This is a genomic window from Planococcus maritimus (assembly GCF_001592825.1).
Taxonomy (GTDB): Bacteria; Bacillota; Bacilli; order Bacillales_A; family Planococcaceae; genus Planococcus; species Planococcus maritimus_C.
In genome coordinates, this window is sequence record NZ_LTZG01000041.1 from 1 (window position 1) to 56780 (window position 56780).

55 protein-coding genes, 18 tRNA genes and 1 rRNA gene (1 of these 74 running past the window's edge) are annotated in these 56780 nt (G+C 48.3%); 49 read left to right on the forward strand and 25 right to left on the reverse strand.

The genetic code is table 11. The features are described 5' to 3' along the window. The first annotated feature begins 198 nt into the window (after positions 1-198). The 20 genes from rrf to AY633_RS13830 all read left to right on the forward strand — a co-directional run bounded on the left by rrf (position 199) and on the right by AY633_RS13830 (position 4157). Positions 199-314, forward strand: a 5S ribosomal RNA gene (gene rrf / locus AY633_RS13735). Positions 315-324: 10 nt separating this feature from the next. Further along, a tRNA-Asn gene (locus tag AY633_RS13740) sits at positions 325-399 on the forward strand. A gap of 5 nt (positions 400-404) precedes the next feature. Next, positions 405-494 (forward strand) — tRNA-Ser (locus AY633_RS13745). A 22-nt stretch (positions 495-516) separates the two neighbouring features. After that, a tRNA-Glu gene (locus tag AY633_RS13750) sits at positions 517-591 on the forward strand. A 12-nt stretch (positions 592-603) separates the two neighbouring features. Next, positions 604-679: transfer RNA gene (locus AY633_RS13755), tRNA-Val, on the forward strand. Between the two features lie 40 nt (positions 680-719). Further along, positions 720-796, forward strand: a tRNA-Met gene (locus tag AY633_RS13760). Positions 797-799: 3 nt separating this feature from the next. Then, positions 800-875, forward strand: a tRNA-Asp gene (locus AY633_RS13765). 16 nt (positions 876-891) lie between these two features. After that, positions 892-967: transfer RNA gene (locus tag AY633_RS13770), tRNA-Phe, on the forward strand. A gap of 14 nt (positions 968-981) precedes the next feature. After that, a tRNA-Thr gene (locus AY633_RS13775) sits at positions 982-1057 on the forward strand. 3 nt (positions 1058-1060) lie between these two features. Further along, positions 1061-1144, forward strand: a tRNA-Tyr gene (locus tag AY633_RS13780). Positions 1145-1150: 6 nt separating this feature from the next. Beyond that, positions 1151-1224, forward strand: a tRNA-Trp gene (locus tag AY633_RS13785). A gap of 19 nt (positions 1225-1243) precedes the next feature. Continuing rightward, positions 1244-1319, forward strand: a tRNA-His gene (locus tag AY633_RS13790). A 42-nt stretch (positions 1320-1361) separates the two neighbouring features. Next, positions 1362-1437 (forward strand) — tRNA-His (locus AY633_RS13795). A gap of 42 nt (positions 1438-1479) precedes the next feature. After that, a tRNA-His gene (locus AY633_RS13800) sits at positions 1480-1555 on the forward strand. Positions 1556-1562: 7 nt separating this feature from the next. Next, a tRNA-Gln gene (locus AY633_RS13805) sits at positions 1563-1634 on the forward strand. A 4-nt stretch (positions 1635-1638) separates the two neighbouring features. Then, positions 1639-1713: transfer RNA gene (locus tag AY633_RS13810), tRNA-Gly, on the forward strand. A gap of 7 nt (positions 1714-1720) precedes the next feature. Then, positions 1721-1794 (forward strand) — tRNA-Cys (locus AY633_RS13815). 9 nt (positions 1795-1803) lie between these two features. Next, positions 1804-1887: transfer RNA gene (locus AY633_RS13820), tRNA-Leu, on the forward strand. A gap of 217 nt (positions 1888-2104) precedes the next feature. Beyond that, positions 2105-2188: transfer RNA gene (locus AY633_RS13825), tRNA-Leu, on the forward strand. Positions 2189-3107: 919 nt separating this feature from the next. Continuing rightward, positions 3108-4157, forward strand: coding sequence for a C45 family autoproteolytic acyltransferase/hydolase (locus AY633_RS13830; RefSeq protein ID WP_068488855.1), 1050 nt, complete (start codon positions 3108-3110; stop codon positions 4155-4157). Between the two features lie 25 nt (positions 4158-4182). Here the strand turns inward: AY633_RS13830 and AY633_RS13835 are convergent, their stop codons facing one another. Both AY633_RS13835 and AY633_RS13840 read right to left on the reverse strand, forming a co-directional pair. After that, a complete protein-coding gene (locus tag AY633_RS13835; RefSeq protein WP_068488856.1) occupies positions 4183-5253 on the reverse strand; it encodes a C45 family autoproteolytic acyltransferase/hydolase in 1071 nt (356 codons plus the stop codon). A 92-nt stretch (positions 5254-5345) separates the two neighbouring features. After that, entirely contained in the window at positions 5346-6017 is a 672-nt protein-coding gene (locus AY633_RS13840; protein WP_068488857.1) for a B3/B4 domain-containing protein, read from the reverse strand. A 56-nt stretch (positions 6018-6073) separates the two neighbouring features. Between AY633_RS13840 and queG the strand changes: the two genes are divergently transcribed. The 3 genes from queG to AY633_RS13855 all read left to right on the forward strand — a co-directional run bounded on the left by queG (position 6074) and on the right by AY633_RS13855 (position 8333). Further along, positions 6074-7219, forward strand: a complete 1146-nt coding sequence (queG, locus tag AY633_RS13845; protein ID WP_068488858.1) for a tRNA epoxyqueuosine(34) reductase QueG — start codon at positions 6074-6076, stop codon at positions 7217-7219. A 10-nt stretch (positions 7220-7229) separates the two neighbouring features. Next, the gene (gene trmL / locus AY633_RS13850; protein ID WP_068461200.1) at positions 7230-7703 is read left to right on the forward strand and encodes a tRNA (uridine(34)/cytosine(34)/5-carboxymethylaminomethyluridine(34)-2'-O)-methyltransferase TrmL; all 474 of its coding nucleotides are present in this window, start codon (positions 7230-7232) and stop codon (positions 7701-7703) included. A gap of 321 nt (positions 7704-8024) precedes the next feature. Next, complete coding sequence (locus tag AY633_RS13855) at positions 8025-8333, forward strand: hypothetical protein (RefSeq protein WP_082799252.1); 309 nt, start codon at positions 8025-8027, stop codon at positions 8331-8333. A gap of 92 nt (positions 8334-8425) precedes the next feature. On the opposite strand, the gene AY633_RS13860 is transcribed toward AY633_RS13855, so the two are convergent. Further along, positions 8426-9727 carry an NCS2 family permease gene (locus AY633_RS13860; protein WP_068488859.1) on the reverse strand — a complete coding sequence of 434 codons (1302 nt, stop codon included), beginning with the start codon at positions 9725-9727 and terminating at the stop codon, positions 8426-8428. A 156-nt stretch (positions 9728-9883) separates the two neighbouring features. On the opposite strand from AY633_RS13860, the gene AY633_RS13865 reads away from it, so the two are divergent. After that, entirely contained in the window at positions 9884-10714 is an 831-nt protein-coding gene (locus AY633_RS13865; RefSeq protein WP_068488860.1) for an aldo/keto reductase, read from the forward strand. A gap of 41 nt (positions 10715-10755) precedes the next feature. On the opposite strand, the gene AY633_RS13870 is transcribed toward AY633_RS13865, so the two are convergent. The 3 genes from AY633_RS13870 to AY633_RS13880 are packed head-to-tail and all read right to left on the reverse strand — an operon-like array spanning position 10756 to position 12549. Next, positions 10756-11595 carry an RluA family pseudouridine synthase gene (locus tag AY633_RS13870; RefSeq protein ID WP_068488861.1) on the reverse strand — a complete coding sequence of 280 codons (840 nt, stop codon included), beginning with the start codon at positions 11593-11595 and terminating at the stop codon, positions 10756-10758. 56 nt (positions 11596-11651) lie between these two features. Next, positions 11652-12122: a thioredoxin family protein gene (locus AY633_RS13875; RefSeq protein WP_068488862.1), complete on the reverse strand. Its 471-nt coding sequence runs from the start codon at positions 12120-12122 to the stop codon at positions 11652-11654. A 1-nt stretch (position 12123) separates the two neighbouring features. Continuing rightward, complete coding sequence (locus tag AY633_RS13880; protein ID WP_068461211.1) at positions 12124-12549, reverse strand: disulfide oxidoreductase; 426 nt, start codon at positions 12547-12549, stop codon at positions 12124-12126. A 132-nt stretch (positions 12550-12681) separates the two neighbouring features. On the opposite strand from AY633_RS13880, the gene AY633_RS13885 reads away from it, so the two are divergent. From AY633_RS13885 to AY633_RS13900, 4 genes are all read left to right on the forward strand, one after another. Then, positions 12682-14226: a carbon-nitrogen hydrolase family protein gene (locus AY633_RS13885; RefSeq protein WP_068488863.1), complete on the forward strand. Its 1545-nt coding sequence runs from the start codon at positions 12682-12684 to the stop codon at positions 14224-14226. Between the two features lie 75 nt (positions 14227-14301). Continuing rightward, complete coding sequence (locus tag AY633_RS13890; protein WP_068488864.1) at positions 14302-16002, forward strand: phospho-sugar mutase; 1701 nt, start codon at positions 14302-14304, stop codon at positions 16000-16002. 94 nt (positions 16003-16096) lie between these two features. Beyond that, positions 16097-17206 (forward strand): GAF domain-containing sensor histidine kinase, encoded by a 1110-nt coding sequence (locus tag AY633_RS13895; RefSeq protein ID WP_068488865.1) that lies wholly within the window; start codon positions 16097-16099, stop codon positions 17204-17206. Between the two features lie 12 nt (positions 17207-17218). Further along, complete coding sequence (locus AY633_RS13900) at positions 17219-17854, forward strand: response regulator transcription factor (protein WP_068488866.1); 636 nt, start codon at positions 17219-17221, stop codon at positions 17852-17854. Positions 17855-17896: 42 nt separating this feature from the next. On the opposite strand, the gene rsgA is transcribed toward AY633_RS13900, so the two are convergent. Next, positions 17897-18952 carry a ribosome small subunit-dependent GTPase A gene (gene rsgA / locus AY633_RS13905; protein ID WP_068488867.1) on the reverse strand — a complete coding sequence of 352 codons (1056 nt, stop codon included), beginning with the start codon at positions 18950-18952 and terminating at the stop codon, positions 17897-17899. A 394-nt stretch (positions 18953-19346) separates the two neighbouring features. On the opposite strand from rsgA, the gene AY633_RS13910 reads away from it, so the two are divergent. Both AY633_RS13910 and AY633_RS13915 read left to right on the forward strand, forming a co-directional pair. Further along, on the forward strand, positions 19347-20657 hold the full coding sequence (locus AY633_RS13910; RefSeq protein WP_068488868.1) for a DUF2254 domain-containing protein: 1311 nt from the start codon (positions 19347-19349) through the stop codon (positions 20655-20657). Between the two features lie 44 nt (positions 20658-20701). Next, on the forward strand, positions 20702-21760 hold the full coding sequence (locus AY633_RS13915; protein WP_068488869.1) for a mechanosensitive ion channel family protein: 1059 nt from the start codon (positions 20702-20704) through the stop codon (positions 21758-21760). A 50-nt stretch (positions 21761-21810) separates the two neighbouring features. Here AY633_RS13915 and AY633_RS13920 read toward each other — a convergent pair whose 3' ends face one another. The 3 genes from AY633_RS13920 to AY633_RS13930 all read right to left on the reverse strand — a co-directional run bounded on the left by AY633_RS13920 (position 21811) and on the right by AY633_RS13930 (position 24651). After that, entirely contained in the window at positions 21811-22374 is a 564-nt protein-coding gene (locus tag AY633_RS13920) for a hypothetical protein (protein ID WP_068488870.1), read from the reverse strand. Beyond that, entirely contained in the window at positions 22367-23260 is an 894-nt protein-coding gene (locus tag AY633_RS13925; RefSeq protein ID WP_068488871.1) for a cation diffusion facilitator family transporter, read from the reverse strand. The genes AY633_RS13920 and AY633_RS13925 overlap by 8 nt, the downstream gene beginning before the upstream one ends. A 74-nt stretch (positions 23261-23334) precedes the next feature. After that, positions 23335-24651, reverse strand: a complete 1317-nt coding sequence (locus AY633_RS13930) for a hemolysin family protein (protein WP_237150321.1) — start codon at positions 24649-24651, stop codon at positions 23335-23337. A 455-nt stretch (positions 24652-25106) separates the two neighbouring features. Here AY633_RS13930 and kynU point away from each other — a divergent pair, with 455 nt between their 5' ends. Then, positions 25107-26375 carry a kynureninase gene (gene kynU / locus AY633_RS13935; protein WP_068488872.1) on the forward strand — a complete coding sequence of 423 codons (1269 nt, stop codon included), beginning with the start codon at positions 25107-25109 and terminating at the stop codon, positions 26373-26375. Beyond that, positions 26376-26996, forward strand: coding sequence for a cyclase family protein (locus AY633_RS13940; RefSeq protein WP_068488873.1), 621 nt, complete (start codon positions 26376-26378; stop codon positions 26994-26996). A 47-nt stretch (positions 26997-27043) separates the two neighbouring features. On the opposite strand, the gene AY633_RS13945 is transcribed toward AY633_RS13940, so the two are convergent. Continuing rightward, positions 27044-27430, reverse strand: a complete 387-nt coding sequence (locus tag AY633_RS13945) for a phosphatase (RefSeq protein WP_260804583.1) — start codon at positions 27428-27430, stop codon at positions 27044-27046. Positions 27431-27652: 222 nt separating this feature from the next. Then, positions 27653-28174: a universal stress protein gene (locus AY633_RS13950; protein ID WP_068461235.1), complete on the reverse strand. Its 522-nt coding sequence runs from the start codon at positions 28172-28174 to the stop codon at positions 27653-27655. 515 nt (positions 28175-28689) lie between these two features. On the opposite strand from AY633_RS13950, the gene AY633_RS13955 reads away from it, so the two are divergent. Further along, positions 28690-30429, forward strand: coding sequence for an ABC transporter ATP-binding protein (locus tag AY633_RS13955; RefSeq protein WP_068488875.1), 1740 nt, complete (start codon positions 28690-28692; stop codon positions 30427-30429). Continuing rightward, a complete protein-coding gene (locus tag AY633_RS13960; protein ID WP_068488876.1) occupies positions 30429-32180 on the forward strand; it encodes an ABC transporter ATP-binding protein in 1752 nt (583 codons plus the stop codon). Before AY633_RS13955 ends, AY633_RS13960 begins: the two co-directional genes overlap by 1 nt. 125 nt (positions 32181-32305) lie before the next feature. Here the strand turns inward: AY633_RS13960 and AY633_RS13965 are convergent, their stop codons facing one another. Continuing rightward, positions 32306-32509: a YheE family protein gene (locus AY633_RS13965; protein ID WP_058381306.1), complete on the reverse strand. Its 204-nt coding sequence runs from the start codon at positions 32507-32509 to the stop codon at positions 32306-32308. A 77-nt stretch (positions 32510-32586) separates the two neighbouring features. On the opposite strand from AY633_RS13965, the gene AY633_RS13970 reads away from it, so the two are divergent. The 3 genes from AY633_RS13970 to AY633_RS13980 all read left to right on the forward strand — a co-directional run bounded on the left by AY633_RS13970 (position 32587) and on the right by AY633_RS13980 (position 34963). After that, positions 32587-33735: a DUF445 domain-containing protein gene (locus AY633_RS13970; protein ID WP_253183199.1), complete on the forward strand. Its 1149-nt coding sequence runs from the start codon at positions 32587-32589 to the stop codon at positions 33733-33735. Between the two features lie 13 nt (positions 33736-33748). Next, positions 33749-34096, forward strand: a complete 348-nt coding sequence (locus AY633_RS13975) for a YlbF family regulator (protein ID WP_068461241.1) — start codon at positions 33749-33751, stop codon at positions 34094-34096. A gap of 87 nt (positions 34097-34183) precedes the next feature. Further along, positions 34184-34963 (forward strand): enoyl-CoA hydratase, encoded by a 780-nt coding sequence (locus tag AY633_RS13980; protein ID WP_068488877.1) that lies wholly within the window; start codon positions 34184-34186, stop codon positions 34961-34963. Between the two features lie 347 nt (positions 34964-35310). Here the strand turns inward: AY633_RS13980 and AY633_RS13985 are convergent, their stop codons facing one another. Beyond that, entirely contained in the window at positions 35311-35496 is a 186-nt protein-coding gene (locus tag AY633_RS13985) for a YhzD family protein (RefSeq protein WP_068488878.1), read from the reverse strand. A gap of 124 nt (positions 35497-35620) precedes the next feature. Between AY633_RS13985 and AY633_RS13990 the strand changes: the two genes are divergently transcribed. From AY633_RS13990 to yhaM, 5 genes are all read left to right on the forward strand, one after another. Continuing rightward, complete coding sequence (locus AY633_RS13990) at positions 35621-36520, forward strand: ABC transporter ATP-binding protein (RefSeq protein ID WP_068488879.1); 900 nt, start codon at positions 35621-35623, stop codon at positions 36518-36520. Continuing rightward, entirely contained in the window at positions 36513-37763 is a 1251-nt protein-coding gene (locus AY633_RS13995; RefSeq protein ID WP_068488880.1) for an ABC transporter permease, read from the forward strand. The genes AY633_RS13990 and AY633_RS13995 overlap by 8 nt, the downstream gene beginning before the upstream one ends. Positions 37764-37861: 98 nt before the next feature. Further along, positions 37862-39076, forward strand: coding sequence for a metallophosphoesterase family protein (locus AY633_RS14000; protein WP_068488881.1), 1215 nt, complete (start codon positions 37862-37864; stop codon positions 39074-39076). Next, positions 39073-41901 (forward strand): ATP-binding protein, encoded by a 2829-nt coding sequence (locus tag AY633_RS14005; RefSeq protein WP_068488882.1) that lies wholly within the window; start codon positions 39073-39075, stop codon positions 41899-41901. The genes AY633_RS14000 and AY633_RS14005 overlap by 4 nt, the downstream gene beginning before the upstream one ends. Further along, positions 41898-42836, forward strand: coding sequence for a 3'-5' exoribonuclease YhaM (yhaM, locus tag AY633_RS14010; RefSeq protein WP_068488883.1), 939 nt, complete (start codon positions 41898-41900; stop codon positions 42834-42836). Before AY633_RS14005 ends, yhaM begins: the two co-directional genes overlap by 4 nt. 38 nt (positions 42837-42874) lie before the next feature. Here yhaM and AY633_RS14015 read toward each other — a convergent pair whose 3' ends face one another. The 7 genes from AY633_RS14015 to AY633_RS14045 form a co-directional block, all read right to left on the reverse strand. Next, positions 42875-43801, reverse strand: a complete 927-nt coding sequence (locus AY633_RS14015; RefSeq protein ID WP_068488884.1) for a peptidylprolyl isomerase — start codon at positions 43799-43801, stop codon at positions 42875-42877. A gap of 250 nt (positions 43802-44051) precedes the next feature. Then, positions 44052-44237 (reverse strand): hypothetical protein, encoded by a 186-nt coding sequence (locus AY633_RS16835; protein WP_068461259.1) that lies wholly within the window; start codon positions 44235-44237, stop codon positions 44052-44054. Between the two features lie 59 nt (positions 44238-44296). Continuing rightward, on the reverse strand, positions 44297-44842 hold the full coding sequence (locus AY633_RS14025) for a DUF3267 domain-containing protein (RefSeq protein WP_068461261.1): 546 nt from the start codon (positions 44840-44842) through the stop codon (positions 44297-44299). 104 nt (positions 44843-44946) lie between these two features. Next, positions 44947-45507 carry an HTH-type transcriptional regulator Hpr gene (locus AY633_RS14030; RefSeq protein WP_068465618.1) on the reverse strand — a complete coding sequence of 187 codons (561 nt, stop codon included), beginning with the start codon at positions 45505-45507 and terminating at the stop codon, positions 44947-44949. A gap of 115 nt (positions 45508-45622) precedes the next feature. Next, positions 45623-46063, reverse strand: coding sequence for a YtxH domain-containing protein (locus AY633_RS14035; protein ID WP_068488885.1), 441 nt, complete (start codon positions 46061-46063; stop codon positions 45623-45625). A 123-nt stretch (positions 46064-46186) separates the two neighbouring features. Then, positions 46187-46720, reverse strand: coding sequence for a tryptophan transporter (locus tag AY633_RS14040; RefSeq protein WP_068488886.1), 534 nt, complete (start codon positions 46718-46720; stop codon positions 46187-46189). Between the two features lie 103 nt (positions 46721-46823). Next, positions 46824-47255, reverse strand: a complete 432-nt coding sequence (locus AY633_RS14045; RefSeq protein WP_068488887.1) for an HIT family protein — start codon at positions 47253-47255, stop codon at positions 46824-46826. Positions 47256-47402: 147 nt separating this feature from the next. On the opposite strand from AY633_RS14045, the gene AY633_RS14050 reads away from it, so the two are divergent. Both AY633_RS14050 and AY633_RS14055 read left to right on the forward strand, forming a co-directional pair. Then, positions 47403-48152, forward strand: a complete 750-nt coding sequence (locus AY633_RS14050; protein ID WP_068461270.1) for an ABC transporter ATP-binding protein — start codon at positions 47403-47405, stop codon at positions 48150-48152. After that, on the forward strand, positions 48136-49353 hold the full coding sequence (locus tag AY633_RS14055) for an ABC transporter permease (RefSeq protein ID WP_068488888.1): 1218 nt from the start codon (positions 48136-48138) through the stop codon (positions 49351-49353). The genes AY633_RS14050 and AY633_RS14055 overlap by 17 nt, the downstream gene beginning before the upstream one ends. A gap of 51 nt (positions 49354-49404) precedes the next feature. Here AY633_RS14055 and AY633_RS14060 read toward each other — a convergent pair whose 3' ends face one another. From AY633_RS14060 to AY633_RS14070, 3 genes are all read right to left on the reverse strand, one after another. After that, positions 49405-50571 (reverse strand): M20 metallopeptidase family protein, encoded by a 1167-nt coding sequence (locus tag AY633_RS14060; RefSeq protein ID WP_068488889.1) that lies wholly within the window; start codon positions 50569-50571, stop codon positions 49405-49407. Between the two features lie 79 nt (positions 50572-50650). Next, on the reverse strand, positions 50651-51649 hold the full coding sequence (locus tag AY633_RS14065) for a sodium:calcium antiporter (protein ID WP_068488890.1): 999 nt from the start codon (positions 51647-51649) through the stop codon (positions 50651-50653). A 67-nt stretch (positions 51650-51716) separates the two neighbouring features. Then, on the reverse strand, positions 51717-52229 hold the full coding sequence (locus tag AY633_RS14070; RefSeq protein WP_068488891.1) for an antibiotic biosynthesis monooxygenase family protein: 513 nt from the start codon (positions 52227-52229) through the stop codon (positions 51717-51719). A gap of 220 nt (positions 52230-52449) precedes the next feature. On the opposite strand from AY633_RS14070, the gene hemE reads away from it, so the two are divergent. From hemE to AY633_RS14085, 3 genes are all read left to right on the forward strand, one after another. Continuing rightward, on the forward strand, positions 52450-53493 hold the full coding sequence (gene hemE / locus AY633_RS14075) for a uroporphyrinogen decarboxylase (protein WP_068461280.1): 1044 nt from the start codon (positions 52450-52452) through the stop codon (positions 53491-53493). Between the two features lie 21 nt (positions 53494-53514). After that, the gene (hemH, locus tag AY633_RS14080) at positions 53515-54447 is read left to right on the forward strand and encodes a ferrochelatase (protein WP_068461282.1); all 933 of its coding nucleotides are present in this window, start codon (positions 53515-53517) and stop codon (positions 54445-54447) included. 123 nt (positions 54448-54570) lie between these two features. Continuing rightward, complete coding sequence (locus tag AY633_RS14085; protein ID WP_068488892.1) at positions 54571-55023, forward strand: FixH family protein; 453 nt, start codon at positions 54571-54573, stop codon at positions 55021-55023. Between the two features lie 95 nt (positions 55024-55118). Here the strand turns inward: AY633_RS14085 and yhfH are convergent, their stop codons facing one another. Further along, on the reverse strand, positions 55119-55244 hold the full coding sequence (gene yhfH / locus AY633_RS16405) for a protein YhfH (protein WP_069577479.1): 126 nt from the start codon (positions 55242-55244) through the stop codon (positions 55119-55121). Between the two features lie 141 nt (positions 55245-55385). On the opposite strand from yhfH, the gene AY633_RS14090 reads away from it, so the two are divergent. Together AY633_RS14090 and AY633_RS14095 are read left to right on the forward strand one after the other, a co-directional pair. Beyond that, entirely contained in the window at positions 55386-56378 is a 993-nt protein-coding gene (locus tag AY633_RS14090) for a lipoate--protein ligase (protein WP_068461288.1), read from the forward strand. 71 nt (positions 56379-56449) lie between these two features. Further along, positions 56450-56780, forward strand: partial view of a response regulator transcription factor gene (locus AY633_RS14095; RefSeq protein WP_068488893.1) — the 5' portion only. Its footprint extends 374 nt past the window's final position; 331 of the gene's 705 nt are visible here — the first part of the coding sequence; it begins with the start codon at positions 56450-56452; its stop codon lies off the right edge, out of view.

The following is a 56780-nucleotide window of genomic DNA, read 5'->3' on the forward strand; positions in this document are numbered from 1 at the left end:
GGTGGAAGCGTGGCGACACGTGCAGCTGACGAATACTAATCGATCGAGGACTTAACCAATAACTGAAATGCGTTTCCATAATCCAATGTCGATTTATCTAGTTTTGAAAGAATAAGAATTTTTGCCTAAAGGCAAAAAAATGCTTGAAATAATCGGTATTATTGATATAATAAATCTTGTCTTTCAAAAACTTTACAGTCTAGTGATGATGGCAAAGAGGCCACACCCGTTCCCATCCCGAACACGGAAGTTAAGCTCTTTTGCGCCGATGGTAGTTGGGGGGTTCCCCCTGTGAGAGTAGGACGTCGCTAGGCTGGATATTATTCCGAAGTAGCTCAGTGGTAGAGCACCGCACTGTTAATGCGATGGTCGTAGGTTCGAGTCCTACCTTCGGAGCCAATTTTGGAGAGCTGTCCGAGTGGCCGAAGGAGCATGATTGGAAATCATGTAGGCGGGCAACCGTCTCAAGGGTTCGAATCCCTTGCTCTCCGCCAGTATCTTAAGCTCAAAATTAAAGGCCCCTTGGTCAAGCGGTTAAGACACCGCCCTTTCACGGCGGTAACACGGGTTCGAATCCCGTAGGGGTCACCATTTAATTTCCATGGAGGATTAGCTCAGCTGGGAGAGCATCTGCCTTACAAGCAGAGGGTCGGCGGTTCGATCCCGTCATCCTCCACCATTTCTTTCAAGTTTATAAAAAGAGAGTGAAATATTATTGTCGCGGGGTGGAGCAGTTCGGTAGCTCGTTGGGCTCATAACCCAAAGGTCGCAGGTTCAAATCCTGCCCCCGCAACCAAATGGTCCCGTGGTGTAGCGGTTAACATGCCTGCCTGTCACGCAGGAGATCGCCGGTTCGATCCCGGTCGGGACCGCCATTTTTATTACTAATATGGGTCAGTAGCTCAGTCGGTAGAGCATTAGATTGAAGCTCTAAGTGTCGGCGGTTCGATTCCGTCCTGACCCACCATATTTTTTCTCCATGCCGGAGTAGCTCAACTGGTAGAGCAACTGACTTGTAATCAGTAGGTTGAGGGTTCAAGTCCTTTCTCCGGCACCATTAGGTGGGGTAGCGAAGTGGCTAAACGCGGCGGACTGTAAATCCGCTCCTTCGGGTTCGGCAGTTCGAATCTGCCCCCCACCACCAGTTTTTAGGGGCATAGTTTAACGGTAGAACAGAGGTCTCCAAAACCTCCGATGTGGGTTCGATTCCTACTGCCCCTGCCATTTTTAAAATTATATTTTGGCGGTCGTGGCGAAGTGGTTAACGCACCGGATTGTGATTCCGGCACTCGGGGGTTCAATTCCCCTCGTCCGCCCCATGATTTTCTTGAAAATTTCATACCATACATAATAATAACGTGGCGGTCGTGGCGAAGTGGTTAACGCACCGGATTGTGATTCCGGCACTCGGGGGTTCAATTCCCCTCGTCCGCCCCATGATTTTCTTGAAAATTTCATACCATACATAATAATAACGTGGCGGTCGTGGCGAAGTGGTTAACGCACCGGATTGTGATTCCGGCACTCGGGGGTTCAATTCCCCTCGTCCGCCCCAGTATTATTGGGGTATAGCCAAGCGGTAAGGCAACGGGTTTTGATCCCGTCATGCCCTGGTTCGAATCCAGGTACCCCAGCTTTGCGGAAGTAGTTCAGTGGTAGAACGCCACCTTGCCAAGGTGGAGGTCGCGGGTTCGACCCCCGTCTTCCGCTCCATTATTTAGGCGGCATAGCCAAGCGGTAAGGCATGGGTCTGCAACACCCTTACCACCGGTTCGAGTCCGGTTGCCGCCTCCAAACTATTTTGCCGGCGTGGCGGAATTGGCAGACGCGCGGGACTCAAAATCCCGTTCCTTCACGGGAGTGTCGGTTCGACCCCGACCGCCGGTATCATGATCATCACTCTGCCAAGTGATGAAAGTTAAAACCTTCGACTTCAATAGTCGAGGGTTTTTCTTTTGGGTAATTAATGAAGAAAGCGGCCAGTGTATTAAAGAAAAGAAGTTTTTTAAAAAAATAACGTATACCCCTTGCAAAACAAACGATTTACTAATATAATAATAAATGTTCCTGAAAGCCATATACAATTGCTTCTGGAGTTAATTTTGCCGGCGTGGCGGAATTGGCAGACGCGCGGGACTCAAAATCCCGTTCCTTCACGGGAGTGTCGGTTCGACCCCGACCGCCGGTATCATAATCATTGCTCTGCCAAGCAATGAAAATAAAAAGCCCTGACATTTGTCGGGGCTTTTTGTTTTGTATTATTGCTTATTTTATCTAATGCAGCTTATTGAAAATAGAAAGATTCTGCTTCTTAAGGGCAGGGGGAATCTGTGAGGAATTGACAGACGTGCTAAATCCAGAGACTTGTGATGAAAACACTGTGCTGGGCGAGTCCGCTCATATGCATTCTAAAAATCTAGCAAAGGGCAGCTTCTATTGGGAGGTGCCTTTTTTGTGTATATTGAAATACTTAAGGGATCATATGGGATGAAGTTTTAAAGTAACTCAAGCCCAAAATTTTTGAAAATGGTGGCTGGACTGAGGGAAGAGGCAGCTTTTTTTGAAGTAGAATGGAAAGAGGCTGAAGCGTCATAAAGCCCGAGAACATTTGGGCTTAAGAGGTTGCCCTAACGAAAGAAATTGTAAAATTTTTAAAGTATTTTCATGATGTGTTAATATACGTGTTATTAATAGTTGGCATCATAGAGTCAGGTGGAGGTTGGTTATTTACGAGAAGGAATGTAAACGTTGCTTCGATGGGGAATTAGAGGAGTAAATGGACATGCGTAAGGGAGACCTGCGGAAAAGCTATTGTAGCTAATTTCAAGCGAAGGAAACTAAATCATGACTAAAGAGGGCCGCCTAAGCAGTTACAAGGCCTGGAATGCCTTCTAGTGCCTGCTATTAAGCATACGGATTACAATGATAGAGTTCCCTCGCGAAAAAGCTTGTGAGTGCTGGGCATCAGGATGTATTTGACTGAAGTGTGAATTCTTCCTCTGGGACGGGGGCTTATATCGTACTGAAATTATTAAGGCAGCGAGTAGATCTGGAAAAATACAATGATTTTTAATAGGAAGACTTGTGTTGATAATGGAGGAGGAATTATGAGACAGATACATAGTGAAGTCGTCGAATTTAGAGGGAGCCATTATGATTATGGAGTGATGCAGGGCAGTGCGCTCAAAGAGTCAATTACGCTGCAGAACCGCAGGGGTCAATGGAAGAGCAAAAGGCCGCGTTTTGTCATCGACCCGGCTGAAGCGCAAGCTGCATTTAACGAATATGCCCCGAAATTGTGGGAGGAGCTGAAAGGCCTTGAAGATAGCCTCAAGCTTCCGATTGATGAAGTGCTTCGTGATTTTGGTGGTTACCGGATTGATGCACCACCATCGGGCTGCTCGATTGTCAGCGGTGAAGATTTTCTTGTGCGCAATTATGACTTTCATCCGCAGACGTATGAAGGCAGGTTCTGCTTATTTCAGCCTGATAAGGGAAATGCTATCATCGGGCCGAGTCAGCGCATACTGGGCCGCATGGATGGCATGAATGAGCAAGGTCTCGCGATGGGCTATAACTTTATGCACCGAAAAAATCCGGGGGATGGCTTTGTCTGTTATATGATCGGGCGTATTATTCTAGAGAGCTGCTCGACTGTCAATGAAGCTGTCGCTTTAGTGAAAGATATCCCGCATCGTGGGTCGTTCAGCTATGTCGTGACAGATAAGAGCGGCGCGACAAAAGTTATTGAGGCGACACCGCGCAAAGTTGTGGTGCGCGATGCAACGGCCTGCACGAATCATTTTGAAATTCAGAAACAAGAAAACCGTAATTATTTGAAAGACTCCTATGAACGATTGTCGGTCATTGAGCGAAATGCGGGAGAAGTGGCGGAAGCCTATCGTGCCTACCGGCTATTTAATGACACTGGTCGCGGATTGTTTTCGGATCTCTACAAGAGTTGGGCTGGAACCATCCATACATCTGTCTATTTACCAAAAGAAGGGGAAGTGTGGTTCGCCTTGGGTGGTGACCAGGAGCCTGAAGTGTTCAATTTTCAGAAATGGCTTGCCGGAAATCCTGTCGGTACTGAATCCATTCATGGACAAATCGATACCGGCATCGGGTTTGCCCATACCGATGCTTTGTTCAAATGAAAAACGGCTAGAGCACTCGCACGCTCTAGCCGTTTTTTTGCTGTAATGAAGACAGGTCGTCAAGATATGGAAACGGAAAATGGGTATCGATTTTCCCGTTAATGCGTTTTGCTAGCAAGCGTTCGCCATGAAGCCATTTTTGAAAATCGAACATGAGCGGCAAACGATCAGGACCGATGGCAAAGCCGACTTCTAGGCTGTTTGGGAAATAGGAAGCAGTATGCAAGGTGCCGGATGCGGTGCTGTATTTGGTAGAAAATACGCCTTGGTCCGAGTCGTTCAATAACCGGAATGCCGAATACGCATCGTTTGAAGTAGTAGTGTGAGAAAGCAGCGCGTCTTCACGGCGTTTGGAGTCGTCGATCTGGTAGCGGTTTTCTTCTGATAATACTTCAAAATGGTTTGTCGATACGGCTGCTTCCCGAACGATTACATTTCGCGGAGAAGTTTCAGCTACGATCGAACGCCCGCTTTTATCCAGCAATACATAGCTAAACGAGCGGCGGTGGGGCAGCTCTTTCAATAAATCAACGGCTTCCTCGATAGTTGCGCAGTGCTCGAGAATCAAGCGGCCGATCATATTGCAGATAAACCCATCCGCTGAATTGCGGCGGTTGATGAAATTATAGCCCATGGCGAGCCCTTTCTCGTTAAGTCCATCCGTCCGCCCGGTAATTTGCATGGACGGCCCGATGGATGCATAGCCCCCGTCAGTTGGTTCATATAAGGCGAACCTGCCTTCGTAGCCTTGTGGAGAACTATCGTAATTTCTGACTAGAAAATCGGAGCGGCTCAGGATCGAACAGCCACTTCGTGTATATTCGATATAATAGCCGCCGAATTCACGCAAGGCGTCGTAAAACGGCCATTTCAACGCATCGGCCAAGCCTTCGATTTCTTCCCAGATGCGCGGAGCAAAACGTTCGAGCATGTCGATGGCTTTGGTTTCATCTACCAACAGCTGCTTGCTGTTCTGGCCGCGCTGTATTTTTCGGTTCGGCAATAGCAGTGAATCTCTTAATAATTCTCCTTGATGGTAGCCGAAATCATAATGGCTGCCACGGAATTGAATAACGTCGCTATGAACTTTTTTCATGTTTCATCCCTCTTTTTTATCTCAGTATCAAAAGAATACTAGAGTTTTCAGGAGAATAAAAAGAATCTGCCTGAAGCATCTGCTTCAGGCAGTTAAAGGACGAATAATTGTGCTTCGCCGCCATTGATGCCCGTAAACATATTGCCCGCAGCAGTCAATAGCTGGATGGCATTGTCACGGTTCATCGATGGACGGAGGTAAAATACATGTATGGCATCTGTTGTGTGAGGTGTCACGGCAGTCCGCTTGGAATCGACGTAAGGGCTGCCGAATGCGCCTTTAGCGTCGCGTGTGACGATGATTTTATCGAGTGTATTGTCGCGGTTGTTCAATCCTTCGTATCGGTCCTCTATGGTTCCGATCCCAATTTCGACGTCACCCTCGATTTGTGAGGCGTCATATAGGCCAAGTGGGATTTCGTATTGAAGCGACAAAAAGCTGTTCATGTCGATGGCTGAATTGACGGGATCTAAATAGTTTTGCTTGCGCACCCTGCGGTACAAGGCTTCTGCAGACGGACGGTAGCGGCTCGGGTCGCCTCCAAGCGCTTTCCAGGCAAGTCTCCATTCAAGAAGACCAGGAAAATCAGTCAATTCCTTGTCAACCATGTCAAAGAATAATTGCTCTTGGAACAGTTGGAGACGGCCTTTTAACATTTGAGGTGAATCCGAAACGGTGATATTGTTATAATGAATAATACCGATTTTGAAATCAGGCAGGATCTCTGTCATTTCAGGGTTTACGTGGAAGTCCACAGCGACCATCCTTTCCGTGAATAATAGAATCATCTTACCATAAATTGGGGCAAGGAGTTATCAACATGAACTTGGATCAATTCCAACAACAACTAGTAGCGTATGCCTCGGAAATCGGAATTGACAAAATCGGCTTTGCTTCAGCCGAACCTTTTTTTAATTTAAAGCATAGGTTGATCCGTCAACAGCAATTGAATTTCCAGTCAGGTTTTGAGGAATCGGATGTGGAAAAACGGACGCGACCGGAATTGTTGATGGAAGAACCGGTTAGCATCATTGCGATTGCGATTGCCTATCCATCTAAAATGGAAGGGGCGACACCAGGCGTCAAAGGGGCGAGGCGTGGAATTTTCTCGCGTTCTTCCTGGGGCAAAGATTATCATGCGGCGCTGCGCGATCGTTTGGCGTTGCTCGAATCGTTCATCGCCGCGCATTATCCGGAAGCGCGTATGAAATCGATGGTTGATACCGGCGAATTGTCTGACCGTGCCGTAGCAGAGCGTGCGGGTATTGGATGGAGTGCGAAAAACACCAATATCATTACGCCGGAATTTGGCTCATACGTCTATTTGGGCGAAATGATCACTAATATCCCATTTGCCTACGATGAACCGTTGGAAGATCAGTGTGGTGACTGCCGTTTGTGCATCGACACCTGCCCGACCGGCGCGATTGTCGAGGGCGGGCAGCTCAATGCCCAGCGCTGCATTTCGTTTTTGACACAGACGAAAGGCTTTCTGCCAGATGAGTTCCGGTCGAAAATCGGCAACCGGATTTACGGCTGCGACACGTGTCAGACGGTTTGTCCGAAAAATAAGCGCAAAGCCAATCGCATCCATCCGGAATTCGATCCGGACCCGGACATTGCCAAACCCTTACTTGAGCCGCTGCTGACGATTTCCAATAGGGAATTCAAAGAGAAATTCGGCCATGTGTCAGGTTCGTGGCGGGGCAAAAAACCAATCCAGCGCAATGCTATTTTGGCGCTTGCCCATTTCAAGGAACAATCGGCCGTGCCGACATTGATCGACTTGATGAAGGCAGATCCGCGACCGGTCATTCGGGGGACGGCGGCTTGGGCACTCGGCCGCATCGGAATAGATGAGGGCAGACAAGCGTTAGAACGCGCACGACAGCAAGAGACAGATGAAGAGGTGCTGGCGGAAATTGAAAAAGGCCTGGCATTCTTTTCTGCAGAAACGAAAGGATAAGTGAAGAAATTTGGGAATACACATTGTTCTATATCAACCATTAATTCCGGCGAATACCGGGAACATTGCACGCTCTTGTGCGGGAACGGGCGTCAGCCTTCATCTAATCAAGCCACTCGGGTTTTCAACAGATGACAAGATGCTCAAACGGGCGGGGCTCGATTATTGGGAGCATGTCGATATCCATTATCATGATGGCCTCGATGAGTTGTTTGCAGCTTACCCTGAAGGCAAATACCACTACATTACGAAATTTGGTACAAAGACGTATAGCACGTTTGATTTTTCCGATACGGAAGAGGATTATTTCTTCGTCTTCGGGCAGGAGACGAAAGGCTTGCCGAGAGAATTGATTGATGCCAATTTAGAGCGTTGTTTGCGCATTCCGATGAATGAGCATATCCGTTCGCTCAATTTGTCGAACACGGCAGCGATCTTGATGTATGAAGCACTGCGCCAACAGGATTTCCCGAATTTGAAATGAACGACAAAAAAGGACAGCGCGTGGGCGCTGTCCTTTTGCATTACAGATTATTGTCTTTTGTCTGTGCCTGGTTTGTCATCGTATCCAGCAGTGAAGATAGCTACCAAAAACGATACACAAATCCCCAAGATTAAGATCAAGTTCATGAATGACGACCTCCTTGAAATTTGCATCTGTGTTTAGTATAGCGTACAGCAGGGAAAAATGAAATATGGAACCCGCTCGAAAATATGGACATTTTCCGTCCATCCGACAAACTTGAAACTTTTTTGGATGTGATGCGTATAAAGGGGTAGGAAGAAAAGGAAGGGATGAACTGATATGAAAATGAAGACATCCGTTGCATTGCTTTGGATTACAGGTCTTGCGGAGGCATTTCTGGCCATTCCGTTCATCGGGGGCGGATTTGTGATTTCCGCAGGCTACGCACCACTCGGCATCATGTTCGTGCTGCATGCGATTACGTTGTTCTTTTGCTTTAAAGAATATTCGCCGAAGTTCGGCTCGATTATGGGGATCATTACGAGTGCACTCGCTTGGATTCCAGTAGTGGGCTGGGCGCTGCACTTATTGACAGCGATCGTGCTATTGCTGTCAGCGGCTATGTCCGGACGTTCAGCTAGAGCATAACAGCAAAAGCACCGAGCAATCGGTGCTTTTTAGGTAGGCAATTTTCCTAAGCTATTAAAAAATCCTCCGCACAGAAGTGTACGGAGGATTTTTTAATGTGGTGCGATAAGGATTTGGATCGTGAACAGCACAGCGAAAATATACAAGATCGGGTGAACGGATTTCCACTTGCCTTTGAAAATTTTCATCAGTGGGTAAGAGATGAATCCAAGTGCGATACCGGTTGCGATGCTTGATGTGAGCGGCATCGCAAGAACGATCAGGAACGCCGGGAACGCTTCGTCGAATTGATCCCAATCGATTTCTTTGACGGCACCGATCATCAGGCTGCCGACGATGATGAGCGCGGGAGCGGTGATCGCGGCGACTCCCGAAAGCGAGCCGACGAGCGGACCGAAAAAGGCAGCTGCGATGAACAGAATCGCGACGGTCAAAGTCGTCAGCCCTGTGCGTCCGCCAGCAGCGACGCCGGCAGAGGATTCGACATAAGCGCTGGTCGGGCTTGTGCCAACCATGGCGCCTGCACTGGCGGCGACCGAATCAGCGAGAAGCGCTTGGCGTACGCGCGGTATTTTATTGTCTTTCATGAGGCCCGCTTGTTTTGCGACACCGATCATCGTTCCGGTGGTATCGAAAAGCGTAACGAGCAGGAAGGAGAAGACGACGCCGTACAGCCCAAATTCGGCAACCAATAGGAACGCTTCGATCGGGTTCCAGACGATGATGCCTTCTGGAAGCGACGGCAATTTCATGAATCCTTCGGTAAAGCTTAGTTGCCCAGTGAAAAAGGCGATAATACCAGTTGCGATCATGCCGAAGAAAATTCCTCCATGGATGTTCAAAGACATGAAAATGAGTGTGATGGCGAGTCCTGCGAGTGTTAGTGCAACAGGTGGAGAAGTCAGATCGCCAAGACCGACGAGATTGGCTTCATTGGCGACGATAAAGCCGCTGAGGCGCATGCCGATAAAAGCGATGAACAAGCCGATGCCTGCCGTGATGGCGTGTTTCAGGTTTTCCGGAATGGCCTCGATCAAGATTTTGCGCATCGACGTCAAAGACAAGGCAACGAATAGCAAGCCGGAAACGAACACCGCGGCAAAAGCGGTCGTATAGTCAATAGCGCCGCCAGAAGCGAGCACCATGGAAGTGAAGTATGCGTTAAGCCCCATGCCAGGTGCAATGGCAATTGGGTAGTTGGCGAGCAATGCCATCCACAAGGTACCGATAACCGCGGCAATGATGGTGGCGAGAAATACCTGGTCGAACGGAACACCGGCAGCTCCGAGAATTACCGGGTTGACGATGACGATATAAGCCATTGTCAGGAACGTTGTCATGCCGGCTGTGATCTCGGTTCTGACATCAGTTCCGTGTTCTTTTAACTGAAACATGGAAAATCCTCCCTCTAAACACGAACGTTTTAAAACAACATGTTTAATAATATTCGTTTTTAATAATGGGTGCAAGAGTTTTTTTAATCTAGTGGCGATTAGTCGAAATTCCTTGCCACTATTTGTACAATGAATAGGAATAGGAGGAGGATTTTGATGGATTTGACGATTGGCTCGATGAAGACTTTACATAATGGAGTGGAAATGCCGCGTTTTGGCCTTGGGGTCTACAAGATGACCGACAAGGAAGCAGCGGTCGAAGCGATGGTAAAAGCCATTCATACAGGTTATAAAGCGATTGATACAGCTACGGTCTATGACAACGAAGCGGAAGTCGGGGAAGCCATACGGGCTGGCGGCGTGCCACGCGAAGAACTGTTCATCACGTCGAAAGTGTGGAACACCGATCAAGGCTATGACCAGACTTTGCGTGCGTTTGAAGCTTCCCTGAAACGCCTTGATATGGACTATCTGGATCTGTATTTGACGCATTGGGCGATTCCGGAAACATTTGAGGAAACCTACCGGGCGATCGAGCGGCTGTACGATGAAAAATTGATCCGTGCGGCCGGCGTGTCGAATCACCAGCAGCATCATCTGGAGAAAATTCTGGCCAAGGCCAATACAAAGCCGATGGTCAATCAAATCGAATTGCACCCTCAATTAACACAAGAGCCGCTGAGAGAATTTTGCGCAGCCGAGGACATTGCGGTTACGTCTTGGTCGCCGCTTGCGAGAGGCCGCCTGCTTGAAGATCCAGTGCTGTCGGAAATCGGCGAAACACACGGGAAATCGATTGCGCAGACGATTATCCGCTGGCATCTCCAGAATGACTTGATTGTCATTCCAAAATCCGTAACGCCGTCGCGCATTGCTGAAAATGCTGACGTGTTCGATTTTGAATTAAGCCAAGAAGAAATGAAACAGATTTCAGCGCTGAACCAGGAATGGCGCAGCGGAACCCATCCGGACGAAATCAAGCTCTAATAAAAAAAGGCCAGCGAATGGGTTCGCTGGCCTTTTGTTAATTATTTGGCTTCGAGTTCGATTTGCTGACCGGTGAAAGGGTGCTTAAATGCGACGCGGAAAGCGTGCAGGAAGTATTCGCCATTGTCAGTCGGCGGGCCTCCGTATACTTCGTCACCGATGATCGGATGCTTGACGTGCGACAGGTGGGCACGGATCTGGTGTGTACGCCCAGTTTCCAAAGTTAGATGAAGCAGGGAGCGGCCGTCTGCCCGGTTAATGACCTGGTAATGCGTCACAGCACTTTGCCCGTTTGGCGAAACGCGGCGGCGCGTGGCGTGGTGGCGGTCTCGGCCGAGCGGGAAGTCGAGCGTTCCGGATTGCCCGCGGACTAATCCTTTGACAAGTGCTTCGTATTCACGCTGCACGAGTTTTTGTTCCACCATCCGGTCCATGACGTTTTTGGCGACCGGGTGTTTAGCTAATAGCAATAAACCAGAAGTGCCTTGGTCAAGGCGGTGGATGTGTTCAATGTATGAGCCGCCAGATTTTTGGACGTAAGCGATCAAGCCATTGATGAACGTATCGTCTTGAGAGTTGTCGTTCGGATGCGTGGCGAGCCCTTTTGGTTTATTCGCAATAATGAAATGCTCGTCTTCAAATAAAATGTCCGGTTCGATTGACGGGTTCGGCCGGTACGGCGACTCGGCTTGTGGAATCGTAACGGTCAGTTTCGTCCCTTTATCAAGCGGTTCCTGCCAGCGGGGTTCTGTGCCGTCCTCAAGACGGACACCTTTAGCCATGCGCAGTTCGTGCACCGTCTTTTTGCCGAGGCCCCATTCGTTTTTTAATAAGTCCGTAACGGTCATGCCTTGTTCTGGGATTTGGTAAGTCCAATTCATTGTTTCGTCCTCCATAAAAACGGGATCATGCGCACCGCACATGATCCCGTTTTAGTTTATTGTTTCACGACTTCCTGGAAAAATTGTTCGATATTCTCTTTCGGTTGTGCGCCAGTCCAGCGGGCGACTTCCTTGCCGTCTTCATAATGAACAAGTGTCGGGGTTGCTTCTATCGCATAATCCGACCAGCCTTGCTCGAATTCAAGCAAGTTGTATTGCAGCACATCGACTTCCATATCATCTGCGACAGGCATCAAGATCGGTGTGGTCTGTTGGCAGAACTGGCAAGTTGGGCTAAAGAAATAGACAGTTGTCGGCTCGCCGTTTTGGATTTGTTCGTTGACATCTTCAGGCAACGCGATGTTTTGGTAGTTTTCATCGTCGAGTTGATCGATAGTAGATGGTTCCAAATCATCTGTGCCGTACGGGTTGTTTGCCAGTTTCTCATCTTGCGATTGATTGGTCAAGAAGACGATCAAGGCAAAAATGGCAAGCACGGCTCCGGCGATAATGAGCAATTTTTTCATCTTATTGTTCCTCCTTCAATGATTTCCACAGATAAACACTCGTTCCGGCAATCAAAGCGAAGGCGATGAGTGCGAGAAACGGGATGGTGATAAATCCGAGGTAATTGATATATTCCCCTGTGCACGGCACTTGTCCGCATGAGGGTGCCGAATCCGACAAGAACCGGAGTTTTTGGATGCCGTAATGATACAGCGAAACCGACCCTCCGATAACGGATAGCACGAGCGAAGTCATAGCGATGCGCGGGTTTTTCTGCACGTAAGCCACGCCAAGCACAAAGACGAGAGGATACATGAAGATACGCTGTACCCAGCATAATTCACACGGGACGTACCCGCGCACCTGGGAAAAATACAGCGAGCCCAGCGTCGCAACGAGCGACACCGCCCACATGAACAGCAAACTGTTTTCTTGACGCTTCGTCATTTTTCGTCCCTCTTTTCCACAAAGCTTTCCTTTTGAAGTATAATTCTTAACATCATACAAGTAAAATAATATCAACAACTCGGCGTATGGGCTATAATGAACTTTGACACTTTTGTGAAGGAGCGCGGTAACGTGGCAGAACAATTCGATTTATCCCATTTTGAAAAAAGCATGATCATCCGCGAGATGAGCTATGCTGATATACCTGCCATTCTGGAAATGCAGCAGCTTTGCTTTCCGGGCATGGAACCTTGGAAAGAAGAGCAGCTGAGAAGCCATTTAGGCGTTTTCGCACAAGGACAGATGGTTGCAGAACTTGACGGCAAAGTCATCGGCTCCTGCTCGAGCCTTTTGATCAACTTTGATGAATACGATGATCGCCATACATGGGACGATGTCACTGATGGCGGCTATATCACCAACCATAACCAAGACGGCTATAATATGTACGGCATCGAAGTGATGGTGCATCCCGAGTACCGCCGCATGCAAGTCGGACAGCGTTTGTACGAAGCGCGCAAAGAACTCGCGCGTGAATTGAATTTAAAATCGATCATTATTGGCGGGCGTATCCCGAACTACCATAAATACGCAGACGAAATGTCGCCGCGTGAATACGTGGATGCGGTGTCGCGCCATAAAATTTATGATCCTGTGTTGACGTTCCAATTGATGAACGGTTTCCAGCTGATGCGTATCAATCCGGGCTATTTGCAGGACGATAAAGCTTCGGGCAAATACGCAACGCTTATGGAATGGAACAATGTCGATTACAAACCGATCTCGAAGCGCCATTTCAAGACGAGTTTGCCGGTACGGATCTGCGTCGTCCAATACTTGATGCGTGCCATCAATTCATTCGACGATTTGGCGAACCAGGTCGAGTATTTTGTCGATGTGGCGTCTGATGCCCATTCGGATTTCGTCGTGTTCCCGGAAATTTTCACGACGCAATTGATGTCGTTCTTGAATGAACCATCACCAAGCCAAGCGGTCCGCAAATTGACGGAATTTACGCCGCAGTATATCGAACTGTTCACCGATCTTGCGGTGCGCTACAATGTCAACATCATTGGCGGGTCGCATTTTGTTAAAGAAGAAAATGACGAAATTTACAACATCGCGTATTTATTCCGCCGCGACGGATCGATCGACAAGCAGTACAAGATTCACATTACGCCGAACGAACGCAAATGGTGGGGCATTTCAGCAGGCGACTCCGTGCGCGTATTTGATACGGATTGCGGAAAAATTGCGATCCAAATCTGCTACGACATCGAGTTCCCTGAACTGGCCCGCATTGCGACGGACATGGGCGCGAACATCATCTTCTCGCCGTTCTGTACAGAAGACCGCCAAGGCTATTTGCGCGTCCGTTATTGCGCACAAGCCCGCGCAGTCGAGAACCAGATTTACACGGTCATTTCCGGAACGGTCGGAAACTTGCCGCAAACAGAAAACATGGATATCCAATACGCGCAATCTGGAATCTTTGCGCCATCTGATTTCGAGTTCGCCCGTGATGGCATCGTCGGGGAGACCAACCCGAACCTCGAGATGGTCTTGATTGGGGATGTCGACTTGGAAATTCTTAGACGCCAGCGCCAAGACGGCACGGTCAAGCAACTGAAAGACCGCCGCCATGACGTGTACCGTGTGGAATACAAACAAGATTAACTGCAGCCGCTCCGAATAGGGGCGGTTTTTTTGTGGGAAATTTGGTAAACTGATAAGTAATTGGAGGGATGAACCATGGAATGGAAACAGCGAATGCAAAAATGGCTCGGACACGAGGGGCTAGATGTCGATACAAAACAACAGCTGCAAGTCCTATCGGAAGATGCGCAGGTGGCAGAAGATGCATTTTATCAAGATTTGGTGTTTGGTACAGGGGGCATGCGCGGAGAGATCGGGCCGGGTACGAACCGTATGAACGTCTATACTGTCAAGAAAGCGTCAAAAGGCATCGCCGATTACATTGAAAGCTTTGGGGCTGAAGCGATGAGCCGAGGCGTAGCGATCGCGTTCGACAGCCGCCGCATGTCGCCGGAATTTGCAGAAGAATCAGCGCGCACATTCGCAGCAGCCGGCATTCGTGCGTATGTTTACGAAGCCCCACGGACCACACCTCAATTATCGTTTACAGTCCGTGAGTTGAATGCCTTCATGGGCATCGTCATCACCGCAAGCCACAACCCGCCTGAGTACAACGGATATAAAGTATACGGCGAAGACGGCGCGCAATTGGATCTAGAGGCAGCGGACCAGGTCATTGGTTTTGTCAGCCGTGTCGAAGATGAGTTGGCCATCGAAAATGAGCAATACGATTCCTCCTTATTGGAAATCCTCGGGGAAGAGCTCGACCGTGCCTATATCGACCAGGTGTTGACCGTGCAAGAAACTAGTGTCGAACCGATCAGCGTCGTCTTTACGCCGCTGCACGGGGCATCAGGTGCGACTGTTCGCCGGGTTTTTGAGGAAGCGGGCTACACGGGCGTCACTTACGTCGAAGAACAAATGGCGCCGGACGGTGAATTTCCGACGGTGGAATCGCCGAACCCGGAAGAATCCTCAGCGTTTGACCTCGCCCGGAAATACGGCGAAGAGCAGACCGCAGACTTATTGATTGCCATCGACCCGGACGGCGACCGTGTCGGGGCGGCAGTTTGGACCGGTACGCAATATGAATTATTGACAGGCAACCAAACCGGCGGCATCTTGCTGGAATATTTATTGGACCAGAAACAAGCCAAAGGCGAATTGCCGGAAGATGGGCGCATTTTCAAGACCATTGTTACTTCCGGATTTGGTGAAGCGGTAGCTAGAAGCTACGGCGTAGCGAGTGAAGATGTGTTGACGGGCTTTAAATTTATCGGCGAGAAATTGCGCGAAAACGACGAAAACCATGCCTTTACGTTCTTGTTTGGGTATGAGGAAAGCTACGGCTACTTGATTCGTGATTTTGCCCGCGATAAAGACGCCGTGCAAGCGACGTTGCTATTGGTTGAAGCAGCTGCATACTATAAGAAGCAAGGCAAAAACCTCTACGGCGTATTGACCGAGTTGTATGAGCGCCACGGTTTTTACCGCGAATCGCTCGTTTCGGTGACGAAAAAAGGCATTGAAGGCGCGCGCGAAATTACCCAGTTGCTCAGTGGCTTACGGGAATTGCCGCCCGAGTCGATTGCTGGCATTAAGGTAGTGAAAATCGAAGACTACGACAGCCGCAAGCGAACGCTTGTCGATATGGGGACAAGCGAAGAGATCGTCTTGCCGCAATCGAATGTCTTGAAGTATTTCCTAGAAGACGGGTCGTGGGTTTGTGTTCGCCCAAGCGGCACTGAACCGAAAGTGAAATACTACCTTGGCGTCAAAGCGGACAGTCAGCAGGAAAGCGACGAAAAACTGGAATTATTGAAAGAATCATTTCTCGACATCGTTGCGAATCGGTGAAAAAAGCTCCCCATAGAGGGAGCTTTTTCATTCAAAAGAATGAGGCAAGCGTGCGGTTCTTATGGTTACAATAGCAACTAGGAGGGGTCAGCCCATGGTGCCAGAACAGCATTCGGATGTTGTGTTATTAAAAGAAATCGCCGAGCTGTTGAATGAAGAAACGAATATGGAACGCATGCTGAATGGTGCGATCAACAAATTGTTGCAGAACTCCAATTTTGAGACGGCATGGATCTTTTTCATCGATCAAAAAGGCAAACACAGGCTTGTGGCACAAGCCAATTTGCCGGATGCGCTCGAGGAGAGAGACTGCCGTCATTTAACGAAAGGCGGCTGTTGGTGCGTCAAACGCTACCACGACGGCGATTTAGAAAAGGCATCGAATATCATCGCCTGCCAGCGCATCGAAAACGCCAAGGCAGCACATGGCAAAATCGGTAATATTACGCATCATGCGACCGTGCCGCTGCAGTCCGGCAAGGAAAAATTCGGCTTGCTGAATATCGCAGCAGCGGATACGGTGCGCTTTTCAAAAGATGAACTGGCTTTACTGGAATCGGTTGCGTTCCAAATCGGTTCCGCCATCAAGCGCATCGTCTTGACCAAACAAGAGCAAGAGCTGGCACTCGTCAAAGAGCGCAACCGGCTTGCGCGTGATTTGCACGATTCCGTCAATCAACTGCTGTTCTCGGTCACGTTGACGGCAAGGGGCGGCATTGAAATGGCGGAAGACGAAGCGCTAAAAAACACATTCGGCGACATTCAGCATCTCAGCCAGGAAGCGCTTAACGAAATGAGGGCATTGATCTGGCAATTGAGGCCGAAAGGATTAGAGAGCGGATTGATCGATGCCATCAAAGCATATGGAGAGATGCTCGGGCTGTCCATGGAAACGAAAGTCACAGGCGTCATCCAATTGCCATCGCGAACAGAAGAGACTTTGTTCCGCATCGCCCAGGAAGCGCTCAATAATGTACGCAAGCATGCGGGCACAAGCGCAGCCCAAATTTACGTCACGATGACTCCGACAGATGTCTTGTTGGTCATCAGGGATGAAGGACTCGGCTTTTCCCCGGCACACGGAGCGATCCCGTCGATCGGCATACAGAGCATACGCGACCGGGCGAAAGCTGAAGGCGGGACGGCTGACTGGTCGAGTGAACTAAGCAAAGGAACGGAAATCCTTGTACGGATTCCGTATTGAAGGAGTGGCAAGATGAGAGTACTGATTGCGGATGATCATCATGTAGTAAGAAGAGGGCTGCTGTTTTTCTTGAAAACGCAGAAAGACATTGAAGTAGTGGGGGAAGCGGCGAATGGTGTCGAAGCTGTCAAAATGGCGGGTGAGCTGCAGCCGGACATCGTCTTGATGGATCTGGTCATGCCGGAAATGGACGGCATCGAAGCGACACGGAATATCAAAGCGTCTTATCCGGAGATTATTGTTTTGATGCTGACAAGCTTTTCCGACCGTGACCATATCTTGCCGGCAATTGAGGCAGGGGCAGCTGGTTATCAGCTAAAAGACATCGAACCGGATGAACTCGTCGAATCGCTGCGCAGTTTGATGCGCGGGGAGAATACGCTGCATCCGAAAGCGTCCTCGGAACTGGCAAAAGCTCCGGAAGCCCCGCCGCCGCATATTTTGCATCCGTTGACGCCAAGGGAAGCAGAAGTGCTTGCGGAGTTAACGAAGGGGAAAAGCAACCGAGAAGTGGCGTCTGCTTTGTTCGTGACGGAGAAGACAGTGAAGACGCATATTTCCAATATTTTTAATAAACTCGAAGTCCAAGATCGGACGCAAGCAGCACTTTATGCGGTAAAGCACGGATTGACAAAATATGTTAATTGAAGGAAGCAAAAAAGACTGCCGGATTTTTCATCCGGCAGTCTTTTATCTCTTCTTGATGGGGCGGCTGCGGTATTCTTTTGTGCGCTGTTTCCATACTGCACGTTCTGCCTGTTGCTTGGCAGCATCGCTTTTTCGCTCGATATAGTCGAGTTCACGCAGTAATTTCAAATAGCTCGCATAGCGGTCTTCCGGCAATTCGCCGGAAGCGAGTGCCGATTGAATGCGACAGCCGGGTTCTTGCTGGTGGCTGCAATCGCGAAAACGGCATTCGTCAGCAAGGCTCGTGATGTCTTGAAAGCTTGCCTCAAGCCCGTCAGCGGAATCGCCTAGCTGAAATTCGCGCATGCCTGGTGTATCGATCAGTAAGCCGCCGCCTGGCAGCAACACCAGTTCGCGATGCGTTGTCGTGTGCCGCCCTTTGCTGTCGTCTTCCCGGATCTCCTGCACGGCCATTTTATCGCTATGAGTCAAAGCGTTGATCAGCGAAGATTTGCCGACCCCTGATGAGCCGAGCAATGCGCCGGTTTTGCCATTCGTCAAATAGCGGTCAAAAGCTTCCATGCCCGCCCCCGTTACAGCCGACACGGCAAACGCATCGACGCCAAAAGCGGTATCAGCGACTTCTTTCAAGTAAACCAAAGGGTCCTCGCATTGGTCGCTTTTGGTCAGCACGACGACCGGCATGGCGCCTGAATCCCAGGCAGCGACCATATAGCGCTCCAAACGGCGGACGTTAAAATCATGATTGAGGGACATGACCAAAAACACATAGTCGAGATTGACGGCAATGGTCTGCATCTCCGACGTTTCCCCGGCCGCTTTTCGCGTGAAGTGTGAACTTCTTGGCATGAGGTGGTGGATGATGCCTTTGTCTTCTCCAGGCATTTGTTCGAGTGCCACCCAGTCACCGACACAAGGGAATTCATCGCGGTTATGGCTATGGCGGTAAGTTCCGGATAAAGTTGCTGGCCATTCACCGAAATCGGTCATAACGCGGTAACTGCTTTTGTGTTCGAGAATGATGCGGCCCGGTATTTTCTGTTCAGGCAATGTTTGTGCGAATGATTCGTTCCATCCGTATTGGGTAATAATTGACAATGTAACTTCCTCCTATAAAAACGCATAATAAAAAACCATGGCTGCAATAATGCTTGCCATGGTTTCCGCGCGTTAGGAAAAAAGCGTATCGTCAGCGATACACAGAGGGAGGCACCATAGCAAACACTATTAAGTTACGGATTGCACGAACTGAAATAGCCACCATAATACCTCACCTCTTTCCATTAGTTACACCCATCATACCGGTAATTAAATGGCAGGTCAACGTTTTTTTAGAGTATTACGACAATGGAGTGACAAGCGAGCGCTTTCCACCAGCAAGATTATGTGGACAGGCAGAGCTGATGGGCTGCGATGGCGCGTGGCCAGCGTTTGTACCAATTAGAATAAGGGAACAGGGGAATAGGACATTATCTTATCAAGGGGGGAAGTCATGAAAAAAATTTTCTATAATTGGCGGGAAAAACTATGGGTGACGCCTGCTATCTATAGCTTCCTTGCCATCTTATTATCCATCGCCTTTTTTTACGTAGATTTATTGCTTGTCCAGCAATACCAAGAATTCATTCCGGATATTTTGTTAACGAATGTGCAATTGGCCCAGACAATCATGGGAGCGCTCGCAGGTGCGTTATTAACGATGACAACCTTTACGTTCTCTACCATACTCGTCGTCTTGACGATGTATTCCTCTCAGTTCTCACCGCGAACCTTGAAAAATTTCGTCCATGACCGGCTGACTTGGCGCGTATTGGGTGTGTTTTTGGGCGGGTTCATCTACAATACGCTGTCATTGATGTTCATGCGAGACGCGCTCTATACACATGATGTCATCTCGACTTTCGTCGGCATTGTCATTGCGTTTTTCTGTCTGTCGACGTTCGCTTATTTTATTCACCATATTGCGACGAATGTGCAAGTCGAGAAGTTGATTCAAGAGCTCGAGGAAGATGCTGAACGAATTATCGACAGTTATGGTGAAAAGCAGAAGCAAGAAATGGAAATTGAATCAGAATGGAATCCAGACGGTTTTGTCGAGACAATCACGGCTGAAAATGACGGCTATATTCAATTTCTGTATTTTGACAAGCTGACAGACTATGCCGTAGAACACAATCTGGAAGTAGAAATTTTTCATGGCATCGGTTCCTATGTTCATGAACAGACGGCTTTATTCCGTGTTTATCAACGTGAGCAGGACGAAATTGATCTGCACCGATTTATCACGATCGGCACCGAACGGACGACCGATCAGGACCTGGACTTTGCCATTCAAAAAATGGTGGAAGTTGCGCTCAGGGCCATTTCGCCAGGCATCAATGACCCGAACACAGCGAACGGCATCATCATCCGTATCGGGCGGTTGCTGGGGAAAGTCAGCCATCTGGAAACAGGGACCATTACCATCACGGACGATCAGCAAAAAGATCGCATACGGTATCCCTTCTTTACTTTCGATCAGTTTCTGTATCTGACCTTCCATCAGCTGATCCATTACGGCAAAGAAGATGTTTCGGTGGTGGCAGCTATCTTCGAAGCGTTGACAAACACGGCACAAATATCGAAATCAGCGCGCCATGAAGCCATTTGGGAAACGCAACTGCATGTCCTGGAACATTTAGAGGGCTCACCATTTAAACGTTTGGATCGGCGTTTTATCCAAGGGAAATTGGACATACTGGCACAAGTGATGGACCGTCGTCCTGTTCTGCTAAGTGATTACCTGCTCGATCAGGAAGCATAAACAGAACTCATGCCTTTTGAATGCTACAGGAAAAGGAGGGAATTATGAAAGATTGGCGATGGCTTGAAGGGATTGACGTGTTGAAAGACTTGTCTGTAGCCGAAATTTTTCTGTTTTTTTTGTATTTAGTGTGTATAGTAATCGGGAAATGGCTAGCCCAATTTGTTTTAAAACGAGTGATCAGCCATAAGAGCTACCAAGAGAGAGTTTATCCTATTGTTGAAGATGTATTAAATTGGTTGGCCTTTTACGCTGGCATTTTATTGTTCTTGTTCTATTTTTTGGAAGAAGAGTGGCTGAAGACGCCTTTTTATGAAACGGAAGGGGTAGACGTCTCTATTCTCTTAATTGTAGTCGCGATCATGATCGTTACTTTTTCTAGCCGTGTCGTCAAAGCATTCAATCGGTTTGTCATGCCTTATGTTTACGGGCAGTTCGATGTAGAGCTTGGCACGAGCTATACGATTAATCGGCTCATTTACTACACCGTCATGTTCTTAGCGATTGCCATCAGTTTTACACTTGTCGGCCTGGATTTACGGGCGGTCGGCGTGGTCTTCAGTGTGCTCGGCATCGGTATCGGTTTTGGTGTCCGCAATATTGCCGCGAACTTCGTGTCGGGCATTATCATTTTATTCGAACGGCCAATGGAAGTCGGCGAAATGGTCGAGATCGACAAAAAAATTGGGCGCATCACTAAAATCAAATTGCGTTCGACTGTCGTCGAAACGCTAAAAGACGGCACGCTTGTCGTACCAAATCAGTATTTCATCGAGCAGATTGTTAAGAACCGTTCGGGAGCGAAACTGTTCGCCCGTGTCACCGTCAGCGTCGAGTATGGCTTTGATACGGAATTGATCGAAGAGTTGCTGCTGCGAGCGGCGGAACGCGGGATTATCAAAGTCGACGGTGTGCCAGATGAAAAACCTGAGGCCCAGTTTATCGACTTCCACAATTCCTCGATGGATTTTCAAGTGGAAGCCCGTGTACTGGATGTGGAAATGAAAGACCTGTTGGAAAGCCGAATTCGCCACGCCATCGCTGCCTTATTTGTGGAACATGGCATCCGCCTCGCATCACTGCCTAGTGAGCGGACGGAATAGAAGTACGAAAAAACGCCTGATCGCAAAAGATCAGGCGTTTTTTCTCTGTATCAAGGGGATTGGATTCGTGTGTATCCCCCGCCAGCTGTTTCCACGCGACGGGCCAAGGAGCTGTGCATTTCAAAAATCCGTCCGCCGGAGAATTCGAGCACGCTGCCGTCGTGGAAATAATAAGCGACAGACTCAATGGCACTGGCCCCATCTTGTTGGTGAAGGCGCTCTTCAACGCGTTCGAATTCATCCCATGTGTAAGTGGAGGAGACTAAAGACAGAGGCGGGTTGTACGTGAAACGCTCGCTCGTCATATAATAATAATCCCCGAGCGACAAAGCGATCGCCACAAATCCAATTGCTGCCGCAGCCCCAGCTAACAGCCAGGCAGTCAAAGGTTTTTCGATTAACGCTGCGATGAATAACGCAGCAGCCAGCAAGACCATGCCGCCTCCGCCAAGCACGAGCGACCAAAAGGAAGTGCCGACAAGTTCCGCCTCCGGTGTAATGAAAGCGACTTTTGCAGGGTAAAACACGGCTGCTGGGACAAATACAGCAGATAGCAGCAGAATGATGCCAAGCGTAATCAAAACAATTTTTTGCTGATCGTAAAAATCACCCATCGTCTTCGTCCTCCTCCATAGAGTAATCCGGTTCTATATGTACGAGGACGACACAATTAGGTTTCACTTTCTGGATTTTCCGCTCGATTTCTTCGGTGATCCAGTGGCTTTCAATGACATTCAAATAGGGAGCGACGCTGACAGTCAAATCGATGAACATGACATTGCCATGAGTGCGCCCTTTAAAGTCACGCAAGTCCAACACGCCAGGCACACGCCGAATGACGACGGAGAGTGATTCAACGGCCTCTTCGTCAAATGCATCAGTCAAAGTCAAAACCGATTCACGGAAAATGTCCAAAGCTGTTTTGATAATGATCAGCCCGACAAGAAAGGCTGTGATAGAATCGATCAGTGGCGCGCCAAAAATGGCCGCGATGATGCCGATTCCGGCCCCGATGCTGACAAGTGCATCGGAACGATTGTCGTAAGCAGCTGCCCGGACTGCAGCACTTTTGATTTCGTTGCTCAACTTCAAATTATAGCGGTAGACGCCATACATGATGGCTGCCGACAAAAACGCGACGACAGCGGTCAGTGGAGACGGCGGGATGAGAGAGGGATTGAACACCGTTTTCACTGAATTTAACAGCACTTGCAGCCCGATAACTGCCATGATGAACGAAGCCAAGAGAGAAGCGATGGTTTCGGCCTTTAAATGGCCATAATGGTGATTATCGTCGGGTGGTTTTTGGGAAATTCGCAAGCCGATTAGCACAGCGACAGAAGCGACGATGTCAGTGACATTGTTTAGTCCGTCCGCTTTCAGCGCTTCGGATCCGCCCCAAAATCCGGCGCCAAGTTTGATGGCGCTTAAAAACAAATAAGCCCCGATGCTGAGCCAAGCGCCTTTTTCTCCTTTGCGAAGGTTATCGTATAATTCCATTGCCATTCATCTCCAGATTGGATTGTGGGGAAACGGAAACGACCCTCCAAAAGAGGGCCGTATCGCATAAACTATTATACAGGAAGATCTTCATCAGGTGCTTTTTGAGCTTCTAAATAAAGAATATGGTGGCCATCGACTTCCCGGATGCGGAATTCGTATCCTTGTTCAATGATTTTCTGGCCTTCAACTGCGTCGAAATCCATATCCATAAACCAGCCACCGATTGTATCGATGTCTTCTTCGTCGATATTGATTCCAAGGATGGCGTTTACGGTGTTGAGCAATAGTTTGGCATTGAAAATATAATGGTTGTCGCCAAGCTTTTGGACATCGGGGGCTTCGTCGACGTCAAACTCATCCTGGATGTCGCCGACGATTTCTTCGAGTATGTCTTCGATGGTGACAAGACCGGAAGTGCCGCCGTATTCATCACGCAAGATAGCCATGTGGATGCGCTCGCGCTGAATTTTCAATAATAATTCATTGACCGGCACCGTTTCAATGACTTGAATCACTGGCTGAATAAAAGCGGAAACGGGCAAATTCCCGGTATCGGGGTTTTTCACGTAAGCGCTCAGCAAATGCTTCATGTTAACGACACCGAGGACATGGTCTTTGTCGCCGTCCGTAATCGGGTAGCGGGTAAATTGCTCGATGCCTTCTAATGTAAACACTTCGCGTAAACTCACATCGTGGGCGATGGTGCTCATCTCCATCCGCGGCACCATGATTTCTTTGGCGATGCGTTCATCGAATTCAAAGATGCGATTGACGTAGTCGTATTCAGACGCATTGATCTCTCCGCTCTTCAAGCTTTCAGACAGTAACAATTTCAATTCTTCTTCGGTATGGCCCATTTCGCTGCGTGATAATTTTTGAATGCCGAACAATCCCGAAATCAGGCGGGCTATGGCACTGAAGAGAAAAATAAAAGGGAACAATAGCCAGTAGGTAGCAGCGAGCGGTGCAGCGAACATTAAAATAGCACGCTCCGGGTTGCGAATGGCAAAGGTCTTCGGAAACAGCTCTCCGAACACAACCAATAGCAAAGCCACAGCTAGAAATGCCGTCAAAAAGCTAATCCATCCAGCGCTTGTTGAAGCACCGGGGAAGTTGGCGGCAACGGGCACGAACATTTCCTGTATAAGCGCATGGCCGAGCCAGCCAAGCCCGAGTACCGATAAAGCCATGCCGACTTGACAGGTAAACAGATAGGTATCGGCATGTGTGGCAATTTTTATGGCGGCTTGCGCTTGTTTTTTGTGTTCAGCAATCGTTTCATCGAGACGGGATTTGCGAACATTGACAATGGCGTATTCACAAGCGGAAAAGAAAGCGGCAGAACTGATCAAAGCGGCGATTGCCGCTATTCGTATGGGAATGTCCAAATGGCTCCTTTACGCCGTTCCGCCTAGGGAAGGGCGCAAAGTTTGCACCTCCTGAAAATGAAAGATGAAATAATTGTGGCAATTTTGAATAGAAATTGCCTATTGGATTTACGGCTTGGTTCTACGTCTTGAATTTGCAGTTCTAACTTCACCTAAGTATATCATTAAAAAGACTAATTATTCAGTGAAAAAGAAATTGAATATGAAGTGATCACAAGCGATAGTCAACGAGCTGCTCGTGCATACTCGTGAAACGGGATATTTACATATTGCCTATGCACCGCTAAAAGAAAGTCCGGTTATTTTGTGAGGGAAGGTGGATGTCATTTTTCCGTTAGGATATCCTTAGCCCGCCCGGCTTCTCCATTGCGACTGGTACCTTCGGAATGGTAATCTAGTTGAAACAAGCTCTGGTAAAAAGCACCTTGATTGGGTGCTGGCTATGTTCTATAGAAATGGAGAGATGCGATTTGGATACGGCAATTCGAAAAGACCAACAAGATCCATTGGTTAAATTCAAGGAACAATTTTTTGTAGAACCAGGAACGATTTATATGGATGGGAACTCACTCGGCCTGATGTCAAAACGAGCTGAAGCGAAGCTGGTGGAGCTGATGGAAAGCTGGAAACAGTTTGGAATTGAAGGCTGGACAGAAGGCGAGAACCCGTGGTTCACGCTTGCGGAATCGATGAGTGAACAAGCGGCGCCATTATTCGGCGCGAAAGCACATGAAGTCATGGTGACCGGATCGATCACGTCAAATATCCATCAGATGTTGTCAACGGTCTATGCACCAACAGATGAGCGTTTCGTCATTTTGGTCGACGAGTTGAATTTTCCGTCTGATATTTATGCCGTAGAAAGCCACCTGCGCCTCCGTGGACAAGATCCTGCAGTGGCAATGCGCAAAGTAAAAAGCCGCAATGGCTATACGCTCGAAATGGAAGATATCGTGGCGGAGCTACAAGACGATGTCGCCGTGTCGTTATTGCCATCTGTCCTGTACCGAAGCGGGCAATTGCTGCCGCTCCGCGAAATCACCCAAGCGGCGCATCAAAAAGGCATTATCGCCGGATTCGACTTGGCCCACTCGGCGGGTGCGATGCCGCATGAGCTGCACGCGGACGGCGTGGATTTTGCTGTCTGGTGCCATTACAAATACATGAATTCCGGCCCGGGCGGTACTGGAGGCTTGTATTTACACGAACGTCATCACGATTTGAATCCTGGCATTGCCGGATGGTTTGGTTCCGACAAGGCCAAGCAATTCGATATGGATCATAGCTTCACGAAAGCGCAAGGTGCGGGTGCTTACCAAGTTGGCACGCCGAATATTTTCAGCATGGCCCCATTGATCGGCAGCTTGGAACTATTCGAGGAAGCAGGAATCGATCAAATCCGGACTAAATCATTAGAATTGACGGCGATGCTGCGTGAAAGGCTTGCGGAGTTAGTACCTTCTTTGATAGACGTCACGCCTCAAGCAGATGATGACAGAGGCGGCCACATAGCGCTTGCACACAAAGAAGCGGCACGCATTTGCAAAGCTTTGAAAAAAGCAGGGATCGTTCCGGATTTCCGCGCGCCGGATATCATCCGCCTGGCACCGGTCGCTTTTTACACGAGCTTTGAGGATGTGGAAAAAGTGGCGCTTGCCTTGCAGGAAATTATTGATCATGAACTTTATAAAGAGTTCAGCAACGAACGAAATGTGGTGGCGTGAATGAAGTCCATCATTGATATTTCCATGACGCTTGACGCCGCCACTCCGGAATGGCCAGGAGATACACCATTTGCTTATCGCTTATCGGTAACAAAAGAACAGAGCGGTTCGGTAAATATTGGGGAACTCCAATCGAGCACACATATCGGTACGCACATCGATGCGCCATTTCATTACGATGAACAGGGCTTGAAAACCGACGAACTGCCGCTCGATGTCTACTTGACGACAGCGCAAGTGATGGAAGTGACAGGGCATGAGCACGTGAAGCTGAGTGATTTGGATGAGCTTAGACAAGGCGTCAGCGCCGTTCTGTTAAAAACGGCCTCCTGGCAAAATCGCAGCAAATTCCCTGGCGCTTGGCCAACTTTTGACCCGGAAATCGCGGAATGGATGAAAGACCACAATATCCGACTGCTCGGCGTCGATGTGCCATCAGTCGATCCAGAGACGAGCAAAGAACTGCCGATGCACCACGCCATGAATCGTAATGAGCGATTCATTTTGGAAGGCATCGTTTTAGATGGTGTCGCAGCTGGAGTTTACAAGTTGGCGGCATTGCCCCTGAAGATCCGCGGCGGGGAAGGCAGCCCGGTTCGCGCAGTGCTTTATACAGAATAGAAAAAGACGCCATTCAATTTGAATGGCGTCTTTTTTTCGTATCTTGTTCATTGTGTAGGCTGTGACCTGAGAATTGGTTCCATTTGTTTAATATTCATCGCGATGGCATCGCAGACTTCTTGGTATAAAGCCCATTTTTCGTCTTTGTCTGTACTGCGGATTTCCGGATTCGGGATATCCCAACGGACCAATTTTTGCATGGGCAAATCACCTGGGATATCAGCCTGCTCGAATTCTGCATCGTGCAAAGCGATAATTAAATCCGCTTGTTGGACTTCTTCTGCATTGTATAGACGTTGTTCGACTGGCGGAATTTCCATGATGATTTCTTTCAGCACTTCAATCGGAATGTCATTGAAAGATGGTTGATTCCATGCCGCACTTCTGATGTCCCAGTCCTGCAACATTAAACGGCTCGCCCAAATTTCAGCCATCAGCCCGCGATGTTGATGTGATGATAGAAAATATACAGTATGTCTCGGCATGGCTGATCCCTTCTTTCTTGGTTATTTCCCAGCTGGTTCATTTAGTATTCTTTACCCATATGGGAAAGCGGACAAACAGATAAAAATATGATATTCATTTAATTATGTCAAAAATATGTCATAAAAATAAACATCCCCCTTAGAGAGGGGGATGTCCGCGCTTAAGGAGGATTATTTCACTACAAGAACGGTGCAATTGGAATCTTTGATCAGCTTACTGCTAATGGAACCGACGAAAAATTTCTGCAACCCGGATTTTCCGCTATTGCCAACAATCAATAAATCAATATTCTGTTCGTCGATAAATCCAGTAATTGTTTTGATGACCGGACCTTCAAGTGCGAGTACCGATGCTTCTGCATTTTTAGCGTCGAGCTGCTGCTGGATGGAGTTGTGCATATGCTTCGAGTATTCCGACGCACGGGCTGTGTCGACTTCTCGCGGGGGCCGGTAGCCATCGTCGCCAATTCCCTGCGGCATGAACTGTGCATAGGAACTGTCGACATTTGCAGAAGTGACCGGCGCGGAAGCATGTCCAACGTCCATATAGCCCGTGCGTTCCTGCGCTTCTTCGTTGACATAAAGAGCTGTCAATTTAGATTCCGGAAGAATCTTGGAAAGTTCTATGCCTTTCTCTAGCGCTAGCCGGCTGCCTTCCGATCCATCGTATGCGATTGCAATGTTCTTATACATTTCTTTCACCGCCTCAATTTGCTGTTATTCTCTTGTTCCCCCAAATATGAACATTGCAAACCTTTCAGTCACAGGTGCGAACGCCAGTCAAGAGGTACGACTTTTGACTGAATTGGCCTTTTAGTTCAAAATAGCTTGACAATTCAAAAAAACGAGTGGTACTCTTGAACTAACAAATATATGGAAAAGGAGGTTTGGGCAATGAAAAAATCACAAAAGGCGTTAAACACCAATTGCATAGCATTGCCAGGCTCTCCAACGATTTTTCATTGATATTTACTTCGTGACTAGAAATATTCGGGTTGGGTCTGTGCACCCAGTCCTATTTTCAAGAGCGCATGCCTGAAAACGGGTATGCGCTCTTTTTGTGTGGTTTAACCAGCTAGGCTGCTTAAATAAATAAGTAAAACCGAGGGAGAGAAGCATTATGGGAAATTCTCATGTTAAAAAAGCACTAATCAAGGAATCGCTTGAAGGCGATTAGCCAAATTGAAAATGGAAAGAAGGCGTAATGAATGTTTGATGTTTTATGGAAATTAAAATGGTTTTTTAAAGAAAATTGGCTGCGCTATACACTAGCAGTCGTGCTATTATTCGTAGCAAATATTCTCGAAATTGTCCCCCCGTGGCTCATCGGGGTAGCGATCGACGCCATTGCTCAGCAAGAACTGACCAGTGAATTGCTGTGGCAGTATGTCATTGTGTTACTTGTGGCGATGGTGTTGGCGTATGTCATCAATTTCGTCTGGCAATATCAATTATTCGGAGGAGCTTATGTCATTGAGCGGCAATTGCGATCGAGCTTGATGGGACAATTTCTCAAGATGACTCCGACATTTTATGAAAAGAACCGGACGGGGGATTTAATGGCCCGTTCGACCAATGATTTAAAGGCGATTTCCGAGACAGCAGGATTCGGCATTTTAACGCTTGTCGATTCGACTTTATACATGGCAACGATCGTAATGGCAATGGGCGTACTGGTTTCTTGGGAGCTGACTTTCCTGGCGATTTTGCCACTACCGGTGCTTGCGATTGTCGTTCAATTGCTCGGCAAGAAAATCCACGAGCGCTATACGTTAGCACAAGACGCGTTCGGTGATATGAACGATAGTGTCCTGGAATCGGTCGGAGGTGTCCGTGTCGTTAGAGCGTATGTACAGGAACGTTCGTCTGAAAAGGAATTTCAGGACATGACGCAAGATGTCTACGACAAAAATATGGCAGTCGAGCGCATCGATGCCTTGTTCGCGCCGGTTACGAAAGTGCTGACGGGCATCAGTTATGTTATCGGCCTCGGCTATGGTGCCTTTCTGGTTTCTGAAGGAACGATGACGTTGGGCGATTTGGTCGCATTCAATGTCTATCTCGGCATGATCGTCTGGCCAATGTTTGCCATCGGGGAATTGATCAACATCCTGCAGCGCGGCAATGCATCGATTGACCGTGTCAATGAAACCTTGGATTACAAAGAAGATGTCGTCGACCCGAAAACGACAAGAAACATGGGGCACCCGGAACGCATCGGATTCCGCGACTTCGGCTTTACGTATCCACAATCGACAGCGATTAATTTGCAAGGCATCAACTTGTCGATGAACAGCGGGCAGACACTCGGCATCGTTGGCAAGACCGGAAGCGGCAAGACGACTTTTGTTAAGCAATTGCTGAAGGAATACCCGACAGGAGAAGGCTCTTTGACGATGAACGGCATCGAAATCAATGAGTTGAGCAAAGCGCAACTGCGCGATTGGGTCGGCTATGTGCCTCAAGACCATGTGTTGTTTTCACGCACCATCTTAGAGAACATCTTGTTTGGCAAAGCAGATGCGACACAAGAGGAAGTTGCCGAAGCCATCAAGCTGTCTTATTTTGAAAAAGATTTGGCGATGCTGCCGAATGGCTTGGAAACCTTGGTTGGTGAAAAAGGTGTCGCATTGTCTGGCGGCCAAAAGCAGCGCATTTCAATTGCCCGGGCAATTATCAAGAATCCGGAAATCCTTATTTTGGACGATTCCTTATCAGCAGTCGATGCCAAAACGGAAGCCAAAATTATCGAGAATATCCAACGCGAGCGTTCGGGCAAGACAACGATTATTACTACGCACCGCTTGTCTGCAGTTAAACACGCGGATTGGATTGTCGTGCTCGATGACGGACGTATCATTGAAGAAGGCACGCACGAGAAGTTAATCGCAAAACAAGGCTGGTATCACGAGCAATTCCTCCGCCAGCAAATCGGGGAGGTGCAATGATGGGAACAGGAAAACGTTTAACGAACTATGCATGGCAATTTAAGAGCGTTATCATCTGGGGCTTGGTGTTTCTGGCGATTGCGGTAGCCGCCGATCTGGCAGCGCCTTTAATCGCCATGGAAATTATCGATGAACACATCTCAGGTGCTGGAGCCATTGAATTTGGCCCGATTGCACAGCTATTGGCCTTGTTCTTCGGCTTATCGATCGTTACGGCCGTGTTTCGCTACTTGCAGTATATTCTATTGCAAAAAGGTGCGAACCGCGTTATCCGTAAAATGAGAACCGATGTTTTCGAACACGTCCAACGCTTGCCAATCAGCTATTTCGATAACCTGCCGGCAGGAAAAGTGGTCGCACGCATCACCAATGACACCGAAGCGATCCGCGAGTTGTTCGTTACGGTGCTTGCACAATTTGCGACCAGCTTCATGTATATGGCCGGCATCTATGCTGCTCTTTTCTATCTGGACTGGCGAATGGCAGCAATCGCCTTCATATTGGTGCCGCTGTTGTATGGCTGGATGCTTATTTACCGTAAATACGCATCGAATTTTAACCATATCGTCCGTGAAAAGGTCAGTGAGATGAATGCCATGATCAATGAATCGATCCAAGGCATGAGCATCATTCAGGCGTTTCGCCGCGAGAAACAGATGAAAGGCGAATTTGAGGAGCTGAACCAAAAGCATTTCAAATTCCAGCAGAAATTATTGGTGCTAGAAGCAGCTGCGTCACATAATATGGTCGGCGTCTTGCGTTCGATAATCTTTGTCTTGTTCATCTGGTACTTCGGCGGTGCATCGATGACCGGCAATACAGTGGTTACAGTCGGGGTGCTGTACGCATTTGTCGATTACATTATCCGCTTGTTCAATCCGATCAGCGGCATCGTCAACCAATTCAGCCGTCTGGAACAATCACTCGTGGCAGCGGAACGCGTCTTTCGCTTGCTCGATCGCCCGGGTGAAGCGGTCAGCGACGAGCGGGTGGAGCGCTACGAAGGCAATGTCCGTTTTGAACATGTCTGGTTTGCTTATAAAGATGATGAGTATGTGTTGAAGGATTTGTCTTTCGAAGCAAAACAGGGGGAGACGGTTGCGCTTGTCGGCCATACGGGATCCGGGAAAAGTTCGATCATGAACTTGCTATTCCGTTTTTACGATGCGACGAAAGGACAGATTTTAATCGATGGCCAGAACGTCAAGAATCTGCCAAGGCAGGCAGTTCGTGAACATATGGGCATTGTTTTGCAAGATCCGTATTTGTTTACCGGAACAATCGAATCCAATATTACGCTTGGGGACGAACGTGTCAGCCGCGAAAAAGCAGAAGCGGCACTCGCAGCGGTCGGCGGCGAACGTGTCACGAAACATTTGCCGAACGGCATCGATGAACCGGTCGTGGAAAAAGGCAGCACGCTTTCTTCTGGACAGCGCCAGCTTGTGTCATTTGCTCGGGCACTGGCATTCGATCCGGCGATTTTAATCTTGGACGAAGCGACATCGAACATCGACACTGAAACAGAAGAAATCATTCAGCATGCGATGGATGTCTTGAAAAAAGGGCGGACGACCTTCATCATCGCCCACCGCTTGTCGACCATTAAGAATGCAGACCGCATCTTAGTGCTCGACCACGGGGAAATCGCGGAATCCGGCACGCATGATGAATTGATGGAACACGGCGGCATTTACCGCCAAATGTATCGCATCCAATCAGGGATGGCCACTACCCAGAACATCGGGTAAGGGGCCGCCCCTTTTTTTGTTTGGATGAAGCAATTCGCTATGGTTGTGAAACCGGCGGCTCTATCTTTATAATATAGCTACAGCTCATGACAAAAATAAAAAAGCGCCGGAATTTTGCCGGCGCTTCAATCGTACACGTGATAGAGCATTAGCTCATGGACCATTTTTTTAATGGCTTCTTCATCCTGTGGCGGTGCAGATTGCCAGACAATCGAGCCGTCCGGATGATACTCGCCGCGAATGCGTTCATTGCGGTAAAAGAATGAGATGTTCCAGCCGGGCAGCCGGCTGTCTTCGAACATCGGCTTGAATTTAAAATGCTGCAGCATCAGAATCCCCCTTTGATCGTCTCTTCCCATTATAGGGGAAGCGGCGCAATAGACAAAGAAGAAATGAGTGACCTTAGTTGAATATTCTACTGACATTAACATTAATGGCCTTTATCGGCGCTTTGATCGGTGGCATGACGAACCATTTGGCAATCAAAATGCTGTTTTGGCCTTACGAAGCGAAATACATCGGCAAGTTTAGGCTGCCGTTCACCCCGGGGCTGATCCCGAAGCGGAGAGATGAATTGTCGCGCCAGCTCGGCCGTACGGTTGTTGAACACTTGTTGACACCGGAAACCTTCAAAAAACGCTTTTTCAATGAAGCGATGCACAAGAAAACCGAAGCTTGGCTCAACCGCCAATTGGACTTGCACCTGTTTTCTTCAACGCGCACATTCAATGACTGGCTAGATCTCGCCAATCAACAAGGCGTGGAACGCAAGCTTGAAGCACAGCTCGACGGCTTGGTCGATCGCAACCGGGAGGCAGTTGAAACTTATGTAGCAGGGAAATCCGTTCGTGAATTGCTGCCGGATGCCTGGAAGCCAGGAATCGAAGAAAAGATTTTCAGCGGTGTCAAATACGCCATTAACAGGGGTTCGGATTATTTTGAATCGCCTGCGGGGCGACAGACCGTTAAAAGTTTATTGGATGAATTTTTGGTATCGCGCGGACGCTTCGGTACAGTGCTTCATAATTTATTCGGCGATTCGCAGTCCATCACGAACAAGACCCAATCAGAAATCATCAAATTCCTCAACTCGCCAAAAACTTTCGAGCTGCTGGGCACATTGGCATTCCGCGAGTGGGAAAAGCTCCAGGACAAGCAGGCAGATGAGCTCTTGAAGGAATTTGATGCAGAACCGGCAATTGCAGCCATCAAGCAATATGTCCGTGACCAGGCCGGCATTTCCGCAAGGCTAGACGCATCACTTGCAGAGACATGGCCTCGGGGGTTAGAATGGACAAGTGTCAATATAACGCCTCTCATCACGGACTTCGCGTTCGAGATGGGAGAGCAGAAGTTAGAAGAGACCATATTGAAAATCGACATGGAAAATATGGTTAGGCAGCAAGTCGATTCTCTGCCGCTCAGCCGATTGGAAGAATTGGTGCTTGGGATTTCACGGAGAGAATTCAAGATGATCACGGTACTGGGCGCATTTCTGGGGGGCTTTATCGGCATACTCCAGGGTTTGCTCGTCACGGTACTGAATTTAGGATAGAGGAGAGATTTACATGGCAGTAAATATTTATGACGACATCAACAAATTAGAATCATCGTTCCGCACAACAGAGGAATTCCAAAAACTTCAAGAAGCGGTTGCACAAGTAACGGCAGATAGCGAAGCGAACGAATTGTTCAAGAAATTCCGCGACCTGCAAGTTACATTGCAGCAAAAACAACAGCAAGGCGAAGAGATCACAGAAGAAGAAATGATGGGTGCTCAAGCGACAGCGCAAGCAGCTCAAGAAAACCCGAAAATCTTGTCTATGCTCGAAGCTGAAATGGCACTTAGCCAAATGATCGAAGAAGTAAATCGTGTTTTGATCAAGCCTGTACAAGAACTTTATGAAAGCATGTAATTCCTAACAAAAAAGGATTTTCGAAAAAGACACCGAATACGTAAAGATGAATGCTAATTCATTTTTACGAAGGGGTGTCTTTTTCTTATGTATCAAACGATTATGTTGAAAAAAGATGGGCGTCTGGCTTATTTGGTGTTAAACCGTCCAGATTCGATGAATGCGATGAACGCGAAAATGATGGGGGAACTTGCGGACTGTTTTGAAACTCTGAAGAACGACTCATCGATACAGGCGTTGATCATTTACGGAGCGGGGCGGGCGTTTTCTGCCGGAGGCGATATTAAGGAAATGGTCGACCCGAAAAATCCGATGAATATTGATGTGGTCATGAAAGACGTCAGCCGTTTGGCAAAAGCGCTGTATACGCTGCCGCAAGTCACCATTTCGGCTATTCACGGGGCATCGGCTGGGCTTGCTTTTAGCATGGCGCTTGCCTGTGACCACGTGGTGGCGGAAGAAAGCAGCAAGCTGGCGATGAATTTTATCGGCATCGGGCTGATTCCGGACGGCGGCGGTCATTTTTTCTTGAAAGAGCGCGTCGGGGTGCCGCGGGCGAAGCAATTGATCTGGGCAGGGCAAGTGTTAAAAGCGCATGATGCGCTCGCCAAAGGCTTGATCGAAGAAGTAACGGCTGAAGGCAGGGGCTTGGAGCAGGCGGAGAAATACGCCTATGAAGTGCTCGCTTCTCCGGTAGCGTCGATGTTGAAATCGAAAGAAATCCTGCACGGCCTGAAGCTTGCGGAATTGGATGAAGTGCTTGCTGGCGAAGCGTCAGGCCAATCGGCTATGCGCAAAACGGCTGACCATATCGAAGGCATTCAAGCATTTGTCGAAAAGCGCAAGCCCACTTTTAATGGGGAATGAAAAAGACTGGCGGGCTTCCGCCAGTCTTTTTCAGCTTGTCAAGAAAGGTGAAAAGTCGTATTTTCCGAAGCTTATCGCACGACTCCGTGGGCTCGCGCCCAAGCCTCCTCAGCCGCTTCGCGTCTTGCGGGGTCTCGGTCGTCTCGCTTTACCACTGGAGTCGAGCGAACACTTCTCCAAATACTTAGAGAGTTCGTTGATTTATCATTGTAGAGTAGTCTCCCACTCTTTTCATCAATGGAGGATAATGAACTTCTTCAACACTCTGGAAAAGACTGGCGGGCTTCCGCCAGTCTTTTTTTGCCGAAAAATAGGCATAAGAAAAACACGGCCGCGGCCGTGTTTTTTTAAATATGGAACAAAAGCAGTTTGCCTGCTGGAGATGCAAGCCGGTGGGTTTTTTCGGTCAGCGATTTTTCTTCGAGCAATGCGAGACCTTTTTCTTTCGCTTCGTCGTCCGTCTCGGCGGTGAACGTTTCTTCCTCGATCAATTTGCCGGTTTTTTCGTAAGCCGTCAGTTTGTATGTTCTCATATTCGGCACCCCTTTCTGAACGGTTATTCAGTTTCAGTATAAAGGGTTTAGGCAAAAATGTCCTGCCATTTTGAAACATTTCCAATTGGCTTCCGTATAGTAAACAGGAAAGGGGACGTGAATAATGACTTTATCGATTAAAAACGCAACAAAACAATTCGGCGATTTCACGGCAGTCGATGATATTTCCCTCGATGTCGCCGAAGGGCAGATGCATGGCTTTCTCGGGGCAAACGGTGCGGGCAAGACGACGACTTTTCGGATGGCATTAGGTCTTCTTACACCGACACAAGGCGAGGTGCTGTGGCAAGGGCGCCGCATCAGTTACGCGGACAGCCCGGATATCGGTTATTTGCCGGAAGAGCGCGGCTTGTATCCAAAGATGAAAGTGCAAGATCAGCTCGTCTATTTGGCGCAGCTTCGGCGCATGGGCAAAAAGCAAGCGGAACAAGGCGCAACTGAATGGCTTGAGCGCTTTGAAGTGCCTCATTATGCCAATAAGAAAGTCGAAGAATTATCGAAAGGCAATCAGCAAAAAATCCAGCTGATCGCATCTCTCCTACATAACCCGAAATTACTGATTCTGGACGAACCGTTTTCCGGTTTGGATCCAGTCAATGTGGAAATGCTGAAAAAAGCCATCCTGGATTTTCAAAAGCAAGGGGCGACCATCGTATTTTCCAGCCACCGTATGGACCATGTCGAGGAATTATGCGATGACATGAGCATCTTGGACAAAGGAAAACTGATCGTCCACGGATCGATTCGTGAAGTGAAACGCACATTCGGCAAGCAAAATGTGCGCATCCATAGCGATTTCGATATCACCGCGCTGAGCGCAGTGCCGGGGGTTGAGAAATTCACGGCGCAACGAGGCGGCGGCGTGTTCCGCGTGACCGATGAAGCGGTCGGGCAAACTCTTCTCGCCCGCGCTTTGGAGATCGGGCCGGTGCGCCAGTTTGCGTTAGAAGAGCCGAGCCTGGAAGAAATCTTCATCGAAAAGGTGGGGCGTGCCCATGTATAGTTTCTGGATCATTTTCAAACAGGCATTTAAGACGAAAGCGATGACGAAATCGTTCATGATTACAACACTCGTCGTGGTCGCTTCCTTTTTCCTTTTGGCCAATTTGCCGTCGATCATCGAGTCGTTCAGCGGCGACGGTGACGCACAGCAAACACTGCAAGTGCTCGACGGCACAGGACAGTCTACAGAAGCTTTGCAAGCGCAGCTCAGCCAGCAAGACAGCACCATTCAATTAGAAGCAAGCGAGCTTTCAGAAGAACAATTAAAGGCGGATGTGGAAGAAGGCAACATCGATGCATATCTTGTGCTGGAAGGTGAAGGCCAACTGTCTGCTCGTTACGTAGCTGAGTCCGCTACTGACTCAGCTGAAGCCGCAGAACTCGAAAACGCGCTTCAAAATTTGCAGACGGCAAGCGTCGCCGAGCAACTGGAGCTTGAGGAAACCGAATTGACCAGGTTGTTCGCGCCCGTTGCAATGGAGCGGGAAGCACTTGCCGAGTCGTCTAAATCGCAAGAGGAACTAAGCCAGGCTAGAGGCCTCGTCTATATTCTGATCATGGTCATTTACATCGCGGTCATTTATTATCCGAACATGATCGCCATGGAAGTGGCGAACGAAAAATCCTCCCGTGTCATGGAAATTTTGATTTCGAGTGTATCGCCGGTCAAGCATATGTTTGCGAAGATCGCCGGCATCGGCTCGCTCGGCATTTTACAGATGATGATATTTGCACTGGCTGGGTATTTGGCGATCCAAAGTTCAGGCTCGGATTTGACTGAAGGCATCTTTAGCGTCATGGGCTTTTCCGAAGTGAAGTTTAGCACGTTCTTCTATGCCATCCTGTTCTTTTTGCTGGGCTATTTCCTCTATGCGGTGCTCGCGGCATTGCTCGGCTCGCTCGTCAGCCGGACAGAGGATGTCCAGCAATTGATGCTGCCGATGATGATTTTGATCATTATCGCATCGTTTATCGCGTTCTCGGGCATTTCCATGCCGGAAGCGACTTATGTGACAGTCGCTTCCTATATTCCGTTTTTCGCGCCGCTCGTCATGTTCTTGCGTGTCGGCTTGCTCGATATCCCATTATGGGAGCCATTATTGTCAATTGCGATTATGCTGCTGACTATCGGCCTACTCGGTTGGTTCGGCGCTCGTGTTTACCGCGGGGGCGTCTTAATGTATGGATCTTCGCAATCCTTAAAAGACATCCGCCGGGCAATCAAACTGGGCAACGAGAAATAACGAAAAACTGCTTGTGGGAAGTTTCCGCAGGCAGTTTTTTTTCGTTTGTGAAAATGGTAAGATAAGAACAAATATTCGCTTTCGAAAAGGGGATTACGATGGCAAGCATTCGATTTATCCACAGCGCTGACCTGCATCTAGGCAGTCCGTTCAGCGGCATGAAAGGGCTCGGCGCCGAGCAATGGAAAAGGCTTCAAAACAGTACATTAGAAGCGTTTGAACGGTTGATTTCCTATGCGCTTGAAACGCGCCCGGATTTTCTATTGATCGTCGGGGATGTCTACGACGGGGAAGACCGCAATTTACGCGCGCAGCATAGGTTTCAGCAAGGCATGGAACAATTGCAAGAAGCGGGCATTCCGGTTTTTTTAAGCCACGGCAACCACGATCATTTAGGCGGAAACGCCGCGAGTTTCAAGTTGCCATCAAATGTCCACGTCTTTCGTGACAGTGTCGAAAATGTGGAATTGCCAGTAGGCAGCGCCATAGTGAATATTGCCGGATTTAGCTACGGCCGCCGCCATGTAACCGAACCGATGATCGATCACTTTCCACAGAAACAAGCAGGCGTCCTCCAAATCGGCATGCTTCACGGATCGGAAGAAAGCGATACAGAACACGCGGTATACGCCCCGTTTCGAAAAGAGCAATTATTGGCCAAGAACTACGATTATTGGGCGCTCGGCCACATCCATAAGCGCCAACAGTTATCGATAGACCCTCCGATTGTTTACCCTGGAAACCTGCAAGGGCGTCATCGGAAAGAGTCAGGCCCAAAAGGCTTCTATGAGGTCTCGTTAAGAGATGGCCATGCCGAATTGGAATTCATCCCGGTGGAAGCGGTACGTTTTGAGCGAATCGTGCTTGATTGCAGCGGCGTCCAGCATATGAATGAGTTGTTCAGTAAGGCCAAACAACAGCTCGAGGCGCACGAATCGGGAGCGCTCGTCGCAGAATTGGAGCTGCATCATTTAAGCGAGTCGGCAATCCACATGCTTCGGGACATCTCATCCGTTGAACTTTTAAACGCTTTACGCGAAGCGCTTAGTGAATTGGATGACTTTGTCCATGTTTCAAGCGTACAGCTCGTTACGGATGGACTATCTGCGGAGACATCGCCTTTTGGCAAACAGCTCGCGAGCAGATTGGCAAGCTGGGAGACGGATGACTGGAAGCAGGTATTGAAGGAGCTTTATAACCATCCAAGAAGCGGGCGTTTCCTGCCACAATTTGACGAAGGGCTGCAAGAAGAATTGCAGGCAGAAGCACAATCGAAAATCCGTAAAATGATGGCATTGGAGGACCAGCGATGAAAGTAGAAAAACTGATTATATACGGGTTTGGCCGACACGAAAACAGAACTATCGAATTGAACAAACCCATCGCTGTTTTTTACGGAATGAACGAAGCGGGAAAAACGACGATTCAGCAATTTATCCTGCAAATGCTGTTTGGATTTTCAGCACGCAGCCAGCCGCATAAACGCTATGAACCCAAAGCTGGCGGCAAATACGGAGGCCAACTACATGTAAGCGATCCTGTCTACGGACAGGTTGTGATCGAACGGATAGCCGGCAAATCAGCAGGCGATGTAAGGGTTTGGTTTGAAGATGGACACCGCGGGGGCGAGGTGGAGCTTACTGAGTTATTAAGAGGATACGACAAAGCTTCTTACCAAGCAATTTTTTCTTTTTCCGTTCACGAATTGCAGAATCTGGATCAAATGACCGAACAAGAGCTAACGCGCACTCTTTTGTCATCCGGCACGGCCGGCGTTGATCATGCTGGGAAAATGGAAAGCCAGCTCGAGCGCGAAATGGCGGAATTATTCAAGAAGGCGGGGAAACTGCCACTGATTAACCGCTTAACTGAGGAAGTGCGAGAACTCGAAAAAGCCTTACGCGAATACAAACAGCGGGCAGAAACCTTTCGCCCGACGACCGAGCGGCTAGAACTTATCAAGCAGCGCTTGGCTGAAGTGGACCATGCCGAGAGGGCAGTTATCCAAGACATCAACGAAGCCGAGAAATGGCAGCAGTCAGCTCCATTGATTTTAAAACAACACCAACTTGAACATATACTGGAAAAGGGGCCGGTCGACTTTCCGGAATCTGGCATCCGGCAGTACGAGCGCCTGCTCGATCAGCACAATGAGTTGCTGGCCGAATCTGCCTTTTTGGAAAATGAACTTGGGCGTTTAGAGCCGGTGGGTGAACAGCCTGAAACAGCAGCTTTGTCCGATTTGCTCAGCCGCGAAGCCGAGTGGCACCAAATCAATTCGTCCCTGAATGCAAAACAAGAAGAGCATCGCCGATTGCAAGACGAAGTTGGGCGTTTGTTGAAACTATGTGGCATGACACAAGAGCAGGCACTGCTAGCGGATGCCTCGCTTGCACAAGAAGAGCGGCTGAAGAGGGTTCTGGAGAAGCTCCAGATCGCTGAACAGGAGCAAGCTTTCCAACAGCGCCGATTGTCTGAAGAGCGGGAGCGGCTGGTAGAAGCGGAACATGCTTTTAAGAAATATCTCGAAGCGGAGCCGCCGGAAGAAGAGCGGAAGCGCGCAGAACAATGGGCTGAGATTAAGCCGCAACTAGCGATGGAAAAGCAGCAAAAACGGCAAATGGGAATGGCTGCCAATAACCGGACGGCCCAATTCCTGCTCGGGGCCATCGGAATTATTGGCCTGGCCTTCGCAGTGATTTCTCTAGATGCTTTTACCGGGCTGCTTTCTGTCCTGGCGCTTGGCGCAGCATTGTGGCTCTGGCTACGTGACAAAAAGTCGCCAAACGACACCACGAATGACCTGGTGGAGCGATACGGCGGTCAGGAAGCAGAATACGAAGCCTTGCTCATGAAGCTAGCGGAATACGATAAAGGCCTGGATGAACGATTTGATGCGATCGAAGCGAGCAAGCGAAAAATTGCTTCATTGCCACAGACAGATAGCCATAAGGAGTTGCGGGAATACCGGGAATTGCTGGAATCGCTCGGTTTTCCGGAAGAAAGCTCACGCGCAACCATCCTGACACTTTTCGATAAATTGCGTGATGTGCATGCAACTACGGGGCGTCTTGAACGCCTATTTGAAGACATTGAAAAACTACAAGGCGAACAACAGGAGTGGCTCACTCAAGCGCAGCTTGCATGCGGCAAAGCTGTTTCTACAAGTACGGTCATCAGCCTGTTACGAGCAGAGTGGGAACGACGAAACCAGAAGCTCGAACATGCCGGAAAAACAATCGAAAAAACCGAGCAACTAGAGCAGCAAGCGCGAAAATGCGAAGAAAGCTTAGCCAAGATTTCCTCAGCAAAAAATGAGCTATTTGAACGGGCAGCGGTGGCGGATGAAGATTCTTTTTACCGAGCAGCCGATTTGGCGCAACAGGTGCGCTCTGCTCAAGAGCAATTGGCCATGGTTCAATCGCAGCTAGCTGCCATTGGAAAAGTGAACAAACCAGAGGCGCTCGTCGATGAAGAAAGCGCACAATCATTTCTCGACGATTCTCGGCAAAAGCTTGTTGAATTGCAGGAGGAGCGACACTCTTTATGGGAAGAACAAGCAGAAAAGCTTCAGTTGACGAAGCATTTGTTGACAGATGAAGGCCATTCGATGAAACTTCAAGAGTTAGAAGTGAAAAAGACGGAGTTTCAAGAAGCGGCTAAAGAATGGGCGGTCAACCGAGCGATTGTTGAAGTGTTCAAGCAAACGATGGATGAATTGAAAGAAACGAAGCTGCCGGCAGTGCTCGAGCGTTCAGAAGCGTACTTTAGCCAATTAACTGGCGGTGAGTACATGCGCTTATTGCTTAGCCAGGAAGGTCATTTTGAAGCGCTGCGGCGAGACGGCTTGCGTTTCCGCGTGATCGAGCTAAGCCAGGCAACAAAAGAACAGGCCTATTTGGCACTGCGTTTTGCGCTCGCCTCTTCTTTGAAGGAATCCCATCCGTTTCCAATCATCATGGATGACCCATTTGTCCATTTTGATCGCCTGAGAAGCCAGCAAGTGATAAAATTAGTGGAAGAGCTGCAGCGAGACCATCAGTTCATTTATTTCACCTGTCACGAAACGATGCGGCAAGCTTGGCTTGATGCCCAGCAAATCGACGTGGCGAATCCTGAAAGGAGCATCCAAGCATGACAAAAGGAATTACAACCCGTGCTGTCGGGGAGACAGTCGATGATTTTCTACTGATCAAGCAATCGGTCAAAGGCGTCACGACGACCGGCAATCCATTTATGTCACTCGTCCTGCAAGATAAGAGCGGGGACATCGAAGCAAAGTTATGGGACACGAAAGACGAACATGAACGGATGTATGCGGCAGAAACGATTGTTAAAGTCGGCGGAGAAATCCATAATTATCGCGGTAAAAATCAATTGCGCATCAAAAGCATTCGCCCGGCGAAGCCGGAAGAAAACTTGACGATCGCTGAATTTTTGCCTTCAGCCGCTCAAAGTGCGGATGAATTGCACGAAGAAGTAACCAAGTTTTTATTCGAGATGGAAAATCCGCAAATCCAGCGCATCACACGCCATCTCCTCAAAAAATACCAACAGCAATTCCTGACCTTCCCGGCCGCAACGCGCAATCACCATGATTATGTATCGGGCCTTGCGGATCATGTCGTGTCGATGCTCAAGCTCGGGAAAGCGATTTGCGAAGTGTATCCGAGCCTGGACAAGGATTTATTGTATTCGGGAATCATTCTTCATGATATTGGCAAAGTGTTTGAATTGTCTGGCCCGATTGCAACGACTTATACAATAGAAGGCAATCTGCTTGGCCATATCTCCATCATGGTAACCGAAATTGCCAAAGCCGCTGAAGAACTCGGCATTGAAGGGGAAGAAGTAATGCTCCTTCAACATATGGTCTTGTCGCATCACGGCAAGGAAGAATGGGGCAGCCCGAAAAAGCCGATGGTGAAAGAGGCGGAAATCCTCCACTATATCGACAATATCGACGCGAAAATGATGATGCTTGACCGCGTGCTTGGAAAAACAAAAGAAGGCGAGTTTTCAGAACGCGTCTTCGCGCTCGACAACCGCTCTTTCTACAAGCCGAAACTATAAGCAAAGAAAACCCCCGACAAAGATGTCGGGGGTTTTGCTTATTCAGCTGGAGTTTCTTCTGTTTCTTCCGTTGGTGCTCCTTCTTCCGGAGCCGGTTCTGTGTTGAGAATTTCATCAAGTGCGCCTTCAAGTTCTTCGTCTTTGATGTCAATATTTGCTTCTTCCATCAAAGCTGCGACTTTCGGAAGCAACGTGGATTGGTCTGCTTTTGCCATAGCGATTTCAGAACGCAAAGCGTCTTGCTGTTCTTCTAGCGGCTTTTGTCCTTCTACTTCACGGGTTTCGGTTACTTGGATAATGTGGAAGCCATGTTGTGATTGAACCGGTTCGCTGATTTCGTCGACTTCTAGGGAGTAGGCAGCATCTTCGAATTCAGGCACCATCATGCCTGTGCCAAACCAGTCAAGCGAGCCGCCGTTAGCAGCAGAACCCGGATCAGTGGAATGTTCTTCCGCTACTTCCGCAAAATCTGCGCCTTCGTCAAGTTCCGCTTTCAATTCATTAGCGGTTTCTTCATCCGCAACCAGGATATGGCGGGCATTCAGTTCCGTTCCTTGACGTTTGTATTGCTCTTCGATTTCCTCATCCGTTACTTCAACATCTTCCGTCAAAGCTTTTTCCTGAAGCAAGTTCAGGCGGATGACTTTTTTGTAGCTTTCTTCTGTATGGTTGTTCTGAGTGAGGAATTCATCGAAATTTTCACCCATCTCTTCTTTATTGCTCTCAAGTTCTGCCTCGACTTCTTCGTCAGACACCTCGTAATTTGCTCCCAATACTTTCTCAATCATCAAGATTTGGATAGCTTGGTCGCCGACAGACGTTTTCATTTCTTGGTATAGCTCTTCTTTGGTTACGTCTCCGGCATCAGAAGTGACAAGCACTTCGCTATCGGAACCGTTGTCGCTGCATGCGGAAAGGGCAAGAACCGCTGCCGCGATGGAAAGGGTAAAGGCTGATTTCTTCATTGATGTTCGCTCCTAACTTTCTTTCAATCTAAGTTGAATGTAATAGGTGTAGGCTGTTGATTTTTCGCAAAGAAATGAGAGCCACAAGCATATCGCAGCAGACGGTCTTTGCGTTTGTTTTCAATAGATGCCGTAGTTACTATATCATAAACGAATGAAAAAATAAAAAGTTCCAAAAAATTGTGAATTCGTTAGAAAGTGGGGCTATTCTAAACGATGCCATAGAAAAAGCACTTGCTCGGGCAAGTGCTTACGGAGTGAATTCCACACCAACGTATAAGGTGAGAAGTAAAATAAGAATTAATATATTAATCGTACGAAAAATCTTTTCGTGGTTTTCTTCAGGAATTTCCCGGGATGTGACTAGTGCTAACGTCATCCGGTTAATCTGGAACACGTAAAACACTGAAAAAATGACAACTAACGCGACTATCATGAGTTTCCTCCCCTCTGACCTTAACTTCCATTATAGCAAAATGGACAGAAAAAAGCAGGTCAGGCAATTGGCTGCGGCACCAAGATCTCAAATCCTGTATCCGTTTCTTCGATAAGGGCGTGCCGCGGCGAGCGCGCCAAATTACGGATATAGATTAAATCAGTTACAGATAAAGCGCTATGGTACGCAAGCAAAATGGCGAAATAATGGCTATAGGCCGGCCAAATGATGCTCAGCGCGACAATGGCCGTGTTAATGACCGCAAACGGTGCGACAAGCGCGAGCATGAAACGTGATTTCCGGACCGGTTCTTTAATATATAAAGAAATCGTCGGGCACAGCTTCAATTGCTTGCGCATGCTGATCTTCAAACATTTGCGGCTTCCCAGTAAGGGCATCAGGTGCAAAAGTTTATGGATCGGGTAGATCGCCAGCATGCCGATCATGAACAGCAGAAAGTTTTGGTCGGATAGCGGGTCTGCGTACATAATAGCCAGCAGCATGTAATAGCTGGTGAAAACTCCGGCGCCGATCAGCGCGGAGATGAAGAACAGGCGGTCAGAGCCGTATTGTTTTTTGACGTTGATTGTTTTCCAGCAATGCATATGCGTATCTCCCATTGATGTATAGTGTTGATGAGCCGATACATACAATACAACGTTTCCTGGGGGAATGCAAGCTTCTTCAGCGATATTTTTTTTGGAGTTTTTTAAGGGTTTTTGTTCTCCGTCAAAACATGGTTTTCTTCATTGAAGCGATTCTCAATGTTCTTGAAAGAGGCTTCAAAAATCTCCATGAAATCATCGCCGTAAATGTTTCGGATAATCGCCATGACATCCATGAATTCGGGGAATTTTCCGTACAGATTACGAAGAGGAAGAGAGCCGTCCACGACTGAATGGGGTGTGTCGTGATACCGTTCGATCATCTCCTGCATCAATTCTTCGCCTTTTTGGGTCAACTCTACATATGTATTGCGTTTGTCGGTATCACGTTTCGAGAACGACAGCAATTCGCGTTCTTCAAGTTTTTTTGAAAAGTTGAAAGCTGTAGAAACGTGCATGACCCCGAACTTGGCCACATCAGAGATGGAAGCTCCTTTCAAATGGTAGGAAATCCATAAAATGTGATGTTCATTAATATTCAAGTCATAAGGTTTTATCCACATCTGCCAATCTTTCTCGACCGCTTTCCATAATGCTTTTGATAATTGCCCAATTCTTTGGCTGTATAGCATTGCTTCTTTCATCGTATATTCTTTATCATTCACGCGAGCACCAACTTTCACCGGAAATATTTTCTTTATTATAGCAATAAAGCAAAGTGAATTAAAGTGAGAATAGTAAAATAATTTAGTCAAAAAAAAACAACCTGACCAGTAGTGGTCAAGCTGTCTCGGAATCATCTTTGTTTTTCGCTAATTTCGGGTCGATCTTTGTCGGCCTGTCATTCTTTTTTTCTTCTTCATCTTTGTTTTTGCTGATGCTTGCCTGCAGCTGCTCGATGGAGTTTTGAATCGCTTTGATCTCGAGCTGCAAATGCTCTTTGGCTGGAGCTGTGTCTTCCTGCCACGATTGGAGTGAGGCTTTCAAGCCATCCACCGCTTCTGGCACTTGAGTTTTCGATTCTTCTGTCAGGTGGTTGATGGAGTCTTTTAATTCATTAATGCGGGCTTTCAGCTCGTTCATCGACTCTTTCCATTCCGAGCCGCTTGATTTGATGGACGTTCGCAGTTCCTCACCGGATTTCGGAGCGGAGAGGATGGCCGTCACGGCACCGGCAATGAGACCGGCACCGAGGCCGGCAAAAAAATTCGAAACTTTCATAAGTGTAAGCGCTCCTTTCGTATCTATCTTTCTTTTCCTTTATTTCACTTAATTAAAACATGGAATGAATGGCTATTCAATAAAAAATGCCTTTCCCTGCAAAAGGGAAAGGCATTTTAGGTATTAGCGAGTCTGTGCGGCTGTAGAACTTTGGAAGTTCGAGCGCTTCATGAGCCCTGTGACAATCGGGAACATGACCGCAAAAGCAACGCCGTTCATGATCGTGGCCGGCACGACTACCGTTGCAAGCAAAAGCGTGAACGGAATATCGGCCCCCAGGATGAAGATCGCTGCCGACAGGAAAATGGTTCCTGACAACACCGTTCCGATTGCAGTAAGCGCAATGCCAACCGGCAACTTAGCTGCATGTTTTCTCAGTAACGACACAAACGCGAAAAAGACGAATGCGGTGATGAACTTATCAATGATGTTCGGGAAAAAGCCTCCCGGGAAACTTGAAAACAATCCCGAAATGATTCCGGTGGTAACAGCAAGCAAAAAGACACTTTTTACATCGCGGAATAGCAAGATGCCGATAAACATCATCGTTAGCATAAAGTCGGGTTTCATCCCGCCGTTGATGCCTGGAATCACCACATACAAGGTTGCGCCGACACTGACAAGCAGCGCCATTAATACAAGATTTTTCGTTTTCATTTCTCATCTCTCCTCAGCTCAAGCTAGTTTCTTTTTCCCGGACGTGCCCTCATGGCCGCCGGCGAAAAACGTAATTCGATCTTATCTTGTGCCGTGCAGAAAATCAAGCCTCAGAGGTTAGTTTCATCTTGACCTGTTCGGCAAGCTCCTGGATTTTCTCGGTAGTGTATTCTTTTTCCTTGGTCATCCACTTGGCGCCAAATCCGTCGCTCGCATCGTAGCGCGGGATGAAGTGCAAGTGGAAGTGGAAGACGCTTTGCCCAGCTTTTGGGCCGTTGTTGTTCAATAAATTCATGCCTTCCGGTTCGAAGGTTTCCTTAAGGGCACTGGCGATTTTCGGCGCAACACTGAACAATTGGCCAGCTTCATCCGGTGTCATATCGTAAACAGACGCACGGTGGGTTTTCGGGATTAGCAGCGTATGGCCTTTCGATAAAGGCATGATGTCCATAAAGGCATAGACATGCTCATCCTCATACACCTTGACGCTCGGGATGTCTCCATTAATGATTTTACAAAAAATGCACTCGCTCATAAACTCATCCTTCCTGTAATGGGGTGGCCGTTCTAGTTTCAGTTTACCATATTCCTAGCGTGCATCATCCTTAGCAGGGAACGAGTTGTTGAAAGAATTCCCCGCGCAGTTTTGATACAATAGAAAACGAAGAAAGAGGTGTTGACAGTGGCAATATTGGAAGTTGAAAATTTGACGGGTGGCTATACGAGAAAGCCCGTATTGCAAGATGTGAGTTTTTCGATTGAAAAAGGTGAATTGATTGGTTTGATCGGCTTGAACGGTGCAGGGAAGAGTACGACCATCAAACACATCATCGGCATCATGCAGCCAAAATCGGGTGCGATCCGACTCAATGGCCAGACCTTCTCGGAAGATATCGACGCTTACCGTTCCGCTTTTTCCTATATCCCAGAAACGCCGGTACTATACGAGGAGTTAACCTTGCGCGAACACTTAGAGCTGACGGCAATGGCTTATGGGTTAGAACAAGAAGTATTCGAACAACGCTCCGCAGCTCTATTGAAGGAATTTCGCATGGAAAAGCGACTGAAATGGTTTCCTTCCCATTTCTCGAAAGGGATGCGCCAAAAAGTCATGATCATGAGCGCGTTTCTCGTTGATCCGGACCTCTATATTATCGATGAGCCGTTCGTCGGGCTGGACCCGCTTGGCATCAAATCGCTTCTTGACCAAATGGAACAGCAAAAACGCAATGGGGCATCGGTTTTGATGTCTACACATATCTTGTCAACTGCAGAACGCTATTGCGACCGCATTATTCTGCTCCACAACGGGCGCGTGCGGGCAATCGGTACGATGACTGAGCTGCGACAGGCTTTTGGCATGCCAGATGCCTCACTCGATGACCTATATATTGCGATGACCGAGGATGACGACAATGAAGAACCTGCGTGAAGTGTGGGACAAGCGGCTCCGGCGTTATACGGCCGAAGTCCAGAACTATTTAAAATTCATCGTCACAGGCCATATTGCAGTGGTCATGCTGTTCGCGATCGGAGCCGCCGGGTACGCCTATAGCGAATGGGTACAAGATGTGCCGCCGGAGTTTCCAGCAGCGCTGTTGATGGCGGTCTTGTTTGGTGCGCTTTTGTCTTATAGTCCACCCGTGACTTTATTAAAGCAGGCGGATGGGGTTTATCTATTGCCTCTTGAAAGCCACCTCGACAGCTATTTAAAGCCAGCGCTGCGTTGGACTTACGCCTCGCAACTGTATTTGCCTGTCGTGGTCTTTGTCGTGTCCTTGCCGCTCATCAACGCTTTATATGGCCTGCCTTCTTCTTATTTGATTGGCTTTCCGATTCTTTTGCTGCTAGTGAAATGGTGGAATGTCAGGAGCGAGTTCTACTGGCGAAAAGCAAGCGAAGGCCATCGGGTTTGGCTTGAGCGTGCCGTGCGTTTTATATTCGTCGCGGGATTTGCTTGGTCGTATGTCGACGGTATGCTTCTTGTGGCAGCGGTGTTTTTGTTCGCGATGATTTTTTATGGCAAATGGCTCGAACGCCGCGCCGCGGGAAAAGCATTTCCTTACGGGCATTTTATCGAATTGGAAGAAAATCGCATGCTGCGTTTTTACCAATTCGCCAATTATTTCACCGATGTGCCGCATTTGAAAGGGAAAGTAAGAGAGCGCAGATGGCTCAATCCGGTTTACCGGTTGATTCAGAGCAAAGCTTCGAATGCCCATCTGTATTTGGTGAGCCGGACGTTCATCCGTTCTGACGAGTTGTTCTTTCTATGGCTGCGGTTAACGCTGATTATCCTCGTGGGAGCTTGGCTTATCCCGTTTCAAATTGCCATCACTTTGTTTGCAGGGGCTTTGGCCTTCGCTTCAACCATCCAGTTATGGCAAGGCTTGAACCAGTCCCAGCATTTCCGCATGGATCAATTATTCCCGCTAAGTACGCATAGCCGCGAAAAAGCGGTATGGAATTGGGTGCTTGCGGTTCAATTGATCCAGGCAGTATCGGCATTGATCCTGCTACTGGCACTCGGCCAGTTTGCGACAGCGCTAATTGTCACAGCCGTCATTGCTATTGTTTCGGTTGTCACACTTGCAGGCGCCAGAAGAAAGTCAGCACAGCTTAATAACCGATAATAAACATAAAAAGGGGCTGGAGAAAAAATCTCCAGCCCCTTTTTATGTTATTTATTCGTGGCAAGTGACCGCAGCTTTGCCAAGCGTTTTCGCAGCGATTAGCATCGCTTCTTCTTTGAAATCAAATTTCGGATGGTGGTGAGGATAAACTTCCCCGTCCGGCATGGCACCCGTGAAGAAGAACGTGCCCGGGACCTCTTCTAGGTAATAGGCAAAATCCTCTCCGCCCATTTGCGGCGGGCAATTGAATACTTCCGTCACGCCTGGTACATCTACAGCGAGGTCTCTCAGAAATTCGGTTTCTTTTTCATGAGTAACGACCGGTGGATAGCCCCGGTGGAATTTGAAGTCGATGGCGCTATTGGTGGCAATCGCCGTTCCCTTGGCGACGCGTTCCATTTCCTGTTCCATAAGTGTACGCGTTTCTTCCGTAAACGACCGGACCGTCCCGTTGAGTTTCGATTGGTCGGCAATGATATTGAATGGATTCTCCGCCATAAACGAAGCGATCGTAAGTACCGCAGATTCAAGCGGATCTACGCGGCGAGCGACAAGTTGCTGCAGATTGGTCACTAGTTGTGCGCCTGTGACGACGGCATCAACAGTTTCGTGCGGCATCGCCCCGTGGCCGCCGCGCCCTTGGACGGTGATTTCAAAACGGTCTGCCGCTGCCATGATCGGTCCCGTGCGGTAATCGATGCGGCCGAATGGCGTCGTCGACCAAAGATGGGTGCCGAAGATGACGTCGACGCCTTCTAGCGCTCCGTCTTCGATCATCGGTTTGGCGCCGCCTGGGGCCAGTTCTTCAGCATGCTGGTGAATGAGTACGTACGTGCCGGGCAGTTCGTCTCGCAAGCTGTGGAGGATCTTGCCGAGCACTAGCAATGTCGCGGTATGGCCGTCGTGGCCGCAAGCATGGACCACGTTCGGGACAGTCGATTTATAGCTCGTTTCTTTCTGGTCCTGGATTGGAAGAGCGTCAAAGTCAGCGCGTAAGGCGACCGTTTTGCCAGGCTTGCCTCCACGGACGGTGGCGATGACGCCGTTGCCTCCGACGCCAAAGCGGATGTCTACACCGAGGTCTTCGTAAAAGTCACGTATGTATTTCGCCGTTTTGGTTTCATGGAATGATGGTTCTGGGTTCATGTGCAGATGGCGGCGTATTTCCACCATGTCCGGATAGGCGTTGTCGAGTTCAGCAAATATTTTTTCAATCATGGGCTCATATCCTTTCTAATTTTCTGTATTTTCCTTAGTCTAACATAGCAAAAAACAGAACGGGAGAAGTCCCGTTCTGTCAGTAGGTGAAATTCAAATAGGATGCAATGAAGTATAACAGCACGACCAAAATGGATGGCACGCTATATGCCCATGTAGAAGCGGTCTTCGGTCTATAAAGCGAGAACATGACGAGCACGCTCATGACGAGCACGGCGCTGGCAATGATGACATTAGCGCCTGATACGCCGCTGATGATCGAGCCTTCCACATAGATAGGGTCTGACAAAGCCAAAATGACCATATTGAAAATATTGCTTCCGAGAACAGCACCGACCGCCATATTGACGTTGGACAGGCGCAGCGCAACAAAAACCGAAATGGCTTCTGGCAAGGACGTGGCAGCGGCTACTAGGAAACTGCCGACAAAGCTAGAGCCGATTCCTGTCACTACCGCAATTTCATCCCCTGTGATCGACAAGGCCGTTCCTGCTGCCATAATGATTACAGCGACGATTGCGAAACGGATGCCCGCGTGCTTCGGTGTTAAATGGGCGCTCGGGTTTTTCGGCGCCTCGGCATCGACCGGCTCATCGTCCATATCGATTGTATCCAAGTTCGGTAATTTATTGATGATCAGCATGCCCACTATATAGCTTATGCCGATCGCCAAAGAGTCAAGGCCGATCCCGAGGAAGGTGACGTCTGTGCGGAGCCATAAGGCCAGCAACAACAGCACCGTCAAAAAGATGCCTAGCAAAGAAGAGTAGGAATGGTCTTTAGATGCCCGCTCGAGCATGCGCCTGCGGTTCAGCAGCAAATCGAAACCGGCCAATATAAATAGATTGAACAAATTCGAGCCGATCATATTGCCGACTGCGATATCGGCATTGCCGATTGCAGCAGCCGAAAAGCTGGTGGAAATTTCAGGAAGGCTGGTAGCTCCTGCAAGCAGCAGCGTGCCGACCATCATGCCGCCCATCGCTGATTTTTCACTGATGACATCGGCGTACTGAGACAGTTTAATGGCAGCAAACACCGTGACGGCTGCAGCCAGCAAAAAGTAAATGAATACCACTAGTGGTTCCTCCTAAACAGATTTCTTCCATATACACATCAAACAGCCGGACCGAGCCGGCTGTTTTTCATTCGTCTTCAGGTTTCGCTTTGTACATGGTGACGTAAGACGAACCAGAGAAGATATTGGCGCGAGGTGCCGTCGACTCTTCTTGTGGTTTCTCGGAATGCGCATTGGCGAAAGCCTGTGATTCTTTCCATTTTTCATAGAATGCTGGCGATTCCCATTCGGTCAACACGACATAGGTGTCGGAATCGAGCGGCCGCAAAACACGGAAAGCGACATAGCCGGGCTCGTTTTCGATTGCGCCGGCGCGGTTCTTGAATCGGTGCTCAAATACGGGGCGCCCTTCATCGGCAACTGGGATATTGTTCATGACAAAAAATCCTTTTTCACGGAATTCGCCGGTGCCATCGACCACTTCGTAGCGCCGTGGCGTTTGGAAAGTGGATTTTCCATCAGTTTCGTGCAACAACAAGGTGGTGTTTTCGCCTTGCATCAAAACCATCGTTTCGTCTGCGTGCTTGTCACGCATTTTTTTCATAAATTCGTAAGTTCCAGTCGTCATGTAAATATTCATTAAAAGGCCTCCTAATGATCGGGTATAGGTTTCAAGTAACTACCTTACTTTTCCCTAAAAGCAAGTGCTTGAAACGGAAGGTGTCAAATCCGTGAAGGCATTCGGGTCTATTTTATGACAATTGCGCTGGGATTCTATACAATAGGGGGCGGAGCGTCTATAGTATAGACGGATAATGAGGATACACTATAGCCGCAAAGACTGAAGGGATGAGTAATTCATGACTTTTAATGATACGTACCTGCGCGCAGCGCGAGGGGAAAAGACCGACCATGTACCAGTATGGTATATGCGTCAGGCTGGGCGTTCCCAGCCGGAATACCGCAAGATCAAGGAAAAATATTCTCTAGAAGAAATCACACACCAGCCGGAATTGTGCGCTTATGTCACAAAATTGCCAGTTGACCAATACGATGTCGATGCAGCGATTTTGTATAAAGACATCGTAACACCGCTTCCGGCAATTGGCGTCGACGTTAAGATCAAAGGCGGCGTTGGACCGGTCATCAGCAATCCGATTCGTACGAAAGCGGATATCGATCGACTCGGGGAAATCAATCCCGAACAGGATGTCGATTATGTCTTGAAAACGATCAAATTGCTAACAGAAGAGCAATTGAATGTACCGCTCATCGGCTTTTCCGGTGCACCGTTTACGTTGGCAAGCTATATGATCGAAGGGGGCCCTTCGAAAAGTTATAACAAAACAAAAGCAATGATGGTCTCAGAACCAGAGATGTGGTTTGCATTGATGGACAAACTGGCAGATACGATCATTCCTTATGTGAAAGCACAAATTCATGCTGGAGCTAAAGCCATTCAGATTTTCGACTCATGGGTTGGTGCATTAAATGTTGAAGATTACCGCATCTTCATCAAGCCGGTCATGGACCGCATCTTCAAGGAAATCGGTGAAGAGGGCGTACCGATGACGATTTTCGGTGTCGGCGCTAGCCACTTGGCGAATGAATGGCACGAGCTGCCAGTGGATGTCGTCGGTTTGGATTGGCGTTTGCCGATCACAGAAGCGCGGGACCGCGGACTGACGAAAGCCTTGATGGGCAACTTCGATCCATCTTATTTATTGGCGGATTGGTCTGTCATTGAAGAACGCACGAAAAAGATATTGGATATGGGCATGCAGGATGATGGCTATATTTTCAATCTTGGACACGGGGTCTTCCCGGAAGTACAGCCCGATACCTTGAAGCGTTTGACGGCATTTGTCCACGAATACAGCGCAGCATACAAAAAACAGAACTAACAAATTTTTGACGAGGTGATTGTGATGAAAAAGACTATGGGATTATTGGTGATGGCGTATGGCACGCCTTATTCAGAAGATGATATCGAGCGCTACTACACGCATATCCGCCGCGGCCGCAAACCGAGCGAAGAAGCCTTGCAGGATTTAAAAGACCGTTATAAAGCAATCGGCGGCATTTCCCCGCTAGCTAAAATTACGGAAGACCAGGCGAATGGTTTGTGCAAACGCCTGAACGAATTGCAGGACGATATCGAGTTTAAAATGTATCTTGGGTTGAAACATATCGAACCATTCGTCGAAGATGGCGTAGAAGAAATGAAGAAAGATGGCATTGAAGAAGCGATTTCAATCGTGCTGGCGCCGCATTTCTCTACTTTCTCCGTGAAATCCTATAACGGCCGCGCGAAAGAAACCGCCGATAAGCTTGGCATCAAATTGACGTCAGTGGAAAGCTGGTACACCGAGCCGAAATTCATCCAATTCTGGAGCGAAAAAGTGAGCGCAACATTTGCTGAAATGTCAGAACAAGAACGTGCCAAATCGTGCTTGATCGTTTCTGCGCACTCATTGCCGGAGAAAATTATCGCAAACGGCGACCCGTATCCAGACCAATTGAAAGAAACAGCTGACTTGATCGCCCAAGCGGCAGGCGTTGAAAACTATGAAATCGGCTGGCAAAGCGCTGGACAGACACCAGAACCTTGGATCGGGCCGGATGTTCAAGATTTGACGCGCGATTTGCATGAAGAAAAGGGCTATAATTCTTTCGTTTATACACCGGTTGGCTTCATTACGGACCATTTAGAAGTATTGTATGACAACGACTACGAATGCAAAGTGGTTTGCGACGAAATTGGGGCCAATTACCACCGTCCGGAAATGCCGAACGTGGATCCATTGTTTATCGACGGAATGGCTAATGTTGTGTTGAATAAATTAAACGAAAACTAAGTGTCCAATTAGTCTTTTAATGACACTGCACAAATGAAACGCCGTTCAGCAGCTAACTGCGGCGGCGTTTTTTCAATAATGTGGAAGTGACCGGTGAGTGGTTCTTCGCAAGGAGGAAATGAGATGAAAAAATGGATCGCTGTGCTGTTGGTATTGCTATTGGCGGCGTGCGGCGAAGAGGATTCATCGGCTGGGACCGGCGAGATGCTGCAAGAAGTGACCGTCGAATTCAATACACCACAAACCGTTGAGCCAGGACAATCGGTTCTCTTGTCTGCCACCGTTACACAAGGCGAAGAAGCCGTCGAAGATGCAGATGAAGTGGTCTTTGAAGTATGGCAATCGGGTCATCGGGAAAACAGTGAAATGTTAGAAGGCGCCCATACAGAAGACGGGGTGTATGAACATAGCTGGACCGTCGATGAAGAAGGGCTGTATTTTATCCAAGCCCACACGACGGCTCGCCGTATGCACGTCATGCCGAAAATGGAATTGACGGCCGGTAACCCGGATCCTGAATCAATTGTGCCTGACGACGGGGAAGATGGAGACGCCATGGAAAAAATGGGGCATTGAGGCTGGTGTCCAGTTCTTTGTTGTATGTGTTGTACAACAGTTGAAAAAGGCATAAAAAAACGGCCGGGGAAATTCTCCGGCCGTTTCGTCTTGTTTTAAAGTTCGTTACAGGTCTGGCAGTGATTGCCGTAGCACTCGTGCTGCTCTTCGATTTTCTCTCCGCAAGTGGCACATTGTTTCGGGGGCAAGTTCTTGAAGAATTCGACTACGTTCTCAATCATTTCTACCAGCTCCTTTTTGTTATAGTACTGTAAGTGATAAACACAGTGTATTATAACAGTTTAGGTCCGTCAACCCTAAACCGTGATTATTTTGAAAATTTCCGTTAAAATAAAGAGAGTCAATTCAAAAGGAGAGAGATCATGTATTTCGTAGACAATAAAGGCATTACCGATCCACGTATCAACTTGGCCATAGAGGAATATTTATTGAAAACGATGGATGTCGATCAAAACCCATTTTTGCTGTTTTATATCAATGAACCGTCCATCATCATTGGGAAAAACCAAAATACGGCAGAGGAAATCAATACGGATTACGTCGATTCAAACGGCATCCACGTCGTACGCCGGCTGTCAGGCGGAGGCGCGGTCTATCATGACCACGGCAATTTGAACTTCAGTTTCATCACCAAAGACGATGGCAATAGCTTCCGGGATTTCCGCAAGTTCACCGAACCGGTCGTCAAAGCTTTGCAAGACATGGGCGTTAATGCCGAATTATCGGGGCGCAACGATTTGCTTGCTGAGGGGCGCAAGATTTCTGGCAACGCGCAGTTTGCGACAAGAGGCCGCATGTTTAGCCACGGTACGCTATTATTCGATACAAAAATGGATGAAGTCGTCTCAGCATTGAAAGTAAACAAAGAAAAAATCGAATCCAAAGGCATCAAATCGATTCGCAGCCGTGTGGCGAATATTTCGGAATTTCTGGACCAGGAAATGTCGGTCGAGCAATTCCGTGAAGCTGTGCTGCATTCAATTTTTGCTGGTGAGGAAAATGTCCGATTCTGGGAACTCACTGAGGAAGATTGGGACAATATTCACGAATTGTCGAAAGAACGCTACGCCAATTGGGACTGGAATTACGGCAAATCGCCTAAATTCAACATCAAGCATTCCCATCGCTTCCCAGTCGGAGGAATCGATGTCCGTCTGCAAGTGGAAAAAGGGCTTGTGCAGGAAGCGCATATTTATGGCGATTTCTTCGGCGTCGGCGATGTCTCAGAAATTGAACAAGCAATTACGGGTGTGAAGTACGAACGCGCAACATTGGCTGAAGCGATTGAAGGCATCGACATCCCCAAATTGCTCGGCGGCATCACGACAGAAGATTTCCTGAAGTTGATTTATTAAGATTTTTTGTGGAGCCTGCTTTCGAGCAGGCTCTTTTGTTAGAATAGAAAGAAACGAAAGGGGGAGGGAATATGAGTGAACAGCGGATATTCATCGTAGAAGATGACACGAAAATCGCGTCGCTGTTATCGGATACTTTGCGTAAATATCATTATCATGTCGAAACCGCGAAAGACTTCGACCGTATCTTGGAGGAATTCGCTGCCTTCGACCCCCATTTAATTCTTCTGGATATCAATTTGCCTTCTTATGATGGTTATTACTGGTGCCGACAGCTAAGGCAGCAGACCACTTGCCCGATCTTGTTTATTTCGGCACGTTCTGGCGAGATGGATCAAGTGTTTGCTTTGGAAAACGGAGGCGACGATTTCATTACGAAACCTTTCCATTACGAAATCGTCC

Bases quoted from the DNA above. Each gene is read 5' to 3' on its own strand.
- yhfH (WP_069577479.1), bottom strand. From the start codon at position 55,244: ATGATTGAGAACGTAGTCGAATTCTTCAAGAACTTGCCCCCGAAACAA.
- AY633_RS13910 (WP_068488868.1), top strand. From the start codon at position 19,347: ATGAAAAAAATTTTCTATAATTGGCGGGAAAAACTATGGGTGACGCCT.
- AY633_RS13895 (WP_068488865.1), top strand. From the start codon at position 16,097: ATGGTGCCAGAACAGCATTCGGATGTTGTGTTATTAAAAGAAATCGCC.
- AY633_RS13995 (WP_068488880.1), top strand. From the start codon at position 36,513: ATGTATAGTTTCTGGATCATTTTCAAACAGGCATTTAAGACGAAAGCG.
- AY633_RS13870 (WP_068488861.1), bottom strand. From the start codon at position 11,595: ATGAATTGGACTTACCAAATCCCAGAACAAGGCATGACCGTTACGGAC.
- AY633_RS13940 (WP_068488873.1), top strand. From the start codon at position 26,376: ATGAAGTCCATCATTGATATTTCCATGACGCTTGACGCCGCCACTCCG.
- kynU (WP_068488872.1), top strand. From the start codon at position 25,107: ATGGAGAGATGCGATTTGGATACGGCAATTCGAAAAGACCAACAAGAT.
- AY633_RS13975 (WP_068461241.1), top strand. From the start codon at position 33,749: ATGGCAGTAAATATTTATGACGACATCAACAAATTAGAATCATCGTTC.
- AY633_RS14015 (WP_068488884.1), bottom strand. From the start codon at position 43,801: ATGAAGAAATCAGCCTTTACCCTTTCCATCGCGGCAGCGGTTCTTGCC.
- AY633_RS13945 (WP_260804583.1), bottom strand. From the start codon at position 27,430: ATGGCTGAAATTTGGGCGAGCCGTTTAATGTTGCAGGACTGGGACATC.
- AY633_RS13875 (WP_068488862.1), bottom strand. From the start codon at position 12,122: ATGAAAAAATTGCTCATTATCGCCGGAGCCGTGCTTGCCATTTTTGCC.
- AY633_RS14025 (WP_068461261.1), bottom strand. From the start codon at position 44,842: ATGCATTGCTGGAAAACAATCAACGTCAAAAAACAATACGGCTCTGAC.
- AY633_RS13865 (WP_068488860.1), top strand. From the start codon at position 9,884: ATGGATTTGACGATTGGCTCGATGAAGACTTTACATAATGGAGTGGAA.
- AY633_RS13990 (WP_068488879.1), top strand. From the start codon at position 35,621: ATGACTTTATCGATTAAAAACGCAACAAAACAATTCGGCGATTTCACG.
- AY633_RS13955 (WP_068488875.1), top strand. From the start codon at position 28,690: ATGTTTGATGTTTTATGGAAATTAAAATGGTTTTTTAAAGAAAATTGG.
- AY633_RS13840 (WP_068488857.1), bottom strand. From the start codon at position 6,017: ATGGTCGCTGTGGACTTCCACGTAAACCCTGAAATGACAGAGATCCTG.
- AY633_RS14060 (WP_068488889.1), bottom strand. From the start codon at position 50,571: ATGATTGAAAAAATATTTGCTGAACTCGACAACGCCTATCCGGACATG.
- AY633_RS13960 (WP_068488876.1), top strand. From the start codon at position 30,429: ATGGGAACAGGAAAACGTTTAACGAACTATGCATGGCAATTTAAGAGC.
- AY633_RS13835 (WP_068488856.1), bottom strand. From the start codon at position 5,253: ATGAAAAAAGTTCATAGCGACGTTATTCAATTCCGTGGCAGCCATTAT.
- AY633_RS14000 (WP_068488881.1), top strand. From the start codon at position 37,862: ATGGCAAGCATTCGATTTATCCACAGCGCTGACCTGCATCTAGGCAGT.
- AY633_RS13860 (WP_068488859.1), bottom strand. From the start codon at position 9,727: ATGTTTCAGTTAAAAGAACACGGAACTGATGTCAGAACCGAGATCACA.
- AY633_RS14085 (WP_068488892.1), top strand. From the start codon at position 54,571: ATGAAAAAATGGATCGCTGTGCTGTTGGTATTGCTATTGGCGGCGTGC.
- AY633_RS13915 (WP_068488869.1), top strand. From the start codon at position 20,702: ATGAAAGATTGGCGATGGCTTGAAGGGATTGACGTGTTGAAAGACTTG.
- hemE (WP_068461280.1), top strand. From the start codon at position 52,450: ATGACTTTTAATGATACGTACCTGCGCGCAGCGCGAGGGGAAAAGACC.
- queG (WP_068488858.1), top strand. From the start codon at position 6,074: ATGAACTTGGATCAATTCCAACAACAACTAGTAGCGTATGCCTCGGAA.
- AY633_RS14005 (WP_068488882.1), top strand. From the start codon at position 39,073: ATGAAAGTAGAAAAACTGATTATATACGGGTTTGGCCGACACGAAAAC.
- AY633_RS13855 (WP_082799252.1), top strand. From the start codon at position 8,025: ATGAAAATGAAGACATCCGTTGCATTGCTTTGGATTACAGGTCTTGCG.
- AY633_RS13890 (WP_068488864.1), top strand. From the start codon at position 14,302: ATGGAATGGAAACAGCGAATGCAAAAATGGCTCGGACACGAGGGGCTA.
- AY633_RS14035 (WP_068488885.1), bottom strand. From the start codon at position 46,063: ATGAAAGTTTCGAATTTTTTTGCCGGCCTCGGTGCCGGTCTCATTGCC.
- AY633_RS14090 (WP_068461288.1), top strand. From the start codon at position 55,386: ATGTATTTCGTAGACAATAAAGGCATTACCGATCCACGTATCAACTTG.
- yhaM (WP_068488883.1), top strand. From the start codon at position 41,898: ATGACAAAAGGAATTACAACCCGTGCTGTCGGGGAGACAGTCGATGAT.
- AY633_RS13900 (WP_068488866.1), top strand. From the start codon at position 17,219: ATGAGAGTACTGATTGCGGATGATCATCATGTAGTAAGAAGAGGGCTG.
- AY633_RS13830 (WP_068488855.1), top strand. From the start codon at position 3,108: ATGAGACAGATACATAGTGAAGTCGTCGAATTTAGAGGGAGCCATTAT.
- AY633_RS13980 (WP_068488877.1), top strand. From the start codon at position 34,184: ATGTATCAAACGATTATGTTGAAAAAAGATGGGCGTCTGGCTTATTTG.
- AY633_RS13925 (WP_068488871.1), bottom strand. From the start codon at position 23,260: ATGGAATTATACGATAACCTTCGCAAAGGAGAAAAAGGCGCTTGGCTC.
- AY633_RS13920 (WP_068488870.1), bottom strand. From the start codon at position 22,374: ATGGGTGATTTTTACGATCAGCAAAAAATTGTTTTGATTACGCTTGGC.
- AY633_RS13950 (WP_068461235.1), bottom strand. From the start codon at position 28,174: ATGTATAAGAACATTGCAATCGCATACGATGGATCGGAAGGCAGCCGG.
- AY633_RS13965 (WP_058381306.1), bottom strand. From the start codon at position 32,509: ATGCTGCAGCATTTTAAATTCAAGCCGATGTTCGAAGACAGCCGGCTG.
- AY633_RS14055 (WP_068488888.1), top strand. From the start codon at position 48,136: ATGAAGAACCTGCGTGAAGTGTGGGACAAGCGGCTCCGGCGTTATACG.
- AY633_RS14040 (WP_068488886.1), bottom strand. From the start codon at position 46,720: ATGAAAACGAAAAATCTTGTATTAATGGCGCTGCTTGTCAGTGTCGGC.
- AY633_RS13880 (WP_068461211.1), bottom strand. From the start codon at position 12,549: ATGACGAAGCGTCAAGAAAACAGTTTGCTGTTCATGTGGGCGGTGTCG.
- AY633_RS14045 (WP_068488887.1), bottom strand. From the start codon at position 47,255: ATGAGCGAGTGCATTTTTTGTAAAATCATTAATGGAGACATCCCGAGC.
- AY633_RS16835 (WP_068461259.1), bottom strand. From the start codon at position 44,237: ATGATAGTCGCGTTAGTTGTCATTTTTTCAGTGTTTTACGTGTTCCAG.
- AY633_RS13985 (WP_068488878.1), bottom strand. From the start codon at position 35,496: ATGAGAACATACAAACTGACGGCTTACGAAAAAACCGGCAAATTGATC.
- AY633_RS14070 (WP_068488891.1), bottom strand. From the start codon at position 52,229: ATGAATATTTACATGACGACTGGAACTTACGAATTTATGAAAAAAATG.